At 68.4% G+C, this 56,879-nt stretch carries 52 protein-coding genes and 2 pseudogenes (1 of these 54 only partly in view); 29 read left to right on the plus strand and 25 right to left on the minus strand.

The window, feature by feature from the left end; genetic code table 11:
* Together A6A29_RS47270 and hisC are read right to left on the minus strand one after the other, a co-directional pair.
* Positions 1 to 185: cytochrome ubiquinol oxidase subunit I (locus A6A29_RS47270; protein ID WP_241838792.1), on the minus strand; the 185-nt coding region annotated here is incomplete at its 3' end.
* A gap of 383 nt (positions 186 to 568) precedes the next feature.
* Complete coding sequence (gene hisC, locus A6A29_RS37625) at positions 569 to 1,648, minus strand: histidinol-phosphate transaminase (RefSeq protein ID WP_073727636.1); 1,080 nt, start codon at positions 1,646 to 1,648, stop codon at positions 569 to 571.
* A gap of 358 nt (positions 1,649 to 2,006) precedes the next feature.
* Between hisC and A6A29_RS37630 the strand changes: the two genes are divergently transcribed.
* The 3 genes from A6A29_RS37630 (at position 2,007) to A6A29_RS37640 (ending at position 5,368) form a co-directional block, all read left to right on the plus strand.
* Positions 2,007 to 3,119 carry a LacI family DNA-binding transcriptional regulator gene (locus tag A6A29_RS37630; RefSeq protein ID WP_073727638.1) on the plus strand — a complete coding sequence of 371 codons (1,113 nt, stop codon included), beginning with the start codon at positions 2,007 to 2,009 and terminating at the stop codon, positions 3,117 to 3,119.
* A 174-nt stretch (positions 3,120 to 3,293) separates the two neighbouring features.
* Positions 3,294 to 4,352: a metallophosphoesterase gene (locus A6A29_RS37635; RefSeq protein WP_073728111.1), complete on the plus strand. Its 1,059-nt coding sequence runs from the start codon at positions 3,294 to 3,296 to the stop codon at positions 4,350 to 4,352.
* A 182-nt stretch (positions 4,353 to 4,534) separates the two neighbouring features.
* Positions 4,535 to 5,368 carry a hypothetical protein gene (locus A6A29_RS37640; RefSeq protein ID WP_073727640.1) on the plus strand — a complete coding sequence of 278 codons (834 nt, stop codon included), beginning with the start codon at positions 4,535 to 4,537 and terminating at the stop codon, positions 5,366 to 5,368.
* 231 nt (positions 5,369 to 5,599) lie between these two features.
* Here the strand turns inward: A6A29_RS37640 and A6A29_RS37645 are convergent, their stop codons facing one another.
* Complete coding sequence (locus A6A29_RS37645) at positions 5,600 to 5,956, minus strand: DUF805 domain-containing protein (RefSeq protein ID WP_073727642.1); 357 nt, start codon at positions 5,954 to 5,956, stop codon at positions 5,600 to 5,602.
* Positions 5,957 to 6,312: 356 nt separating this feature from the next.
* Positions 6,313 to 6,468 carry a hypothetical protein gene (locus A6A29_RS45600; RefSeq protein WP_158074502.1) on the minus strand — a complete coding sequence of 52 codons (156 nt, stop codon included), beginning with the start codon at positions 6,466 to 6,468 and terminating at the stop codon, positions 6,313 to 6,315.
* A 51-nt stretch (positions 6,469 to 6,519) separates the two neighbouring features.
* On the opposite strand from A6A29_RS45600, the gene A6A29_RS37650 reads away from it, so the two are divergent.
* On the plus strand, positions 6,520 to 8,076 hold the full coding sequence (locus A6A29_RS37650; RefSeq protein ID WP_198953547.1) for a recombinase family protein: 1,557 nt from the start codon (positions 6,520 to 6,522) through the stop codon (positions 8,074 to 8,076).
* Positions 8,077 to 8,223: 147 nt separating this feature from the next.
* On the opposite strand, the pseudogene A6A29_RS37655 reads toward A6A29_RS37650, so the two are convergent.
* From A6A29_RS37655 to A6A29_RS37665, 3 genes and pseudogenes are all read right to left on the minus strand, one after another.
* Positions 8,224 to 9,617: pseudogene (locus A6A29_RS37655) on the minus strand (replication initiator).
* Positions 9,618 to 9,889: 272 nt separating this feature from the next.
* On the minus strand, positions 9,890 to 10,084 hold the full coding sequence (locus A6A29_RS37660; protein WP_073727644.1) for a hypothetical protein: 195 nt from the start codon (positions 10,082 to 10,084) through the stop codon (positions 9,890 to 9,892).
* Positions 10,081 to 11,166 (minus strand): annotated as a pseudogene (locus A6A29_RS37665) (FtsK/SpoIIIE domain-containing protein); the annotation flags it as partial. The gene A6A29_RS37660 and the pseudogene A6A29_RS37665, both read right to left, overlap by 4 nt.
* A gap of 35 nt (positions 11,167 to 11,201) precedes the next feature.
* On the opposite strand from A6A29_RS37665, the gene A6A29_RS37670 reads away from it, so the two are divergent.
* Together A6A29_RS37670 and A6A29_RS37675 are read left to right on the plus strand one after the other, a co-directional pair.
* Complete coding sequence (locus A6A29_RS37670; RefSeq protein ID WP_241838793.1) at positions 11,202 to 12,137, plus strand: tetratricopeptide repeat protein; 936 nt, start codon at positions 11,202 to 11,204, stop codon at positions 12,135 to 12,137.
* A gap of 532 nt (positions 12,138 to 12,669) precedes the next feature.
* A complete protein-coding gene (locus A6A29_RS37675) occupies positions 12,670 to 13,023 on the plus strand; it encodes a hypothetical protein (protein WP_143197143.1) in 354 nt (117 codons plus the stop codon).
* Between the two features lie 50 nt (positions 13,024 to 13,073).
* Here the strand turns inward: A6A29_RS37675 and thiC are convergent, their stop codons facing one another.
* On the minus strand, positions 13,074 to 14,912 hold the full coding sequence (thiC, locus tag A6A29_RS37680; RefSeq protein ID WP_073727648.1) for a phosphomethylpyrimidine synthase ThiC: 1,839 nt from the start codon (positions 14,910 to 14,912) through the stop codon (positions 13,074 to 13,076).
* A 196-nt stretch (positions 14,913 to 15,108) separates the two neighbouring features.
* On the opposite strand from thiC, the gene A6A29_RS37685 reads away from it, so the two are divergent.
* Positions 15,109 to 16,440: a YibE/F family protein gene (locus A6A29_RS37685; RefSeq protein WP_073727650.1), complete on the plus strand. Its 1,332-nt coding sequence runs from the start codon at positions 15,109 to 15,111 to the stop codon at positions 16,438 to 16,440.
* A gap of 91 nt (positions 16,441 to 16,531) precedes the next feature.
* Here the strand turns inward: A6A29_RS37685 and A6A29_RS37690 are convergent, their stop codons facing one another.
* The 4 genes from A6A29_RS37690 to A6A29_RS37705 all read right to left on the minus strand — a co-directional run bounded on the left by A6A29_RS37690 (position 16,532) and on the right by A6A29_RS37705 (position 18,870).
* Positions 16,532 to 16,969 carry an SsgA family sporulation/cell division regulator gene (locus tag A6A29_RS37690; protein ID WP_073727652.1) on the minus strand — a complete coding sequence of 146 codons (438 nt, stop codon included), beginning with the start codon at positions 16,967 to 16,969 and terminating at the stop codon, positions 16,532 to 16,534.
* A 101-nt stretch (positions 16,970 to 17,070) separates the two neighbouring features.
* A complete protein-coding gene (locus A6A29_RS37695; protein ID WP_198953548.1) occupies positions 17,071 to 17,841 on the minus strand; it encodes a helix-turn-helix domain-containing protein in 771 nt (256 codons plus the stop codon).
* Positions 17,842 to 18,212: 371 nt separating this feature from the next.
* Complete coding sequence (locus tag A6A29_RS37700) at positions 18,213 to 18,431, minus strand: DUF5326 family protein (RefSeq protein WP_073727654.1); 219 nt, start codon at positions 18,429 to 18,431, stop codon at positions 18,213 to 18,215.
* Between the two features lie 121 nt (positions 18,432 to 18,552).
* A complete protein-coding gene (locus tag A6A29_RS37705; RefSeq protein WP_073727656.1) occupies positions 18,553 to 18,870 on the minus strand; it encodes a cupin domain-containing protein in 318 nt (105 codons plus the stop codon).
* Between the two features lie 68 nt (positions 18,871 to 18,938).
* Between A6A29_RS37705 and A6A29_RS37710 the strand changes: the two genes are divergently transcribed.
* The 6 genes from A6A29_RS37710 (at position 18,939) to A6A29_RS37735 (ending at position 23,846) form a co-directional block, all read left to right on the plus strand.
* Entirely contained in the window at positions 18,939 to 19,316 is a 378-nt protein-coding gene (locus tag A6A29_RS37710; RefSeq protein WP_073727658.1) for a phage holin family protein, read from the plus strand.
* An 89-nt stretch (positions 19,317 to 19,405) separates the two neighbouring features.
* The gene (locus tag A6A29_RS37715) at positions 19,406 to 20,530 is read left to right on the plus strand and encodes a cystathionine gamma-lyase (protein ID WP_073727660.1); all 1,125 of its coding nucleotides are present in this window, start codon (positions 19,406 to 19,408) and stop codon (positions 20,528 to 20,530) included.
* Positions 20,531 to 20,799: 269 nt separating this feature from the next.
* Positions 20,800 to 21,696: a LysR family transcriptional regulator gene (locus A6A29_RS37720; protein ID WP_073727662.1), complete on the plus strand. Its 897-nt coding sequence runs from the start codon at positions 20,800 to 20,802 to the stop codon at positions 21,694 to 21,696.
* Positions 21,697 to 21,748: 52 nt separating this feature from the next.
* Entirely contained in the window at positions 21,749 to 22,228 is a 480-nt protein-coding gene (locus A6A29_RS37725) for an NUDIX domain-containing protein (protein WP_073727664.1), read from the plus strand.
* A gap of 197 nt (positions 22,229 to 22,425) precedes the next feature.
* The gene (locus A6A29_RS37730; protein ID WP_073727666.1) at positions 22,426 to 22,953 is read left to right on the plus strand and encodes a DUF2269 domain-containing protein; all 528 of its coding nucleotides are present in this window, start codon (positions 22,426 to 22,428) and stop codon (positions 22,951 to 22,953) included.
* Positions 22,954 to 22,958: 5 nt separating this feature from the next.
* On the plus strand, positions 22,959 to 23,846 hold the full coding sequence (locus A6A29_RS37735) for a GNAT family N-acetyltransferase (RefSeq protein ID WP_073727668.1): 888 nt from the start codon (positions 22,959 to 22,961) through the stop codon (positions 23,844 to 23,846).
* A gap of 24 nt (positions 23,847 to 23,870) precedes the next feature.
* Here the strand turns inward: A6A29_RS37735 and A6A29_RS37740 are convergent, their stop codons facing one another.
* Together A6A29_RS37740 and A6A29_RS37745 are read right to left on the minus strand one after the other, a co-directional pair.
* Positions 23,871 to 24,299, minus strand: a complete 429-nt coding sequence (locus tag A6A29_RS37740) for a GlcG/HbpS family heme-binding protein (RefSeq protein WP_073727670.1) — start codon at positions 24,297 to 24,299, stop codon at positions 23,871 to 23,873.
* A gap of 124 nt (positions 24,300 to 24,423) precedes the next feature.
* Positions 24,424 to 25,635: an MFS transporter gene (locus tag A6A29_RS37745; protein WP_073727672.1), complete on the minus strand. Its 1,212-nt coding sequence runs from the start codon at positions 25,633 to 25,635 to the stop codon at positions 24,424 to 24,426.
* Positions 25,636 to 25,775: 140 nt separating this feature from the next.
* Between A6A29_RS37745 and A6A29_RS37750 the strand changes: the two genes are divergently transcribed.
* Both A6A29_RS37750 and A6A29_RS37755 read left to right on the plus strand, forming a co-directional pair.
* Positions 25,776 to 26,234, plus strand: coding sequence for a MarR family winged helix-turn-helix transcriptional regulator (locus A6A29_RS37750; protein WP_073727674.1), 459 nt, complete (start codon positions 25,776 to 25,778; stop codon positions 26,232 to 26,234).
* A gap of 28 nt (positions 26,235 to 26,262) precedes the next feature.
* Positions 26,263 to 26,715, plus strand: coding sequence for a GNAT family N-acetyltransferase (locus A6A29_RS37755; RefSeq protein WP_073728118.1), 453 nt, complete (start codon positions 26,263 to 26,265; stop codon positions 26,713 to 26,715).
* A gap of 79 nt (positions 26,716 to 26,794) precedes the next feature.
* Here the strand turns inward: A6A29_RS37755 and A6A29_RS37760 are convergent, their stop codons facing one another.
* Both A6A29_RS37760 and A6A29_RS37765 read right to left on the minus strand, forming a co-directional pair.
* On the minus strand, positions 26,795 to 28,183 hold the full coding sequence (locus A6A29_RS37760) for a serine hydrolase domain-containing protein (RefSeq protein WP_073727676.1): 1,389 nt from the start codon (positions 28,181 to 28,183) through the stop codon (positions 26,795 to 26,797).
* A 141-nt stretch (positions 28,184 to 28,324) separates the two neighbouring features.
* Entirely contained in the window at positions 28,325 to 28,909 is a 585-nt protein-coding gene (locus A6A29_RS37765; RefSeq protein ID WP_073727678.1) for a dihydrofolate reductase family protein, read from the minus strand.
* 160 nt (positions 28,910 to 29,069) lie between these two features.
* Here A6A29_RS37765 and A6A29_RS37770 point away from each other — a divergent pair, with 160 nt between their 5' ends.
* Complete coding sequence (locus A6A29_RS37770) at positions 29,070 to 29,645, plus strand: TetR/AcrR family transcriptional regulator (RefSeq protein ID WP_073727680.1); 576 nt, start codon at positions 29,070 to 29,072, stop codon at positions 29,643 to 29,645.
* Positions 29,646 to 29,668: 23 nt separating this feature from the next.
* Here the strand turns inward: A6A29_RS37770 and A6A29_RS37775 are convergent, their stop codons facing one another.
* Entirely contained in the window at positions 29,669 to 30,811 is a 1,143-nt protein-coding gene (locus tag A6A29_RS37775; RefSeq protein WP_073727682.1) for an FAD-dependent oxidoreductase, read from the minus strand.
* A 188-nt stretch (positions 30,812 to 30,999) separates the two neighbouring features.
* Here A6A29_RS37775 and A6A29_RS37780 point away from each other — a divergent pair, with 188 nt between their 5' ends.
* Positions 31,000 to 31,608: a TetR/AcrR family transcriptional regulator gene (locus tag A6A29_RS37780; RefSeq protein ID WP_073727684.1), complete on the plus strand. Its 609-nt coding sequence runs from the start codon at positions 31,000 to 31,002 to the stop codon at positions 31,606 to 31,608.
* A gap of 110 nt (positions 31,609 to 31,718) precedes the next feature.
* Here the strand turns inward: A6A29_RS37780 and dnaB are convergent, their stop codons facing one another.
* Positions 31,719 to 33,194 carry a replicative DNA helicase gene (gene dnaB / locus A6A29_RS37785; protein WP_073727686.1) on the minus strand — a complete coding sequence of 492 codons (1,476 nt, stop codon included), beginning with the start codon at positions 33,192 to 33,194 and terminating at the stop codon, positions 31,719 to 31,721.
* Positions 33,195 to 33,653: 459 nt separating this feature from the next.
* Here dnaB and A6A29_RS37790 point away from each other — a divergent pair, with 459 nt between their 5' ends.
* The gene (locus A6A29_RS37790; RefSeq protein ID WP_073727688.1) at positions 33,654 to 34,991 is read left to right on the plus strand and encodes an MATE family efflux transporter; all 1,338 of its coding nucleotides are present in this window, start codon (positions 33,654 to 33,656) and stop codon (positions 34,989 to 34,991) included.
* Positions 34,992 to 35,204: 213 nt separating this feature from the next.
* On the opposite strand, the gene rplI is transcribed toward A6A29_RS37790, so the two are convergent.
* The 4 genes from rplI to rpsF form a co-directional block, all read right to left on the minus strand.
* Positions 35,205 to 35,651: a 50S ribosomal protein L9 gene (gene rplI, locus A6A29_RS37795; protein WP_073727690.1), complete on the minus strand. Its 447-nt coding sequence runs from the start codon at positions 35,649 to 35,651 to the stop codon at positions 35,205 to 35,207.
* A gap of 18 nt (positions 35,652 to 35,669) precedes the next feature.
* Positions 35,670 to 35,906 carry a 30S ribosomal protein S18 gene (gene rpsR / locus A6A29_RS37800; RefSeq protein ID WP_003967857.1) on the minus strand — a complete coding sequence of 79 codons (237 nt, stop codon included), beginning with the start codon at positions 35,904 to 35,906 and terminating at the stop codon, positions 35,670 to 35,672.
* 43 nt (positions 35,907 to 35,949) lie between these two features.
* Positions 35,950 to 36,591, minus strand: coding sequence for a single-stranded DNA-binding protein (locus A6A29_RS37805; protein WP_073727692.1), 642 nt, complete (start codon positions 36,589 to 36,591; stop codon positions 35,950 to 35,952).
* A gap of 74 nt (positions 36,592 to 36,665) precedes the next feature.
* Entirely contained in the window at positions 36,666 to 36,956 is a 291-nt protein-coding gene (gene rpsF / locus A6A29_RS37810; protein WP_073727694.1) for a 30S ribosomal protein S6, read from the minus strand.
* A 278-nt stretch (positions 36,957 to 37,234) separates the two neighbouring features.
* Between rpsF and A6A29_RS37815 the strand changes: the two genes are divergently transcribed.
* The 3 genes from A6A29_RS37815 (at position 37,235) to A6A29_RS37825 (ending at position 39,960) form a co-directional block, all read left to right on the plus strand.
* Entirely contained in the window at positions 37,235 to 37,549 is a 315-nt protein-coding gene (locus A6A29_RS37815; RefSeq protein ID WP_073727696.1) for a hypothetical protein, read from the plus strand.
* A 149-nt stretch (positions 37,550 to 37,698) separates the two neighbouring features.
* Positions 37,699 to 38,817 (plus strand): lipid II:glycine glycyltransferase FemX, encoded by a 1,119-nt coding sequence (locus tag A6A29_RS37820; protein ID WP_073727698.1) that lies wholly within the window; start codon positions 37,699 to 37,701, stop codon positions 38,815 to 38,817.
* A gap of 111 nt (positions 38,818 to 38,928) precedes the next feature.
* Positions 38,929 to 39,960, plus strand: a complete 1,032-nt coding sequence (locus tag A6A29_RS37825; RefSeq protein ID WP_073727700.1) for an alanine racemase — start codon at positions 38,929 to 38,931, stop codon at positions 39,958 to 39,960.
* Positions 39,961 to 40,000: 40 nt separating this feature from the next.
* On the opposite strand, the gene A6A29_RS37830 is transcribed toward A6A29_RS37825, so the two are convergent.
* Both A6A29_RS37830 and A6A29_RS37835 read right to left on the minus strand, forming a co-directional pair.
* A complete protein-coding gene (locus A6A29_RS37830) occupies positions 40,001 to 41,515 on the minus strand; it encodes a glycosyltransferase family 87 protein (protein ID WP_073727702.1) in 1,515 nt (504 codons plus the stop codon).
* A gap of 223 nt (positions 41,516 to 41,738) precedes the next feature.
* Complete coding sequence (locus tag A6A29_RS37835) at positions 41,739 to 44,117, minus strand: transglycosylase domain-containing protein (protein ID WP_073727704.1); 2,379 nt, start codon at positions 44,115 to 44,117, stop codon at positions 41,739 to 41,741.
* A 96-nt stretch (positions 44,118 to 44,213) separates the two neighbouring features.
* On the opposite strand from A6A29_RS37835, the gene A6A29_RS47275 reads away from it, so the two are divergent.
* From A6A29_RS47275 to A6A29_RS37855, 4 genes are all read left to right on the plus strand, one after another.
* Positions 44,214 to 44,375, plus strand: a complete 162-nt coding sequence (locus A6A29_RS47275) for a hypothetical protein (RefSeq protein WP_241838794.1) — start codon at positions 44,214 to 44,216, stop codon at positions 44,373 to 44,375.
* A 519-nt stretch (positions 44,376 to 44,894) separates the two neighbouring features.
* Entirely contained in the window at positions 44,895 to 45,602 is a 708-nt protein-coding gene (locus A6A29_RS37845; protein WP_073727708.1) for a PadR family transcriptional regulator, read from the plus strand.
* 68 nt (positions 45,603 to 45,670) lie between these two features.
* Positions 45,671 to 46,753, plus strand: a complete 1,083-nt coding sequence (locus A6A29_RS37850) for an inositol-3-phosphate synthase (protein ID WP_073727710.1) — start codon at positions 45,671 to 45,673, stop codon at positions 46,751 to 46,753.
* A gap of 122 nt (positions 46,754 to 46,875) precedes the next feature.
* The gene (locus A6A29_RS37855; RefSeq protein ID WP_073727712.1) at positions 46,876 to 48,144 is read left to right on the plus strand and encodes an MFS transporter; all 1,269 of its coding nucleotides are present in this window, start codon (positions 46,876 to 46,878) and stop codon (positions 48,142 to 48,144) included.
* Between the two features lie 91 nt (positions 48,145 to 48,235).
* Here the strand turns inward: A6A29_RS37855 and A6A29_RS37860 are convergent, their stop codons facing one another.
* Positions 48,236 to 49,678, minus strand: a complete 1,443-nt coding sequence (locus A6A29_RS37860) for a CCA tRNA nucleotidyltransferase (RefSeq protein ID WP_073727714.1) — start codon at positions 49,676 to 49,678, stop codon at positions 48,236 to 48,238.
* Positions 49,679 to 49,860: 182 nt separating this feature from the next.
* Here A6A29_RS37860 and A6A29_RS37865 point away from each other — a divergent pair, with 182 nt between their 5' ends.
* The 4 genes from A6A29_RS37865 to sigM form a co-directional block, all read left to right on the plus strand.
* Positions 49,861 to 52,158 carry a DUF6049 family protein gene (locus tag A6A29_RS37865; RefSeq protein WP_073727716.1) on the plus strand — a complete coding sequence of 766 codons (2,298 nt, stop codon included), beginning with the start codon at positions 49,861 to 49,863 and terminating at the stop codon, positions 52,156 to 52,158.
* Positions 52,159 to 52,207: 49 nt separating this feature from the next.
* A complete protein-coding gene (murJ, locus tag A6A29_RS37870) occupies positions 52,208 to 54,358 on the plus strand; it encodes a murein biosynthesis integral membrane protein MurJ (RefSeq protein ID WP_073727718.1) in 2,151 nt (716 codons plus the stop codon).
* A gap of 129 nt (positions 54,359 to 54,487) precedes the next feature.
* Positions 54,488 to 56,203: a protein kinase family protein gene (locus tag A6A29_RS37875; RefSeq protein WP_073727720.1), complete on the plus strand. Its 1,716-nt coding sequence runs from the start codon at positions 54,488 to 54,490 to the stop codon at positions 56,201 to 56,203.
* A 257-nt stretch (positions 56,204 to 56,460) separates the two neighbouring features.
* A protein-coding gene (sigM, locus tag A6A29_RS37880) for an RNA polymerase sigma factor SigM (protein WP_073727722.1) crosses the window boundary here: on the plus strand, positions 56,461 to 56,879 show its 5' portion. Its footprint extends 286 nt past the window's final position; only the first 419 of its 705 coding nucleotides appear in the window; its start codon is at positions 56,461 to 56,463; its stop codon lies beyond the right edge, outside the window.

A 56,879-nucleotide genomic window follows, 5' to 3' on the forward strand; every position in this document is an offset into this window, starting at 1 on the left:
AAGAGCTTGCCCCAGAACTTGGTGGCCCTGAGGTACTTCTCGTTGCTCGTCCGGACCCAGGCGGTCTGCAGGCCGGCGGTGAGCGCGGCGAGCGAGATCGTCAGGGGGACGAAGAGGAAGTGGTAGACGGTGGTAATACCGAACTGCCATCGCGCCAGGGTCTCCGGCGCCAGAGCTAGGTCCACGTCATCTTCTCCTTAGGTCGCCGTGGTCACAGCGGCAGCTTGCCCAGTCAATCCCGTCAATCACGGGACGAACCATGACACGCTTGTGAACGCGTTCACATTCACAAGCATTATGGCGCACAGACTTTCGGGGCGTTCGTGCGGGGTACCCCTCTTCGGACTTTCAGCACGATCCCACCCGCAATCCACCGGGAACGCCCCAGGACAGCGCGGTGGCCCCGGACCCCGCAGGTCGGGGTCCGGGGCCACCGGTGGACGTACTGGCGCGACCGGCAACGGCCGGCCGGCGCGGCCGAGGGCGGCGATCGCCGCCGATCGCCGCTCAACGCTGTCGGCCAAAGCCGCGCGGCACCTCTCCGCAGCAGCCGCGCGGCGCTCCTCCGCTACAGCCGCGCGCGGTACTCCTCCGCCACCTTCAGGAACAGGTCGTTCGCCTCGCCCTCCCCGACCGAGACCCGCACTCCCTCACCCGCGAACGGCCGCACCACGACACCGGCCTTCTCGCAGACGGCGGCGAAGTCGCCGGTACGGTCACCGAGCCGCAGCCAGACGAAGTTGGCCTGGGACTCCGGAACGGTCCACCCCTGCCCCACCAGACCCTCGTACACCCGGGTCCGCTCGCCGACCAGGAAGCCGACCCGTCCCAGCAGTTCGTCCTCGGCCCGGAGCGACGCGACCGCCGCGTCCTGCGCGAGCTGGCTGACACCGAAGGGGACGGCCGTCTTCCGCAGCGCGGCGGCCACCGGCTCATGGGCCACCGCGAAACCGACCCGCAGCCCTGCCAGGCCGTACGCCTTGGAGAAGGTCCTCAGCACCGCCACATTGGGCCGGTCCCGGTAGATCTCGATGCCGTCCGGCACCTCGACATCACGGACGAACTCCCGGTACGCCTCGTCGAGCACCACCAGGACATCACCCGGCACCCGGTCCAGGAACCGCTCCAGCTCGGCCCTGCGCACGGCGGTGCCGGTCGGGTTGTTCGGGTTGCAGACGAAGATCATCCGGGTCCGGTCGGTGATCGCGTCCGCCATCGCGTCGAGATCGTGCACCTCGCCATCGGTCAGCGGCACCTTCACCGAGGTCGCCCCGCTGACTTGGGTGATGATCGGGTACGCCTCGAAGGAACGCCAGGCGTAGATGACCTCGTCGCCGGGGCCCGAGGTGGCCTGGAGCAGCTGCTGGGCCACACCGACCGATCCGGTGCCGGTCGCCAGGTGCGCGAGGGGCACACCGAAGCGTTCGGCCAGCTCATTCATCAGAGCGGTACACGCCATGTCCGGGTACCGGTTGAAGTCCGCGGCCGCGGCCAGCGTGGACTCCAGCACTCCGGGCAGCGGCGGATACGGGTTCTCGTTGGAGGACAGCTTGAAGGCGACCGGTCCATCGGCGGCGGCCGGCTTGCCCGGCACATAGGCAGGCACACCGTCCAGCTCGGCACGCAGCTTGGGGCTCGTCTCGCTCACCGCAGGTCCTCCTAGGTCATCCGCATGCATCAATACTGCTCACCTTATGAGGATTGAGCCCTGCTGCGAATGGCGGGAGCGAGGAATCGTTCGAGGGGGGAGCGTTTCTCTGTCCCGACGCACGCCGGTGGCTCACTCCGTGGCGCGCGTCCCCCGAAGTGGTGAGTTGAGACCTCTTCGAAACATCGAACATTTAGTAGGCCCACACCGTTCGACACATGACACACTGAGGTCCAGGCGACCAACACCCTTTATTTTTCAGGTATTTGGTCGATGATGACCATGCAGAAACGTGCCTGTCAACGTGTGCATATGCGACCGGCCTGACCACCCCTCCGAGCCCTACTATCGGCTCGCCATGACAGCAGCAGGGAAGCACCAGGTGAGCCGGACGGAGACACCCCGGCGCAACAGCCGGCCGGGACGGGCGGGTATCCGGGACGTGGCCGCCGCGGCCGGGGTCTCGATCACGACCGTCTCCGACGCGCTCAACGGCAAGGGCAGGCTCCCGGACGCCACCCGCCGCCATGTCCGCGAGGTCGCAGAGCGCCTGGGCTACCGCCCGTCCGCCGCGGCCCGAACCCTCCGTACCGGCAGATCCGGCCTGATCGGCCTGACCGTGACCACCTACGGGAATGAACCTTTCACCTTCACCGAATTCGCGTACTTCGCGGAGATGGCCAGAGCCGCGACCTCCGCGGCCCTCGACCGCGGATACGCCCTCGTCATCCTTCCCGCCACCTCCCGTCACGACGTCTGGTCGAACGTCGCACTCGACGGCACCGTCGTCATCGACCCCTCCGACCAGGACCCGGTCGTCACCGAACTCGTGCGCCAGGGCCTGCCCGTCGTCTCGGACGGCCGCCCGGCCGGGACGCTTCCGGTCACCGCCTGGGTCGACAACGACCACCGGGCCGCCGTACTCGATCTCCTCGACCACCTCGCCGCCGCCGGAGCGCGCCGTATCGGCCTGCTGACCGGCACCACCACCGACACATACACCCGGCTGTCCACCACCGCGTACCTCCACTGGTGCGAGCGGGTGGGCCAGGACCCGGTCTACGAGTCCTACCCGGCCCACGACCCCTGCGCGGGCGCGGTCGCCGCCGACCGCCTCCTCGCCCGCCCGGACCGCCCCGACGCCGTCTACGGGCTCTTCGACCCCAACGGGACCGATCTGCTGGCGGCCGCCCGCCGCTACGGTCTGCGGGTCCCCGAGGACCTGCTGCTGGTCTGCTGCAGCGAGTCCACCGTGTACGCGAGCACCGAGCCGCCCATCACGACGCTCTCGCTCAAGCCGCACCGCATCGGCACAGCCGTCGTCCAGCTCCTCATCGACGCCATCGAAGGCGTCGAACACGACGGTCCGGTGGAGCAGGTGATACCGACGGAGCTCATCGTCCGGACCTCCTCGCAACGGCGTCCGCCCCGCACCACCGTCAGCCCGCCACGATCCCCGAGCGGGGACTGATCGTATTATTCCGGACCAATTGGCCGGTGAACCGTGCGTGCGCCCGGATTCACCACCCCTGGTGCGTCACACAGCACGATCCGCATTCCTATGATGGGCGCACGACACCGCGGACCACCTCTACCAGGCACGGCCCGTCAGGTGTACGGCGGCGCGACGGTGGTGGAGGGGTCGATGACTCAGGGGGCCGGTCAGGAACCCGTGGTGCGGACGGCGACGTTGCGCGACTTCCGCGTACCGCCGTATGCGCAGACACCTGTGCCTCGGCACCCACCGCACCCGGGCAACGCCATGCCCGGCGACGAGCCGCCGGAGGGCTACACGCCCACCGAACGCGACCTTCCCGTCATCCATCGCGGCGACACGGTCCGGGCGCGGACCGTCCCGGCCCCGCAGGCCGTTCCCGCTACGGAGCGCGGACCGCTGTATGTCGTGGGTGACGTCCACGGCTATCTGGACGAGCTGCTGGCCGCCCTCGCCGAACAGGGTCTCGTCGACGCCGACGGCAACTGGACCGCGGGCAACGCCCGGCTGTGGTTCCTCGGTGACTTCACGGACCGCGGCCCGGACGGCATCGGCGTCATCGACCTCGTCATGCGCCTCTCCGCCGAGGCGGCGGCCGCGGGCGGCTACTGCAAGGCCCTCATGGGAAACCACGAGCTGCTACTGATCGGCGCCAAGCGGTTCGCCGACACCCCGGTCAACTCCGGAGCCGGCACCGCCACCTTCCAGGCCGCCTGGCTGCTCAACGGCGGCCAGAAGACGGACATGGAGCGGCTCCAGGACGTCCACCTCCAGTGGATGTCCCGGCTCGACGCGGTCGTCGAGGAGGACGGGCACCTGCTGATGCACTCCGACACGACGGCGTACCTCGACTACGGGTCCACCATCGAGGACGTCAACGACACGGTGCACGCCATTCTCACGCGCAACGACGCCGACGAGTGCTGGGACCTCTTCCGCAAGCTCACCAAGCGCTTCGCCTTCCGCGACGAGGGCGGCTCCCAGGCGGTGCGCGAGCTGATGACGACCTACGGCGGACAGCGCGTCGTCCATGGTCACAGCCCCATTCCGTATCTGCTCGGCGAGGTCGGTTCGGAGGACAGCGAGAACGGTGCGGGACCGGTGGTGAACGGTCCGCATGTGTACGCGGACGGGCTCGCCATCGCCATGGACGGCGGAGTGACCATGGCCGGAAAACTGCTGGTCGTCCAACTCCCCCTGCATGACTGAGGGCTGTCGGGGAAGACGCATACACGACCTGACCCCGCCGATCACCGGGCCCAATTACGGAAAGCCCCTGTCACCCCGTGCCGTGAGCGCTCTACCATCGGCGTATCAGTAGCAGGCTCTCCTCCGTTTCCGCCCGATCGCCCGGCCGTCTCGGGGCATCAGGCCCTACGGAGCATCGGGGGATGCATATGACTAGCGCTCCGCACCTGCTGGCCGAGGACCGCCCCGAGTACGAGCGGATCCTCGGTGACGCACTTCGTCATGCTCATGAACGCCCGGATCTGGACGGCGTCGGGGACCGTCTCAACACGGAACAGCTGCGCACCATGGCGCTGAACGCCACGGACCTGATCACCGCGGCCGCCGCCACGGAGTACGAGCACTATGTGCGCGCCCGCGGCGAGCTGCGTACGCCCACGGGTGCGGCGGACCAGGACGAGGATCAGGAACCGGGCCTCGGTACACCGCTGGGCGGGACGGACCGTACGGGCGGCATAGGCGCGGCCGTCACGGTCCTGGCTCCGGTCCTGGCGGGGACGGCCTCCCTGATCTTCCTGCTGGTCGGCTACGTCCTGAAGGCCGTCAGCCCGTCGCTCGCCTTCGCCGGCACCATGGTCACGGCCGGGTGGTTCTTCGGGGCCCTCGCCGCGGTGTCCAGCCTCGTCGCCGCCACGGGACTGCTGGTCACCGCGCTTCACAACGGTGCGTCCTCGCTGTCCGCCGAGAACGAGGAGCAGGAGCTCCCGGAAGAGATCGCGCGGGCCAGGGAGGCCTGGCGCCACGCCCTGCTGGAGCGCGGGATCCTGCCGTTCCTGCGGGACGCCCTGGACGATCCGACCGCCGGTCCCGCCGCGCGGACCCCGCACCGCTCCCCGAACCGCATCCCGAAGATCGGCTACAGCAGCCCGGACTTCTCCGGTCCGGAGGACGGCCCCTCGGCGGGACCGCGGCCGACCTTCACCAGCCCCGACTTCACGAGCCCGGACTTCGGCGGCCCCGAGCACCAGCCGGACTGACGGCCCCCGGCCACCGGCCACCACCCGTCGGCCGGTGGGCGACACCCCGCGCGCATCAGGCAGCCCGTGCCCGCCCCGCGCATGCCCGCGCGGGCATCCGGTGATGTCACGACGGACCGTTGAAAGCAGCCCGCCCCGCGCACGCCCGCGCGGACACGGCAAAGGCCGGGGCAGCTCGCGCTGCACCCGGCCCGTGCGGTGCTCCGGCCCGTGACGGGCCGGAGCGGTGAATCAGATGCCCTGCGGCGCCAGCTTCGGGTTGGCACCGTACTCGTTCGCCTCGTACTTGCCCTCGGTGGCCAGGAAGACCAGCAGGATGATGCCGCCGACCAGCGGGACGAGCGAGATCAGGATCCACCAGCCCGAACGGCCGGTGTCGTGCAGCCGGCGCACGATGACCGCGATCGAGGGGACGATGACCGCGACGAGGTAGATGTAGTACGGGATCTGCGTGTCTATCACCCCGCCGATGACCATCAGGATCACGGCAGCGATGAAGTTGAAGAGCACGAACATCCAGTACTCCTTGCGGCGTGCACGACCGCTGAAGCCTGCGTAGTTCTTGAGTACGTCCAGGTACCAGTTCATGGTGATTCCCTCCCCGGGCCCCCCGTGCGAGGGCTCACATTTTCCAGCCAGGCATGCCGGAAAGTAAGGCACAGATAAGGACGCGGTCAAGCGCAGGCGGGCCGGGGGCGAAACGTACATCCAGCTGCAGCACTACCGTGTCCATACCGTCGCTCAACCAGTGCGGAATCCATGGCAAATGGCTCCTCTATGACCGAAACGGCCTGTTGCGGACAGTTGTTGAGACCCCGCTGTGCCGGAGTACGGCGTCGCCCGGGCGCAAAAGGCTCCCTGGGCGACGCCGCCACGTCCCTCCGTGCGTCAGGGGATTCCCCACACCCCGGCTCCTTCCCCCAGATCGGAGGCCAGGATTCCGGTCAGTCCGCGATCGGCAGATAAACCCGGTTGCCCGAGGCCGCGAACTCCTTCGACTTCTCCGCCATGCCCGTCTCGATCTCCGCCCGCGAACCGCCGTGCTCGCGCCGGATGTCCTGGGAGATCTTCATCGAACAGAGCATCACCAGATGCTCCACACCGTTAGCGTGGTCGCATCGGCTCGACCACCAAACAGGCGGAGGCTCCCGATGGAGAAGCGCGAAGAGATCATCAGCCAGTTACGAGGAGTTCCCGAAAGGCTGCCGTCCGTCGAGGACGTCCGCGCGATGCTCTCCGCAGACCCGTCCCTGAAGTGCGTGGTCTGCTACGCCCGTATCTCGTTCGACGGCCGTGTGAAGGACGCTCACGGCATCGAGGACCAGCACCGGGACATGGTGACTAACGCCCGCAGACTCGGGTGGCTTGTGGTCTACCGGTACACCGACAACGACAAGAGCGCCAGCAAAGAGAGCGTCGTCCGCGACGATTTCGAGCAGCTGATCAAAGACCTGGGGACCGGGACCACGCCGGAGGGCTACCCGATCCACGGCGTGATGGCGGTCAACGATGACCGCCTCTACCGGCGTCCAAGCGACTGGGAGCGCTACCTCAAGGCGTTCACCTCGCAGGAAGGCCGTGTGTACCACGACTCGAACGGCACGCAGGACCTGTACGCCGAGGGGTTCGAGATCAAGGGGCTGGTGGGTGTCGCCATGTCCCTGAGCGAGACGCGGAAGAAGCAGCGCCGCACCAGGAACAGCCATCGCAGCCGCGCCATCCGAGGTCAGTCTGTTGCCGCATGGCGTCCCTTCGGCTGGGACGACGACAAGATCACGCTCCGACCGGAGGAGGCCGCCGCGATCCGCAAGGCGGTACATGACGTGATCGCCGGAGCGTCCATTTCCGAGATCACCGCGCAGTGGAAGGAAGCCGAGTTCATCACGAGTCGCGGAAATCCCTTCCAGTACCAGACCGTCAAGCAGATCCTCAAGAACGCTCGCCTGTGCGGCTACCGGGAGATCAAGGGCGAGTTGGTCCGGGACGGTGACGACCAGCCGATCACGGGTGAGTGGGAGCCGATCATCACGCCGCGGGAGTGGTATGCCGTCACGGCCGAGATTCGGGGGCGAGGCCATGGAGCCGGTGTGCCGCTCGGGGGCCTGGTCCACAAGTACCTACTCACCGGGATTCTCAGATGCGGCAACGTGCTTGAGGACGGAACCACCTGCAACAACAAGATGATTGGCATCAAGGCCAACGACTGGTTGAAGTACCAGCACGCCTATATGTGCAAGAAGACCGTAGACAGTGGGTGCAACAAGACCTACAAGCGCGGCGACAAGACAGACCGGCACATCGAGCGGCTGGTGATCGCCAAGCTAAAGGCGGAGGCCGAGTCCGCCACACGGGAGGTACCCGAGTGGGACAAGGCCGATGATCTGGAACGCGCCGTACAAAGCCGCAAGGCGCTGGAAAAGCGCTGGCAGGACGGGGAGGTAGAGGACGAAATGTTCTTCAGGAATCTCCCCGCACTGGAAGCGCGCGTCAAGGAACTCCGTGCGGACCAGGCCAAGCATTTGGCGATGAAGGCCGCAGCCGAGGCAGCACGCGAGGACATCGCCCAATCTTGGGAATCCAAGACACTCTCCCAGAGGCGAGAACTCATCAAAAAGGCCGTCCACGCGATCGTCGCGATCCCTGGCGGCAAGGGCAACAAAGCCTTCGACGTGGAACTCCTCAAGCCCGTGTGGCGCTCCGACGAGTGAGCCGTACCCCCAGAATCTCCCCCATCCTGTGTAACTGATCGTCCGAGAGCGGCGGTGACTCGCGTACGTGGCGCTCGATCCACGCCGCCACCGCCGCTTCCTCGTCTGTCTCACGTTTCTGTTCTGTGCGTCTCGCCGCCGATCGGGTCATGTCGCGGCACCACCCACAGACTCCGATTCCGCGCGAGCGATCTCGCGGTTCTGGGCCTGGTCCTCAGCGACCCCAGCGGCGATGAGGGCAGCGCCGGGAGTGTGACCGGAGCCGACGTATCGCCAGTGGGCATCGGTGATCGCGTCGGGCTCGTCGGCGTAGTCGGGCGCGGCCCGTTCGTGGTCGGCGCGTTCGGCGCGCAGGGCCCCGTAAGTGGTCGAGTAGGCACGGGACTTGGTGAGGATGTGGCCCCGGTATCCGAGGGTGTGGGCCCAGGCGCGCAGGCGCAGCGGCTCCAGTTCCGGAAGGCCGCCGAGTCGCCAGCAGACGCCTATGAGGGTACGTAGGTGAGATGACAGCCGTGCCGTTGTGATGTCGTTGGGGCTGGTCACCGGGTGGTCGAGGCCGGCGGAGGAGTCGGCCGCTCCTTTGGTGACGTACTTCGCGACGTACGCCCTACGGCATCATCGGCCAGTCCCTCGCGACCGCCGAAGGCTTGGAGCGGCCGGGCGTCGAGCTGGCCGCCCCAGCGCAGCTCATATTCGCCAAGGGCCGGGCTGTACGGGGTGCGAAGATGTACGGCCGCCGCAGCGGTGCGCACCACGGCGGCGAGGAGTTCGGCGGTCGCCCAGGCCGGGGGCGGGGTATCGGGCCCGTGTGCGCCGTCGAGTCGGACCACGGCGTGGACGTGGACGGCGCCGCGCTTCTGGTACTCGGCGACTTTGGCGTAGGAGATGCGCACGGTGCGCCGCAGGCCGGTGCGTGCGGCGAGGTGGTGGTAGAGGTTGTCTGTGAACGCCTTCCACAGCCGTCCGGCGTGCGCGTGCCACAGGACGTGGGCCGGGTAGTCGTAACAGCCGGAACAGAGCGGTTGCCCGACAAACGGATCAGTCGCGTCATGGGTGGCCGGGCAGCCGGGTGAGCGTCCGTGCTCGCACTGGTCGGCGTGACGGCGGGGACGGCATCGTTCGCCGTCTGCGGTGGTGCGGTGGACGGGTCCGAAGGAGGGGGCCGTCAGGGTGAGGAAGAGGCGGGGGCGTTCCCGTACGTCCGCCGGTACCAACTTGCCGCCGACGAGTCCGGCGCGGACCAGGTGGAAGGTGTCGCCCGCGTGGAGGCGGGAGCAGGGGGCGCAGACGGTGGCGCGGCGGTTGCGGCAGCGGATCAGCAGCCGTTCGCCGGGCTCTGTGCCGGTGTCGTAGTGGTGCAGGACTTCGCCCGTGTCGGCATCACGGGTGGTGGTCGATCCGGAGAGCTGGACCGGGTGGGCGCAGCCACCAGTAGCGGTGACTTGCTCAAGCCACCAGCCGAACCGGGGGTCTTGGACGAGGCGTATCAGGTCTTGGTCGACTTCGGAGAGCTGACGCAGACGCGCCGCGCGGTCGAGCACGGCGCGTCTGTGAGCCGAGGGATTCTCGGCGGGGATGGTGGCGACCTCCCGGGGTTGGCCGCCGTAGCGGCACGGATGGTTTGGGCTGGGTGGGATTCGTCCATGGAGATCACTCCCGGTCCGTCAGTCGGTGGGTTAGCGGATGGTGCCGGTGCCCCGGCAGCAGCGGCAGCGCCGCCGGTGGCCGGAACGGGTCTTGCGGTAGCGCTCGCCCTTGCAGACGGGGCAGCGGACACGGCGCATGGGCATACTTCGGTGTCTCCCTGGTTGTCTCAGGTGTGGGTGAAGGCGGACAGGAACCAGTTCACGAGGCCGTCCGCCGTGAAGATGGCCGGTGTCTGTCCCAGGTACATGCCGAACAGGGCGATCAGTACCGCTTCCCACCACCGCACCTCGCGGGAGCGGACGAGGAGCACGGTGACGAGCCCGAAGACGAGCATCAGCGGCAGAGCTGTCGAATCGCTCATATCTCAGTACCCCCGTCGGTCGCGTTCGCGAGGTACGGCAGGTGCGGGGTCAGGTCCGCGAACTCCGCCGCTGCCTCCTGCACTTCGGTTGTTGTGGTCAGACGGGAGCGGCCCCGCATCCAGCCGCCCAGGTCGCCCGTCGTCACGGCGACACCCTGTTCCGTCTTAGCGATCGACTGTGCGACCACCACGGCGTCCTTGTTGAGGTCGCCGAGCGCCATTTCCGCCGTGCCGGGATCGTTGACACGGTGACAGATCCGGCCGCCCAACTGGGCTCGCAACGCGGTGACTCCGGGCCCAAGGTCGGAGCCGACCCGCTGCCCCGCCACCACCAGGTGGATGCCGAGGGCCGCGCCGAGTTGGGCCAGGCGCAGGAGGTAGGTCGAGCACTTCTCTGCCTCTGACCGTTGGTCTTTGGCGCCGTTGGTCAGGTACAGCTCTGCCAGTTCGTCGACGATCACGACGACCGGCACCGGGCGTTGCTTGTCGGGCAGGTCCCATATCGAGCGGGCGCCCGCCTCGCGGCAGAGCGTCATGCGCTCCTGCATGTCGGTCACCAGCGAGCCAAGCACGATGACCGCCTCACTGCGGCAGGTGGCCAGGGCGGAGAGCCGCTGTTCGACCAGCCCCAGTTCCATGCCGCCCTTGCAGTCGATGCCGACCAGGGCGACCGGTTGCGGGGCGAGTTCGGTGATGAGCCGCGTGATCAGGGTGGACTTGCCCGACTGTGTCGCGCCGACGATCAGCCAGTGCGGCACGCGCCGGAAGTCCATGACCCACGCATGGCCCGTCTCCAGTGCGCCGACGACCGCCGACAGCAGCGCCGCCGACTCCCGCACGGCGGGACGGCCGGGATGCTCCAGAGGGTCACTGGCCGTCGCGGCGATCAGTACGACGCCACGTTCCGGCGAGGTGACGCGTACGGCGTGTATGCGCCAGGTGTGCGCGAAGGCGTCGGCCGCCCCGAGGAACGGGGCCGGAGTCTGCCCCGGGTGAAGCCGCACCAGCAGTTCCAGACCGTTCGGCGTGGGACGCGGGAAGGAGTAGCGCGGGGTGCGGGTGCGCAGCGGTTCACCTCTGACGGTGGGACATCGCCGAGCTGCTGCGGCGTACGGAGATGTCCAGCATCAACAGTGCCGCCCTGGAGTCGATCGAGCAGGGCATCGACCAGTTGGCCCGCGCCTACCCGTACGCCGATGCCGACTACCTGCACCAGCGCACTCGGAACGGCTTGCAGTACGTCACCAAGCAGCTTGAAAGCCGGATGACACTGCGTCAGCACCGGGAGCTACTCGTTGATTCCGGGTGGCTGTTCCTGCTCAATGCGTGCATCCAGTACGACCGGGGGCAGCGGGAAGCCGCCAACCTAAGCAAGGCCGCCGCACTCCGGATCGGCGAAGAGGCCGGTCACGGCGAGATCAAGGCATGGGCGTGGGCGATCGAGGCATGGTTTGCCCTCACCCAGAGCCGATGGCAGGACATGCTCACCGCAGTGGAAGCCGGTCACGTCGCCGATCAGACGCATTCCGTCGGCGTGCAGTTGTACGCGCACAAGGCCCGCGCCGCCGCCCGGATGGGAGACGCGCGATTGGTCCGCGACTCCCTGGACGCCGGGCGAGCGAGGCTGGACCGCCTGGCCCGCCCGGATCACCCCGAGCACCACTTCATCATCGACCCTGATAAATGGGACTTCTACGAGATGGACGCCTACCGCCTGCTCGGTGACGACGAGCGCGCCGCCGCCCACGCCCGGTCGGTGGTCCGGATCAGCACTGGCCCGGACGGCACCGAGATCTCACCCATGCCTGCCGCAGAAGCCCGCCTCACGCTCGGAGTCGCCGCTGCCCGGACTGGTGAGATAGAGGAGGCCGTAGGCAAGGGCACTGCGGCCCTCGCAGCCGACCGGAAGTCTCTCCCCTCCCTGCTCTTGGTCGCCAACGAGCTGGACAACGAACTTCGCGCCCGCTTCCCCCGTGAGGCATCCACGCGCGACTTCCATGAACGGATCTCGACCATCACGCGTGGCACAAGCACGCCAGAGCTTCCGTTCTGACCAGCCACATGCATGACTCGGCCCCTGCTCCCCTCACCGGGCCAGGCAGCGCACGACCACCGGCGCTGAAGACGAGCGCGACCAACCGACGCTCCCCGGACATGACACCGACCGTACCGATCCGAATTCGCCCAGATGAACGTCAGAGAACTGCGAGGCTGACTGTCCCGTTTCTGTCGCAAGGACGACCGTCCACTGGCTAGCTTCGATCAGTGAGTGCCAAAATCTAGCTCCCAAGGGAGGTCAGTGGATGTCGTCGAACGGTTCGGGTGGGGCAGCGGGGAGCGCAGGCGGGGGCGGAGGTGATCCAGAGCCTCCAGGGCCTCCGCGGCGACGAGACTGGCAAGGTCCAACAGCTCTCATCGGCGCCATTGCTGCACTGATCACCGCCCTCTTTACCATCTTTGGCGGCTCCCTCTTTGCCATCGGTGAGGAGCAAGACGACCGTCAGACGCCGGAGAGTCATGCGAGTGGCCAGACTCCGGAAACTCAACCACGCCCGTCCAGTCAGGACGACCCCAAAGTGAGATGGTTGGGCGAGCTCGTTGCTGTGTATGAGTACACCGACCTGGATACGGCCCCCACTTCGCGGACCAGAAACTCCGGGGGCGACTTGCAGGCAAGTTGGGGACAGCCCAAGGGCAACACGGTTACTGCGTACTTCTCCCACGATGTTCAGGGTGTGGAGCTGGAACCGGGCACGAAGGTCACGCCGGAGAGCTGTGCCGCGCGGGTGAGCACACACGGCGTTGACAACATCAACGTTGAAACGGGAACCCGATTTTGCATTCTGACCAACGGTGGCCGTGCGGCCCTCTTGGAAGTGAAGAGTGTGGACGCCGGTGAGGACGAGTTCATCGCGCAGGCGACCGTTTGGGAAAAGTGAAGGGCGACTAGAAAGCGAGGGGGCAGGCCGATGACCTGCCCCCTCGTCATTCAGTCAGCCAGCGGCAAGTACACGCGGTTGCCCGACTGCGCAAACTCCTGTGACTTGGCCAGCATCCCTTCCGCGATCTCTTGATCCGTCGCGACCGAATCCGCGTCACCACCGAACCGTTCTGTGATGCTTCTGCTAATCTTCATCGAGCAGAATTTCGGCCCGCACATCGAGCAGAAATGCGCCGTCTTCGCCGGTTCGGCAGGCAGCGTCTCGTCGTGGAACTCCCGCGCCGTGACCGGGTCCAGAGCCAGATTGAACTGGTCCTCCCAGCGGAACTCGAACCGCGCGTCCGACAGCGCGTCGTCCCAGTCCTGCGCCCCCGGGTGCCCCTTGGCGAGGTCAGCCGCATGGGCCGCGATCTTGTAGGTGATCACACCGGTCTTCACGTCGTCCCGGTTGGGCAGCCCCAGGTGCTCCTTGGGCGTGACGTAACAGAGCATCGCCGTCCCCCACCAGGCGATCATCGCCGCGCCGATGCCGGAGGTGATGTGGTCGTACGCCGGAGCGACATCGGTGGTCAGCGGGCCGAGCGTGTAGAACGGCGCCTCCTCGCAGATCTCCTGCTGGAGGTCGATGTTCTCCTTGATCTTGTGCATCGGGACATGCCCCGGTCCCTCGATCATCGTCTGGACGCCGAACCGCTTGGCGATCGTGTTCAGCTCGCCCAGCGTGCGGAGTTCGGCGAACTGCGCCTCGTCGTTGGCGTCGGCGATCGACCCGGGGCGCAGGCCGTCGCCCAGCGAGTACGTCACGTCGTACGTCGCGAGGATCTCGCAGAGCTCCTCGAAGTGGTCGTACAGGAACGACTCCTTGTGGTGCGCGAGGCACCAGGCGGCCATGATCGAACCGCCGCGGGAGACGATGCCGGTCTTGCGGCGGGCGGTCAGCGGCACGTACGGCAGACGCACACCGGCGTGCACCGTCATGTAGTCGACGCCCTGCTCGGCCTGCTCGATGACCGTGTCCTTGTAGATCTCCCAGGTCAGCTCCTCCGCCCTGCCGTCGACCTTTTCGAGGGCCTGATAAAGGGGAACGGTGCCGATCGGCACCGGGGAGTTACGCAGTACCCACTCACGGGTGGTGTGGATGTTGCGCCCGGTGGAGAGGTCCATGACCGTATCGGCGCCCCATTTGGTCGCCCAGGTCATCTTGTCCACTTCTTCCTCGATGGAGGAGGTGACGGCGGAGTTGCCGATGTTGGCGTTGACCTTCACCAGGAACCGCTTGCCGATGATCATCGGCTCGATCTCCGGGTGGTTGACGTTCGCGGGCAGCACGGCCCGGCCTGCGGCGATCTCCTCGCGTACGACCTCGGGCCCGACGTTCTCCCGGATCGCGACGTACTCCATCTCAGGGGTGATCTCGCCCCGTCGGGCGTACGCGAGCTGGGTGACGGGGCGCCCGTCCCGACTGCGGCGCGGCTGGCGCGGGCGGCCCGGGAAGACGGCGTCGAGGTTGCGCAGCCCGCCGCGCGGCGAGGTGTGCTTGAGCCCGTCGTCCTCGGGGCGGCCCGGACGGCCCGCGTACTCCTCGGTGTCACCGCGGGCGATGATCCAGTTCTCCCGCAGCGGTGCGAGCCCGCGGCGGACATCGGTGTCGATGGAGGGATCGGTGTACGGCCCCGACGTGTCGTACAGCGTCACGTCGTTGCCGTTGGTGAGGTGCACCTGACGGACCGGCACCCGGAGGTCCGGGCGCGAGCCCTGGACGTATCCCTTGTGCCATCCGATGGACTTCCCGGCCTCGTCGTCCGGTGCGTCCTGACCCTGCTGCGCATTCCGCGCATCCTGGTCATTCTGCTTCGAGGCAGGCGTGCGTGCGTCCGATGTGGTCATGAGACCTACTCCCTACGCCGGCATTACCCGGTAACAGGTTCGGCGGTCGGCGCAGCATGTCCCGTACGGAGTACGGAGGTCAGCGCCCTCTCAGCCCGGTGCTCCGAGCTCCCGCGTGTGCAAAGGTGCCACCACGCTAGCGCCCTTCCTGGCGAGCTGACCAGAGGACCCCTCCCGTTCTTGCGATGATCGCCCCGTGACGTCCCCCCAAAGCGACCCCGCACCCCACGACCACGCCCACGGCCACTCGCACAGTCACGGCCCCGCCGCGCCCGTCTCGAAGCATCTGCGCAAGGTGATCGCGGCCGTACTGATCCCCTTCGCCGCCGCGGTCGTCGTCGGCCTGCTGGTCCTCTGGCCGGGCGGCACCCCGGCCCACGAACGCACGGGCGTCGGCTTCGACCGGCAGACGCAGCAGGGCAAGGTGGTCCGGGTCGACAAGGTCGACTGCAAGGACGTCAACGCCGCCCAGGTGCCGCCGACCGGCGACACCTCCACGCCGTCCGGGCGCGAGGCGGTCAACGAGCAGTCCGGGCTGTGCGAGAAGGCCACGATCGAGGTGACCACCGGAAAGGACAAGGGCCGCACGTTCGTCGAGGTCGTCCAGCCCGACGCGCCCCGGCAACTGCGGCAGGGACAGGGCGTGGTCGTGGCCTACGCACCCGACGCCCCCCACGACCTCCAGTACTCGGTGACCGATGTGAACCGCACGGTCCCGATGGCTCTGCTGGCCGGGATCTTCGCCCTCGCGGTCGTCGTCGTGGGCAGGCTGCGCGGGGTGATGGCCCTGGTGGCGCTCGCCGTGTCGTTCGCCCTGCTGACCCTGTTCATCCTGCCGGCGATCCTTCAGGGGTCGAATCCCCTGGTGGTCGCGGTGATCGGGGCCAGTGCCATCATGCTGGTCGCCCTCTACCTGTGCCACGGGCTGACGGCCCGTACGTCCGTCGCGGTCATCGGCACACTGATCTCACTGCTGCTGATCGGGCTTCTCGGCTCGCTCTTCATCGGCTGGGCGAGCCTGAGCGGCAACACCGACGACAACACCGGCCTCATCCACGGGCTGTACCCGGACATCGACATGAGCGGCCTGCTGCTGGCAGGCGTCATCATCGGCTCGCTCGGAGTGCTCGACGATGTGACCGTCACCCAGACCTCGGCGGTCTGGGAACTCCATCAGGCGAACCCGACGATGGGTTGGCGGGGGCTGTACCGGGCAGGTATCAGAATCGGACGGGATCACATCGCCTCGGTCGTCAACACCCTGGTGCTCGCCTACGCGGGCGCGGCACTGCCGCTGCTGCTGCTCTTCTCGATCGCCCAGAGCAGCGTGGGAACGGTGGCCAACAGCGAACTGGTGGCTGTGGAGATCGTCCGGACGCTCGTCGGTTCGATCGGACTGGTCGCCTCGGTTCCGGTGACCACGGTGCTCGCCGCTCTGGTCGTCTCCGCGGACCGCACAGGGCTCGGCGCGGAAGCCGGAGCTCCTGCACCCGTACGGACCGGGAGGGGCCGTCGTCGCAAGACGTAACCGCGAACGACCGGCAGACAACCCGTTCGGCTGACACTCTGTTGCTCTACAGCCGACGCCTCACGTCTCCAGCAGGCGCCGTGCTTCTCTCTCAGCCGGCGTTCTGCTCCTCGGCGAGGATCCGGCCGAGCGCCTCTTCAAGGTTTCCGTCGAAGTCACCCAGCGTGTGCTCCTGACCCAGCGGCACCAGCTTGTCCGTCCGGTCGAGGAACGCGACGAGGGGTGCCGTGCCGGCCCGGAACAGCGCGCGATCCGCGCCGACCTGTAGCCGGATGTGTACATCGCTCAATCCTTCGGGCTCGGTCGGCCCGATGTGTACATCGCCGTCGCCACTGGGGCTATTGAGACCGTCCAGAAGGAGCTCGCGGCCGAATGCCCAGGTCACAGGGGCATCGCCGGGCAGGTGGAAGGTCATCCGGATCGCATACGGATCGCTGACCTCGTACCGGAGCTCCACCGGAATTCGGAACGAGAGCTCCTCGGAGACGAGGAAGCTCATCATGACCTCTGCTTGAACCGACTCACGCATCGTTCAACCCCGCAGTAGATGAAACTGGCCAGGAATGATCCCCCATGGCCCTATTGACGCCATCGTGGTGCACGCGATAGCAGATCACAAGGAGTGATTTTTCAGATACTGATAGAGAACACGAACGAACGCAAGAGGCTCGCCACTTCGCCACGTAGTTGTTCGACTGCGGGGAGCAACCGATCTTCCTGGTCAAGGGGTACAGAAATGGCCACTGCGGCGATCGTGCTACCTGCGGTAATCGGGATGGCGGCGCAGACCGTACCCAGTGCGTACTCCTGTCGCTCAATGACAGGTTCCGTACGCTCCATCGACCCGAACCGCTCAAGAAGCGACTGCCGATCTCGCACTGAGTAACGGGTCAGAGGTTGGACCGGATGGCGGTCCAGATGGTCCTCGCGGGCCTTCTCGTCGAGCTGGGCCAGCAGACACTGGCCGATCGCATGCGCGTGCCCGGTCTCCCGGAACGCGGCCCACTCGTCCACCGCGGGGGCGGCGGGGGTGTCCGCGACCGCGATGAGCTCGATCTCACCCTCGCGGTAGACGGCGCAGTACACCGGCGCGCCGATGGCGTCGCGGAGATGCGCGAGCGAGTCGCTGACGGTGCCTCGACGTTTCTGCACTGCTGGCGGACCGGTCAGTTTCTCAGCGGCTGCGCCGAAGACGAAGACGCCGTTCTCCCGGCGGAGATAGCCCTCATGGGTCAGGGTGCGCAACAGGTGGTACGCGGTCGGGAGCGGAAGGCCCGCCTCCCGCGCCAGCTGCTTCGCGGGCGCTCCGTCCCGATGGGCGCCCACAGCCTCCAGCAGCCTCAGCGCCCGCTGAACCGAGCTGATCAGCGTCGGGACAGCGGCATTCGTTGCCGTGGTCAAAGGTCACCCCCAGGCATGGTGACGGGCGATCAGCCCTCCCATGGGGGCCGCCCCCACGGGCCTGCCGCGAACCTGGGGTCCGGAGACCGGACGGACGTACAAACCACTGGTCATGGTGGTGACGGACTGTTACGTCCCAGAGGGCGGCAGCGGTGCCCCACTGTATCCGTATGGCCCGTTCGGGGTGCGGTTTCCTGGGGGACTTAGCTCAGCTGGGCTAATCGTCGTAACTGTCCGTGGTCGCGGGTCGATGGCGCACCCGCTGCCGACCGGGGTCCTTCTTCACGGATGCGCGTCCCCACCGGTCTCCTCCACCGGTCGCCCGGCGAGGACCATCGCCGCTACTGGTCGCCTCGCGAGGACCGGTCGCCCTACCAGTCGCCCCGCGAGGAGGAGGACGACATGAACTTCCGGACGAGGAAGACGACACCGCCCACCAGGACGACGAAGACCAGCACCTTGAAGAGCAGGCCGATGACGAACCCGACCACGCTGGCGATCAGGCCGCCGAACACGACGATCGCGATGACGGGCACCGCGACCCACTTCACCCACCAGGGCATCCCCGCGAATATCTCCCGTACGGCCATCGCCTTTACCTCGTCTCTGTGAGTTCCTGCTTCGATGCTAGAGGCGCGGGAGTGGCCGGCGGGGGCCCCGGAGCCCTTGAACTCCCCTGATCCAACCCCTAGGGAACCCGGGGTCCGGGGCTCAGCTCTCGGGCGGTGAGAAGACCACCATCACCCGGAGGTCCTCGGTGATGTGGTGGAACTTGTGGGCCACTCCGGCCGGTACGTACACGACGCTTCCCCTGCCGACCTGCGTCGTCTCCATGCCGACCGTGATCGCCGCCCGGCCGCTGACGACGAAGTACACCTCGTCCTGCTGGTGGGGCTGTTGCGGATCGAGTTCACCGGCGTCCAGGGCGTACAGGCCGACGGACATGTTCCGTTCCCGCACGAACTGCAGATACGCGCCGTCGTTGGCGGCCCGCTCCGCCTCCAGCTCGTCCAGTCTGAATGCCTTCACGGCCCGTCCGCCCCTCGTACCCGTAGTGCCGGTGTCCGCCACCGATCATGTCTGCCACGATCAGACACATGAAGAATTTCCTAGTCAAGACGATCGCCAACGCGGGTGCGCTGGCCGTGGCCATCTGGCTGGTCCAGGACATCACCCTCGAAGGGGGCAGTACCGGCCGCAAGGCCCTCACCCTGATCGTGGTGGCCCTGCTCTTCGGCCTGGTGAACTTCCTGGTGAAGCCAGTGGTGAAGCTGCTCACCTTCCCGCTGTTCATCCTGACGCTCGGACTGATCACCCTGGTGGTCAATGCCCTGATGCTGATGCTGACCTCCTGGCTGGCCGGCCTGTTCGATCTCAGCTTCCATGTCGACGGGTTCTGGACCGCCGTACTCGGTGGCTTGATCATCTCTGTCGTGTCCTGGGCGCTCAACGTCGTCCTGCCCGATGAGGACTGACCTCCGGGGCCCTGAGGCCGGCTCCGGGGCCACTTGAGACAGTGCGGTGCGGACCGGTGGTACGCCGGGGAGAGAAGCGAGGAAGCAGCATGAGCACCATGGGTGACGGAACACGGGCGGTGCGGGCGGGGCTTCCCGAACCGGAGCAGTACGAACCCACCCTGCCCGGTCCGGTTTTCGCCGCGCACTTCCATCTCTCCGGCGCACCCGTCGGCCCCTACACCTACGGCCGGGACTCCAACCCGACCTGGACGCATCTGGAGCGGGCCATCGGCGAGCTGGAGGCGCCGGGGGAGGAGGTCGGGACCACGGTCTTCGCCTCCGGTATGGCCGCGATCTCGGCCGTGCTGCTGTCCCAGGCACGCACGGGTGACACCGTGGTGCTGCCGGACGACGGCTATCAGGCGCTGCCACTGGTCCGGGAGCAGCTGGAGGCCTATGGCGTCGAGGTGCGGACCGCGCCCACGGGAGGCGACGCTCAGCTCGCGGTCCTGGAAGGCGCCAAGCTGCTGTGGATCGAGACCCCGTCCAACCCGGGCCTCGATGTCTGCGACGTACGACGGCTGGTCGCCGCCGCGCACGCGGCGGGCGCGCTGGTCGCCGTCGACAACACCCTGGCCACCCCGATCGGCCAGCGCCCGCTGGAACTGGGCGCCGACTTCTCGGTGGCCAGCGACACCAAGGGCATGACCGGGCACGGCGACATCCTGCTCGGCCATGTGACCTGCCGCGACCCCGAGCTGTCGGCAGGGGTACGGCGCTGGCGCAAGGTCGTCGGAGCGATTCCGGGTCCCATGGAGGCATGGCTCGCCCATCGCTCCCTGGCGACGCTGCACCTGCGGATCGACCGTCAGTGCGCGACCGCGCTGGCGCTCGCCGAGGCGCTGGCCCGGCGCGCGGAGGTGACCGGGCTGCGGTATCCGGGGCTGCCCACCGACCCCTCGTACCCCAACGCCGTACGTCAGATGCGGCGCTTCGGTTCCGTCGTGTCGTTCGTGCTGGCCGACCGGGAGACCGCCGAGCGGTTCCTGGCCGGGCTGCGGCTGGTCGACGACGCGACGAGCTTCGGCGGCGTACGCTCCACCGCCGAACGCCGGGGCCGGTGGGGCGGCGACGCCGTACCGGAAGGCTTCATCCGCTTCTCGGTCGGCGCGGAGGACCCGGAGGACCTGCTGGCCGACGTGGAGCGGGCCCTGGACGAGGCGACTCGCTAGGCCGTGCCGGGAAGCACCATGCCGGGGCGGCGCCGGGCCGTGGATCTTTCGCCGTACGTCATGACGGGGCCTGGCGGTCCGAGCCTCCCCCCTCGTGGCTCGGACCGCCCCGGTTCTCCATGCGCTCTCCGCCACTCCCCGCATGAAGCACCGCCTGGACAAGGCTAGTTGACTCTGCGTCAGTGTCCAATCACAGTAGCGGCAGCGGCCTATCGACATATCTATCGCTGTCCGGGACCGAGACGGCGCGCTGCCGGGAGGGGCAGGACATGGACCTGACTCTGCTGCGCACGTTCGTCACCGTGCACCGGGCGGGTTCCTTCACGCGCGCCGCCGCCCTCCTCGGGCTGTCTCAGCCCGCCGTCACCTCGCAGATCCGCACCCTGGAACGGCAGCTGGGCCGTCCGCTCTTCCTGCGTAAAGCCCGTGGAGTGACCCCGACCAGCATCGGCGACGAACTCGCCCACCGGGCGGCCCCCCATCTGGACGCGCTGGTCGAGATCGCCGAGACCGGGCTCGACGAGGAGTCGGGCGTACGGACACTGCATCTGGCCGGTCCGCCGGAGTTCACATCCGTCCGTGCGCTGCCCGCTCTGGCCCCCCTGGTCTCCCAGGGCCTCGCACTGCGCAGTTCCTTCGTCCCGAACGCCGAGGAGACGCTGGAGGGGCTGGCAGCCGGACATCACGATCTGGCCATCACCACGGCCCGGCCGCGCGGCGGGCTGCTCACCTCGACACCACTCTGCGACGAGGAACACGTGCTGGTGGCCGCGCCCCGCTGGGCCGGGCGGCTGGGACCCGGAACGCTGCGGCACAAGGGCCCCGTGGTGCTGGAGCAACTGCCGGTGGTCGAGGTGCACGAGAGCCTGCCGCTCGTCTCCCGCTACTGGGCCGCCGTCTTCGACAGCCGGCCCGCCGCGTCCGCCACCGTCATCGCTCCGGACCTGCGGGCGGTCCTGGAGTGCGCGGTGGCGGGTGCCGGGCTCGCCGTCCTGCCGCGCTATCTCTGTGAGCGGGCGCTGGAGCGGGGCGAGGTCGTGGCCCTGCTCGACCCCCCGGTCCCGCCGCTGCGCACGTACTTCGTGGCCGTACGGACCGGCACGCTCGCCCTGCCGCACATCGCGCGGGCGCACGAATGGCTGGTGCGCACTGCTGTCGCCTGGTGACCCGACGGGCGGCGGGCGTTTCAGAACCCGTTTCCCGGGCCACGCTCTTGCCATGACCGAACGTCCTGTGGTCAAGCGCACCGCACGCGCCATCCTGCTCGACGGTGAGGACCTCGTCCTCATCAAACGCACCAAGCCGGGGGTGGATCCGTACTGGCTCACGCCCGGCGGCGGGGTCGAACCGGAGGACGCCACCGTCGTGGACGCCCTGCACCGCGAGGTCGACGAAGAGCTCGGTGCCAAGGTCGTCGACGTGGTGCCCTGTTTCGTCGACACCGTCGAGCACATCGCGGACGGCGGGGTGACCGGGGTGAAGGTTCAGCACTTCTTCGTCTGCCGACTGGAGTCGATGGACCCGTCACGCCGCCACGGCCCCGAGATCGACGAGCCCTGCGGGGAGTACGAGATCGTCCGGGTGCCCTTCAGCAGGGTCGGGATCGCCGCGGTCCATCTCGTACCGCTGTCGCTGCGGCACTATCTGGACGGCAATATCGAGGGCGTACGGGCCATGCACGCGCCCGACCTGGGCTGAGGCAGCGGGCGGGAAGCGCGGGCGGGAACTACGGGCATCGGAGCCCCCCTGGCCGCTGTGCTCTGCTGCCCCATGGCTGTATGAGCAGCCCTCTCTGCGCCCGAGCCCGCGGGCCGCGTTCGTACGCCGAGCTCAGTACAGGCGGATACTCCCGTCGGCAGACGACCGATCCCTCCTCGCTTGGCACCGTGTTTCACGTGAAACCACTCAAGCGTCCCGTTCGCCGGGGTCTCCTCGTCGCCCATGTCGCCGTCTCCGTGAGCTGGCTCGGACTCACCGTCGGTCTGCTGACTCTCGGCGTCGCGGCGTTCGTCACAGGGGATGCCACCACCGCTCAGGCGGCCACCCGTGCCATGAAGATCTTCGGGGACTGGCTGGTGATCCCGGTGGCCCTCCTCTCGCTCCTCAGCGGCCTGGTGCTGGCCCTCGGCACCCCCTGGGGGCTCGCGCGTCATCGCTGGGTCTGGACGAAGTTCTGGCTGACCCTGATCACGGCGGGACTGTCGATCTTCTCGCTGCGCCCCGGGATCGACGAGGCGGCCACCAGCGGCGTCGTGGACATCGATCTGATCATCGCGCCTTCGGTGGCCGCGGCCACCTACCTCTTCATCACGGCCATCTCGGTGCTCAAGCCCTGGGGGCCGACCCGGCGCGGCCGACGCCTGCGGGTCTCGGCCAGTTCCGCTAAAACGGTGGACGAGCGATCACCGCATCGGACAGCCTGACCTTCATGCACCGCCCACTGCCCCGGCCGCTCGCCGAACTGCCCATCCGACGTCTCACCCGGGACGACCTGGTCGCCTGCGCCGATCTCTGCGAGGACCGCGGCTGGCCACGCGACGAGCACCGATGGAGCCTGCTGCTCTCCGCCGGTACGGGGTACGGCATCGACGCCCCCGACGGCAAGGGCCTGGTGGGAGCCTGCGTGGTGACCTCGTACGGGCCTCGGCTCTCCGCCATCGGCATGCTGCTCGTAGCCGGGCGCTACGCCCGGCAGGGAGTCGCACGGAACCTGATGCGGTACGTGATCGAGGCCGCCGGGAGCACTCCGCTCTCGCTGTACGCGACAGCCCAGGGGCAGCCGCTGTACGAACAGCTCGGTTTCGGGGTCGTGGGCCGGGCGGAGCGCGTCAGCGGCTATTTCCGGCCGGACGGCGGGGCGAGCGGTGCCGCCACGGTCCCGGCCGCCGTGACCACCCGCCCGGCCTCGGCGGACGACCTACAGGCAATGGTCCGGCTGGACCTCGCGGTCTTCGGTACCGACCGGACCCACATCATCGCCCGGCTTCCGGCATTCTCCGACCGGCTCCGGGTCGCGGAAGCCGAGGGCGAGCTCATCGGCTACGCGGCGCTCTGGCCCAGTGGAAACGCTCATGCGCTCGGCCCGTTGATCGCTCGGGACACGGCCACGGCCAAGGCACTCGTCAGCTCGCTCGCCGCGACGACGGACCGCCCCCTGCGGGCGGATGTCGACGCACGCCACGAGGAACTGCTCGGCTGGTTCGAGGAACACGGCCTGGAGCAGGGTTCCCGTACGGCTGTGATGACGTACGGGAACCCCGGCCTGCCGGGCGACTGGGCACGCCGCTTCGCACCGCTGACCGTCGCGACGGGCTGACGGGGCGCCGCCGGGGGGCGGCTGTCAGACGAGTGCGTCCGCGGCGGCCGACGCGAACCCGTGGTCCTGCTCGGGTGCGCCTCCGCCGACACCGATGGCCCCGACCAGCCGGCCGTCACGGCGGACGGGAACGCCGCCCGCGATGAAGAGCAGCGGCCGGTCGAGCGCGGTCGGCAGCGTGTGGAAGAGCCCGCCGGGCTGAACCGCGTCGACGAGGTCCGCGGTGGGAGCGTTCAGCTGAAGCGCCGTGTACGCCTTGCGCGTGCTGGTCTCGCCCGCGATGAGTACGGCCCGGTCGTCCCGCCGGAAGGCCAGCGGATGACCGCCCGCGTCGAGAACGGTGACGGCGACGGTGACACCTGCGGCCTCCGCGGCGGTACGGGCCGCCTCGACCAGTGCCTCGGCGTCCTGGATGGTCAGCGGGGCAACGACGGTGGTGGGGGTGGTGCTCATGGGAACTGCTCCTGTCGGTACGTGGTGCGTGGTGCTTGATACGTGGGGGGTGCGCGTCGTGTGGCGCGCTGGGCACGGGCGTGCGGTTGAGGGCTCGGGCCGCGCCCGCCGGTGAGGCGGGGATTCAGGGACGGGACGCGGGGACGGCCGCCGGTTCGGGGGTGTGCGCGGCAACGATCCGGCCGCGGACGGCGGTGCGGCGCTCCAGGGTGCTGGAGACGACGGCCAGCACCAGGGCGGAGGCGGCGAGTGCGGCGCCGACCCAGTTGGGTGCGGTGTAGCCGAGGCCCGCGGCGATCACGAGTCCACCGAGCCAGGCGGACAGGGCGTTGCCGAGGTTGAAGGCTCCGATGTTGACGGCGGAGGCGAGGGTGGGCGCACCCGCTGCCTGGTCGAGAACCCGCTTCTGCAGCGGCGGCACGGTCGCGAAGCCCAGGCCGCCGATCAGCACGATGGTGACGGCTGCGGCGATCTTGTTGTGGGCGGTCATGGTGAACAGGCCCAGCACCATGGCGAGCGCGCCGAGCGACACGTACAGCAGCGGCATCAGGTGGCGGTCGGCGAACTTTCCGCCGATCAGATTGCCGGCGACCATGCCGAGCCCGAAGAGAACCAGCAGCCAGGTGACGGAGGACGTCGAGTATCCGGCGACCTCGGTCATCATCGGGGTGATGTAGGTGATCGCGGCGAAGACTCCGCCGAAGCCCAGGACGGTCATCGCCATCGCCAGCAGGACCTGGACGTTGCGGAACGCGGCCAGTTCGTGCCGGATGCGTACGCCTTCGGCCCTGGGCTGGTCGGGTACGAGTTTCGCCACGCCGAGAAGACCGACCACGCCGAGTCCGGCGACGATGAAGAACGTGGTCCGCCAGCCGGCGGTCTGTCCGATGAAGGTGCCGAGCGGTACACCGACCACATTGGCGACGGTGAGCCCGGTGAACATCATGGCGATGGCCCCGGCCTTCTTCTGCGGCGCGACCAGATCGGCCGCGACGACCGATCCGATGCCGAAGAAGGCTCCGTGGGCGAGCGAGGCGATCACCCGTCCGGCGAGCATGACGCCGAAGACCGGGGCGACGGCGGACACCACGTTGCCCGCGATGAACAGCCCCATCAGGAGCATCAGCATGCGTTTACGGGTGACCCGGGTGCCCAGCATCGTCATCAGCGGAGCGCCGAGCACGACACCGAGTGCGTAACCGGTGACGAGGAAGCCTGCGGTCGGGATCGACACCTGGAAGTCCGCGGCAACCTCAGGGAGCAACCCCATGATCACGAACTCGGTGGTTCCGATACCGAATGCCCCGATGGCGAGAGCGAGGAGCGCGAGCGGCATGGGTTTCACCTTCCCTGAAGATTGCGTCTGCGCCTAACGAGCGTCCACAATAATTGCAGACGCCGATTAATTGCAAGCGCGGGCTATTGCAGGCGTCCCCTATCCTGGAGGAACGCAGCTCCCGCACGGAGGAGAGATCCATGACCGCGACCGACCCCGCACTGACCGCCCTCTCCCAGGGCTGGTGCGCCCTCTCCCTGCTCCACGGAAAGATCGAGGGGCACATCGAACGGGCACTGCAGACCGGTCACGGCCTCAGCGTGCGGGAGTACTCACTGCTGGGAGTCCTGAGCCGGCAGCACAACGGGCCGGGCGGACATCTCCAGATGAAGCAGGTCGCCGACGCCGTCGTTCTGAGCCAGAGCGCCACCACCCGGCTGGTCACCCGCCTGGAGGACCGTGGCCTGCTGACCCGGTACCTCTGCGACACGGACCGCCGCGGCATCTACACCGACGTCACCGACGCCGGTCTCGCCCTGCTCGATGAGGCCAGGCCGACCAGTGACACCGCGCTGCGCGCCGCCCTGGACGAGGCCGCCGAGAATCCCGAGCTCGCCCCGCTCGTCAGGACGGTCGAAGCCCTGAAGGTCCCCGTGTAGCGCCCGCGAGCTGCGTATTGTGCCGATCATGAGTGATCTTGAGATACGTCCCGCTGTTGGCGGCGACCTCGCGGCGGTCGTGGCCATGCTCGCCGACGACCCGCTGGGCGCACAGCGCGAGTCGCCCGACGACCTGACTCCGTACCGGGCCGCGTTCCAGCGGCTGGCCGAGGATCCGAACCAGCATCTTGTTGTTGCCGTGCGCGAGGACCGCGTCGTCGGGACCCTGCAACTGACCGTGGTCCCCGGGCTGTCCCGGCGTGGCGCCACGCGCTCGATCATCGAGGGCGTCCGCATCCACGGCGACGAGCGCGGCAGCGGTCTCGGCACCCAGTTGATCCAGTGGGCCGTGGACGAATCCCGGCGCCAGGAATGCCAGTTGGTCCAGCTGACATCGGACGTCACCCGTACCGACGCACATCGCTTCTACGAACGGCTCGGGTTCACGGCCAGCCATGTGGGCTTCAAACTGACGCTCTGACCGACCGAGCGAGCGAACGAACGGGCACCGGCACCGGTGAAGGGTGCGTGTTTCACGTGAAACACGCACCCCCGGACGTTCAGCTGCCGAGCCCGCGCCAGCCGCCCTCGTCCACACCGCCGGGGACGGCCGCCCCCGCTTCGTACGGTTCACGGGTGAAGACGAACGACCCCAGGTCGAGGTGGTCCACCGTCCCGTCCTCGGCGCGCACGATGCGCAGGGTCTCCCCCGCGTAGTAGCCGCTGAGGCCCGTCCAGGTCCCGTCCGGCTCCGCGCGGAAGGCCGCTCCGCGACCGCTGGTACGCAACGGCTGAAGCTCCAGGCCCCGTTCCGCGACCAGCTTCAGAGCGAATGCATGGGTGCCCCAGTACCAAGGACCGGTCAGAGCCACCAACTCGGCGTCGGCGTCGGCGTCGGGCAGCGGGCGCCACGGCTCCGGGATGCGCGGCTCCGCCTCGGCAACGATCTGCACGAGGTCGGCGGCCACCACACCGGCGAGCAGCCCGGACGTCGTGTTGGTGAGCACAACCGCGGCGACATCGTCCTCCACGCTGAACCACAGCGCGGCGAGGAAGCCCGGCAGCGACCCCGTGTGCCCGACAAGAGTGCGCTCGTCCTGCCGGATGATCTGGAGGCCGAGACCGTAATTGCCGTACCAGTCACCGGACTCGGACGGCGCCGACGGTTCACGCATCTCCCGCACGGAGGCAGCCCGCAGGACCCGCTCGTCCCCCTCGGCGAGGAAGGCGGAGAACCGGAGGAGATCGGCCGCGGTCGACCAGAGCTGACCGGCCGGCGCCATCAGGCCGAGGTCCTCCGACGGTTCGGGCAGCATGACGTCCGCCCAGGGGTGCACGGCCCAACCGCCCGCGTGCGGTGCCTCCGGCCGGACCGTCGTGCGGTGCATGCCCAGCGGCTCCAGGATCTCGCGGCGCAGCACCTCCTCCCACGACGCTCCGCGTACCGCCTCGATCAGTGAACCGAGCAAGGTGTAGCCCGGGTTGGAGTAGTGGTGGCGATGGCCGGCCTGGTGCATGTGCGGCTGCTCACCGAGGACATCGGCGAGCTCGGGGCGGATAGTGCCCGGCGTCCGCTCCCACCAGGGAGCAGGCGTCTCGGCCCCCAGGCCCGCACTGTGCCCGAGGAGCTGGAAGACCGTCACGCTGCCCACGCCGGTACCGGGAAGGTGCTTCTCCAGTTGGTCGTCCAGATGGATCAGGCCCTCGTCGCGCAGCCTCAGCACCAGTACGGCGGTGAACGTCTTGGTGATCGAGCCGATCCGGAACTGCGTATCGGCATCCGGGGCATGCCCCTCGACACAGGTGCGCGCGCCGCTCCAGACCGGCTGTCCCTGCCGCTGGACCGCTGCCACGAGTGAGGGCGTACGCCCTTCCACCTGCGCGGTGGCGGTGCGGTGCAGCAGGGCGCGCCGAGTGCTGGGAAGCAGTTCTTCACTGGGGGAGGTCATGGTCAACAACTACCCGGCGCCCCGGCTCGTGGCGAGCCCTTTTCGCGGGACGCGGAAGGGCTCGCCACGAGGGCGGCAGGCACGGGACGGGAACCTCGGGCCGAAGGGCCGGAAAGGGAAGCAGGAGCGGGACGGGGAAACTCAGCGCTTGCGGCTGTACGTCCTGACCAGCACCCCGTTCTCGAACGTACGAACGTCCCTCAGCTCGAACTCGGTGACCGCGAAGCCGGAACCGAACATCGGCATCCCACTGCCGTACACCAGGGGGTATGTCTTGATCACGAGCTCGTCGATCTCGTCCAGCAGTTCCCCCGCCAGCTGGGAGCCACCGCAGAGCCAGATGTCCAGCTCGCTGTCCTCGGCCTTGAGCTCCCTGACCCTGGCGACCAGATCCTCGGAGATGAGCTCCACATTCGGGTCCGGTGACTCCTTGAGCGTCCGGGACGCCACGACCTCCCGCAGGTGGCCGTACGGGCTGGTGATCCCGGAGTCGAGCGCCAGTCGGTAGCTGGACCGCCCCTGGATCACGGTGTCGAAGCGCTGCGACTTCGCGTCCTGGAGTCCGAGGGACTCGCGGCCCTGGACCGCGATCGTCTCCGGGTACCCCGATGTGAGGAACCCGAGGAACTCCTCGCTCACAAAGGGGTACATCGTTGTCGCATCACCCTGGGGATCCCCGATGAACCCGTCGATCGAGCAGGCGATGAAGTACGTGAGCTTTCGCATGTGTTCCCCGTTCCACGTTCGACGCAGGCCGAAATGTCCTGTTCACGGTGGCAGCGGCGTCTTGGCGCCCCGCACCGCAACCACTTCATTTATAGTGCTTCACATGTAGTGGTTAAGCAAGCCTCTTCTCCGGAGAGGCGATCGGACGGAAGAGAAGACCATGGCGAAGAACCCCGAGCGCAGAACGGCGCTCACGGACGCGGCGATCGAGGTACTGGCGCACGAAGGGGCCCGCGGGCTCACTTTCCGCGCCGTGGACGCACGGGCGGGCGTGCCGGTGGGCACCTCGTCCAACTACTTCGGCAATCGCGACGACCTGTTCATGCAGGCGGGCGCGCGCATCAACAGCCGCATGACTCCCGACCCGGCCAAGGTCGAGCGGGCGATGCGCCCGGAACCCTCCCGCGAACTGGTCGCCGACCTCATGCGCTGGCTGGTCCAGCGCATGGCCGAGGACCGCACCGGCTACCTGGCCATGCTGGAACTCCGCTTGGAGGCCACCCGCCGCCCCGCCCTGCGGGCACAGCTGACCCGTACGGTGCGCACGGCATTCGACGAGAGCGCCGACTTCCACCGGAACGCGGAACTCCCGGGCGACAACGACGTGTTCCTCGTCCTCTATCTGGCCATGACCGGCGTACTCCTGGAGCACTTCACGCTGCCCGACATGCTCGCCGACACCGCGCTCGACCAGTTGGTGGAGACGGTCGTCACGCGCATCGTGCCCACGCGGTAGGACGCGCCGGGCCGGCCGCTGCGTCAGTGGTGGGCGGCCATGTGGGCGAGGGTCTGTGCGGCGCTGTCGGGGGCGAAAGCTCCATCGATGCCTTCAGCGGCGCCCTCGGCCGCCTCGATGGAGCGCGGCAGGAGGATCTTCTCGTAGGCGGTGACGGCGTCATCGAGGGAGTCGTGGCCGATGAGGGCCTGGGCGAGGTCGGCGCCGTCGCGCATGGCGAGGTTGGCGCCCATGCCGGAGAACGGCGACATCAGATGGGCGGCGTCGCCCAGCAGGGTGACGCCGGGGGTGTGGTCCCAGGTGTGGGGGACGGGCAGGGCGAACAAGGGGCGGTTGGTGTAGCCGGTGTCCGTGTCGGTGATGAAGCCGCACAGGGCGGGGCTCCAGTCGGCGAAGCGTTCCAGGAGAGCGTCGCGGACGGCGTGGGGGTCGGTCAGATCGACGCCTGCCTGCCGGTACCAGTCCTCCGGGGTGCGCATGCCGACGTAGACGCGGATGTGGCCGCCGCTGTTGCGCTGGGCGACGATGCCGAGGTTGTCGTCCAGGGCCATCATGGTGCCGTCGCCGGTGAGGGCGGCCAGTGCGCGGTGGCGTAGGTCGGCGTCGTGCAGGCCGGTTTCGACGAAGGTGACGCCGGTGTAGGCGGGGACGGCGTCGGACAGGATGCGGCGCACGCGCGACCAGGCGCCGTCCGCTCCGACGACCAGGTCGGCATCGCTGCTGACACCGTGGGTGAAGTGCAGGCGGTGGCGCCCGTCGCCGAGAGGTTCGGCGCGGTCCAACCGGTGGCCCCACCGGACGGTGCCGGGGTTGAGGGAGCCGAGGAGGAGGTCGCGCAGCTTCCCTCGGTCGATCTCGGGCCTGCCCCGTCCGCCCTCGGGCGGGGCAGCGTCGAACAGGGTCTGCCCGTCGCGTCCGACCAGGCGCCACTGTTCGCCCTCGGGGCGGGCCAGCGGGGTGAAGTCGTTCCACAGGCCGGCGGCACGCAGGGCGTACTGGCCGGTGTCCAGGTGCATGTCGAGGGTGCCGCCCTGGTCGCGGGCGGTCCCGGAGGCGTCGAGGTCGTGGACGGTGACGTCGATGCCGTGGCGCTGGAGGATGCGGGCGCAGATCAGGCCGCCGGGTCCGGCGCCGATGACGGCGATGCGGGCAGGGGTGTGGTTCATGTTCGTCTCCAGGTGCTGCGGGAGGGGCGGCGAACATCACTGGCCACCCCTGTGAGGGAATCGGAGAAGTCGAGGGACGTCCGGCCGGTGCGATCCCGGCGGGCCCTCCGCCTCCACAAAAGCACGACCACTAAAAAAGTGCAACGGTGCAACTTTTTAGATCAGGCAAGTTTGTGTATGGTGCTGGAATGACGACTCCCATGGGGCGGCGTGAACGCAAGAAGGCCGCCACACGCCAGGCGCTCGCCGACGCCGCGCTGCGCCTTTTCATCGAACACGGCTATGACGCGGTGACCCTGCACGACATCGCCGAGGCGGCCGACGTGTCCACCACTACGCTCCTCAAGCACTTCCCGGGCAAGGAGGCCCTCGTCTTCGACGAAGAGGCCGAGCAGGAGGCCGGGCTCGTCGCCGCCGTTCGCGACCGCACCCCCGGCACGACCGTCCCCCAGGCCCTGTGCGCGCACGTCAAACGCGTCCGGGTCCGCACCGAGGACTCCGATGCCGACGCCGACTACACCGATTTCCTCAACCTGGTGACCAACACCCCCGCCCTCAGCGACTACGCCCACCGCATGTGGATGCGCCACCAGGACGCTCTCGCCCACGCCATCGCCCACGACACCGGCGCCCCGCCCGACGACCTGCGCAGCGCTGCCCTGGCCCGCTTCGCCCTGGAGACCTCCGCCCTCGCCCACAGGGCCACAGATCCCGCACAAGCCGTCGACATCGCCTTCGATCTCCTCGAACGCGGATGGGGCACCCCGGCCCAGCAGCCCGGCACCGGCCGGAACTGATCACCACCACGATGCGCGAGGAGCCGAGCACTCCCACCGCGCAGCATCTCTCCGCAGTCCCCCACCAGCGGGAACACCAGCCGGAACCTCGGCCGGAACACCGGCCGGAATCAGGTCTGGGCCATGTCCACGAAGCGGGAGTAGTGGCCCTGGAAGGCCACGGTGATGGTGGCCGTCGGGCCGTTACGGTGCTTGGCCACGATCAGGTCCGCCTCGCCCGCGCGCGGTGACTCCTTCTCGTACGCGTCCTCCCGGTGCAGCAGGATCACCATGTCCGCGTCCTGCTCGATGGATCCGGATTCACGCAGGTCGGAGACCATGGGCTTCTTGTCCGTACGCTGCTCGGGTCCACGGTTCAGCTGCGACAGGGCGATGACGGGGAGCTCCAGCTCCTTGGCCAGCAGCTTGAGGTTTCGGGACATGTCCGAGACCTCCTGCTGTCGGCTCTCGGCCCGTTTCGAGCCGCCGGACTGCATCAGCTGCAGGTAGTCGATGACCACGAGCTTCAGGTCGCTGCGCTGCTTGAGGCGACGGCACTTCGCACGGATCTCCATCATCGAGAGGTTCGGCGAATCGTCGATGTAGAGCGGGGCGGCCGAGACGTCCGGCATGCGCCGCGCGAGCCGTGTCCAGTCCTCGTCGGTCATCGTGCCGGAACGCATGTGGTGCAGTGCCACCCGCGCCTCGGCGGACAGCAGACGCATCGCGATCTCGTTGCGTCCCATTTCGAGCGAGAAGATCACGCTCGGCAGATTGCTCTTGATCGAACAGGCTCGTGCGAAGTCCAGGGCCAGCGTGGACTTACCCATGGCGGGACGCGCCGCGATGACGATCATCTGGCCGGGGTGCAGCCCGTTCGTCAGGGCATCGAGGTCGGTGAAGCCGGTCGGCACACCGGTCATCTCACCGCTGCGCGAACCGATCGCCTCGATCTCGTCGAGAGCGCCCTCCATGATGTCGCCGAGGGGCAGATAGTCCTCGCTGGTGCGCTGCTCGGTGACGGCGTAGATCTCGGCCTGCGCGGAGTTGACGATCTCGTCGACGTCCCCGTCGGCCGCGTATCCCATCTGTGTGATCTTCGTGCCGGCCTCGACGAGCCGCCGGAGCACGGCCCGCTCGTGGACGATCTCCGCGTAGTACGAAGCGTTGGCCGCGGTCGGCACCGACTGGACGAGGGTGTGCAGATACGGCGCTCCGCCGACCTTGGTGATCTCACCGCGCTTGACCAGTTCGGCGGCGACCGTGATCGGGTCGGCCGGCTCGCCCTTGGCGTAGAGGTCGAGGATCGCCGTGTAGACGGTCTCGTGGGCCGGGCGGTAGAAGTCGTGGCCCTTGATGATCTCCACGACGTCGGCGATGGCGTCCTTGGACAGCAGCATGCCGCCGAGCACCGACTGCTCGGCATCGAGATCCTGCGGAGGCACCCGCTCGAAGCCGGGAGAGCCGCCGTCCCAGCTGTCCTCCGAGCCCCGGTCGTGCCGGTCGTCACGCCCCTTGCGGTCTCCGCGGCGCTGACGGGAAACGGGCAGACGGTCACTGGGACCGGTGTCGGCCCAGGGGTCGTCCAAAGGCTCGGAAATGCTCACCGGGCCACCTCCTCCCGTCCGCTTCGCGGACCTAGCCATGCCACTCTTTCTTACGGCACGGCACCGACAAACAGGCCGCCCGACTCCGCTTCCGGCGCGTCGAGTTCTGCGGGATTCCGAGGCCGGAACGGAGTGCGGGCGCCGGACCACGGTAGGCCGCTCCGCACCGTCAGCCAATCTGGTTATCCACAGGGCATGTGGACGACGGACCAGATGCTGTGGAGAACCCCGCCGAACCTGTGCACGGACCGGGGGACAGCACTGTGGACAAACTCATAGCCACTCGGCCATCAAGGCCCTGACCTGCACGTTCCCCATCCACCGACTGTGGGGAAGAAAAACTTTTCCCCTCAATTCAAGATCGCTGCAAACCGTGCACACCTGAGCGCACAACCGTGACCCAAGTAAGGACTGCAATGGCATTGCATCTCTTACCTGTGGAAGATTAGATTGGCCCCCATGTCCCAGGCGCCCGCGACCCCTCCCTCCAGCCGCAGAAGGCACGACCGCGAGATCATCGCGCTTGCTGTGCCCGCCTTCGGCGCGCTCGTCGCCGAGCCTCTTTTCGTGATGGTCGACAGCGCCATCGTCGGTCATCTCGGCACCCCTCAGCTCGCCGGTCTGGGAGTCGCCGCCGCACTGCTGATGACCGCGGTGAGCGTCTTCGTCTTCCTCGCGTACGCCACCACGGCCGCCGTCGCGCGCCGGGTCGGGGCCGGAGATCTGCCGGCCGCCATCCGTCAGGGCATGGACGGCATCTGGCTCGCGCTGCTGCTCGGCGCGGTGGTGATCGCGCTGACCCTCCCCTCGGCCCCGTGGCTGGTCGAGATCTTCGGCGCATCCGACACCGCGGCCCCGTACGCCACCACCTATCTGCGGATCTCCAGCCTCGGCATCCCGGCCATGCTCGTCGTGCTCGCCGCGACCGGCGTCCTGCGTGGTCTCCAGGACACCCGCACCCCGCTCTACGTCGCCATCGGCGGATTCGCCGCCAACGGCGTACTCAACGCGGTCCTCGTCTACGGCGCCGGCCTCGGCATCGCCGGATCCGCCTGGGGCACCGTGATCGCCCAGGTCGGCATGGCAGCCGCCTATCTGATCGTGGTGGTACGAGGGGCGCGCCGGCACGGAGCCTCCCTGCGCCCCGATGCCGTGGGGATCAGGGCCAGCGCCCAGGCGGGGGTCCCCCTGCTGGTCCGTACGCTGTCGCTGCGCGCCGTCCTGATGATCGCCACCGCCGTCGCCGCGCGCCTCGGCGACACCGATATCGCCGCGCACCAGATCATCCTCTCGCTCTGGAGCCTCACGGCCTTCGCCCTCGACGCGATCGCCATCGCGGGGCAGGCCATCATCGGCCGCTACCTCGGAGCGAACGACGCCAAGGGCGCACGCGAGGCATGCCGCCGCATGGTCGAGTGGGGGATCGGGTGCGGCGTGGTGCTCGGCGTACTGATCGTGCTCGCCCGTCCCCTGTTCATCCCGCTCTTCACCGGCGACCCGTCCGTCAAGGGCACGCTGCTCCCGGCGCTTCTGGTGGTGGCGGTCTCCCAGCCCATCGCCGGAGTGGTCTTCGTCCTGGACGGTGTACTGATGGGAGCGGGGGACGGGCGCTATCTCGCCCGGGCCATGCTGGTCACCCTGGCCGTGTTCGCTCCGGTCGCTCTGCTCGTTCCCACCTTCGGCGGCGGCCTCACCGCACTCTGGTGGGCGATGACTCTGATGATGGTGGTCCGGCTGGTGACCCTCTGGCTGCGTACCCGGTCGGGCCGCTGGATCGTCACCGGCGCCACACGCTGACCCCACGTGCCTCCGCGGGCCGATCACCGGTGCGGTACGCGCCCCCGCCCCCGTGCCTCGACACCGCTCCCGCCCCGGCCCCGGCCCCGCAGCCGTTTCACGTGAAACAAGCTGTCGTTTCACGTGAAGCAAGCTGCTCCGTTTCACGTGAAACGACGAAGGGCCGCACCCCGTGGGGTGCGGCCCTTCACCTAGCTCTGCTGAGCTCTGCCCTTAGGCAGCAACGACCTCGATGCCGAGCTTCGCTGCGACCTCGGGGTGCAGACGCACGGACACCTGGTGTCCGCCGAGCGTCTTGATCGGCGAGCCGAGCTCGACGCGACGCTTGTCGACGTCGGGGCCACCGGCAGCCTTGATCGCCGAGGCGACGTCGGCCGGGGTGACGGAGCCGAAGAGACGGCCGGCGTCGCCGGAGCGAACAGCCAGACGGACCTTCACGGCCTCAAGCTTGGTCTTGATCTCGTTGGCCTGCTCGATCGTCGAGATCTCGTGGATCTTGCGGGCGCGGCGGATCTGCGCCACGTCCTTCTCGCCGCCCTTGGTCCAGCGGATGGCAAAGCCACGCGGAACCAGGTAGTTACGGGCGTACCCGTCCTTGACGTCGACGACGTCGCCGGCGGCACCGAGGCCAGAGACCTCGTGGGTGAGGATGATCTTCATGCTCTTGTCACCCTTCCCTTATCGCGCGGTGGACGTGTAGGGCAGCAGCGCCATCTCACGGCTGTTCTTGACTGCCGTGGCGACGTCACGCTGGTGCTGCGTGCAGTTGCCGGTGACGCGGCGGGCACGGATCTTGCCACGGTCGGAAATGAACTTCCGCAGCATGTTCGTGTCCTTGTAGTCCACGTACTGGGTCTTGTCCTTGCAGAATGCGCAGACCTTCTTCTTAGGCTTGCGCACAGGCGGCTTCGCCATGGTGTTTCTCCTGTGTGATCAAGAAGTGGGGGTACGAGCTGCCCTAGAAGGGCGGCTCGTCCGAGTAGCCGCCGCCGGAACCGCCGGAGCCACCGGAGCTGCCGGAACCGCCGGAGCTTCCGCCCCAGCCGCCTCCGCCGCTCTGCTGGCCCCCGCCCTGCTGGCCGCCTGCCGGCGCGCCGGTCGCCCACGGGTCGTCGGCGGGAGCACCGCCGCCACCCTGCTGGCCGCCGCCACCGGGACCGCCGCCCCAGTTGCCGCCGCCCTGCTGGCCGCCACCGCCGCCGCCGTATCCACCCTGACCGCCCTGGCCACCGCGACCGGTGGTCTTGGTGACCTTGGCCGTGGCGCTCTTGAGGCTGGGGCCGACTTCCTCGACGTCCAGCTCGTAGACCGTGCGCTTGACGCCCTCACGGTCCTCGTAGGACCGCTGCTTCAGCCGGCCCTGCACGACGACGCGCATGCCTCGCTGGAGCGACTCCGCGACGTTCTCCGCCGCCTGACGCCAGACCGAGCAGGTGAGGAACAGGCCTTCGCCGTCCTTCCACTCATTGGTCTGCCGGTCGAAGATGCGGGGAGTGGACGCGACACGGAACTTCGCGACCGCCGCACCGGACGGGGTGAAGCGCAGCTCGGGGTCGTCGACGAGATTGCCGACGACCGTGATGACGGTCTCGCCTGCCATGGGTGAACCTCTCGGCGGGGATTGCTTCTGGCTGCTTGCTGCTACTCGAACCCGATGACCACTGAGCTAGAAGCTCAGTGGGTCTCGGGACGGAGGACCTTGGTCCGGAGGACCGACTCGTTCAGGTTCATCTGGCGGTCGAGCTCCTTGACGATCGCAGGCTCGGCCTGCAGATCGATGACCGAGTAGATGCCCTCGGGCTTCTTCTTGATCTCATAAGCGAGCCGACGACGGCCCCAGGTGTCGACCTTCTCCACCTTTCCGTTGCCCTCACGGACAACGGAGAGGAAGTTCTCGATCAGCGGGGAGACTGCTCGCTCCTCGAGATCGGGGTCGAGGATGACCATCACCTCGTAGTGACGCATGTGGAACCCACCTCCTTTGGACTCAGCGGCCACGGTCGTTCCGTGGCAGGAGGGTCGTGATGCGTAAGCAACAGTGTCTCCGAGTAAAACAGCCGCCACTGACAATTCGCTCGGTGAAGAGGGACTCGCAGTGCTGGCCTGGGCAGACACCGGTGCAGACCGTCCAGAGTACCCGTAGACCGGCTTCGGGTTGAAATCCGGTGCCCGGAGGACGCAATCTGTACACATCGGGTGTGAGCGGCGCTACAGTGCGCCGCCTTCCGGCCAGGAGGTACTCCATGGCACAGGCAATTCGACCCCGCTCATCCGTCTCCCTCTTCGCCACGGACGGCAAGGCTCATCCGCTCCAGGACACCCTGGTGGCTGTGACCCTGGTGCTCGGCGCTCTCGCCTTCGTGACGGCGATGTTCCACAGCCTTCACCTGATCAGTTCGTGGGCCGGGCTGATCGGCATTCTCACGGGCGCCTACGGGCAGTACGTCTCGGTGACCACCCGCGAGAGGTTCGCGCTGATCCTCGGCCTCGGCGCGTCCGCCGTCGGATTCTTCCTCGGAATGGCCCATGGCGGCCTCTTCGGAGGCGTGATCGGCTGAGTACGGGCCGCGCTCGACCGGGCACCGGCCGCGAAGGGCCGGTCCCGGTCGGGCGGGGCCAGAACGGGCGCTCCTCGGTCACAGTAGGCTTCGGCGCGAGAGCCGGAGCCCCTGACCGATGGGGACACACCTGCCGAGGAGCCCCCCGCATGAGCCTGACCCTGAGGACCATCAGCCGAGAGCAGCATCTGGCGTACATCCAGAGTCTGTCCTCGGCCAGTCACTGCCAGGTCCCGGCGTGGGCTGATGTGAAGACCGAATGGCGCTCGGAGAATCTGGGCTGGTTCGACAAGAACGGCGAGATGGTGGGCGCCGGCCTCGTCCTGTACCGCCAGCTGCCCAAGATCAAGCGCTACCTTGCGTACCTCCCCGAGGGCCCGGTCATCAACTGGTACGCCCCCAACCTGGACGAGTGGCTCCAGCCGATGCTCGCCCACCTCAAGCAGCAGGGCGCCTTCTCGGTGAAGATGGGCCCGCCCGTGGTCATCCGGCGCTGGGACTCGGCGGCCATCAAGTCCGGTATCCAGGACCCCGAGGTGAAGCGTCTGCGCGACGTCGAGGCCACCCTCATCGAGCCCCGCGCCTTCGAGGTGTCGGACCGGCTGCGGAAGATGGGCTGGCAGCAGGCCGAGGACGGCGGTGCCGGCTTCGGTGACGTACAGCCCCGCTACGTCTTCCAGGTGCCGCTGGCGAACCGTTCCCTTGAGGACGTCCTCAAGGGCTTCAACCAGCTCTGGCGACGCAACATCAAGAAGGCCGACAAGGCCGGTGTCGAGGTCGTCCAGGGCGGCTACGAGGACCTCGCCGAGTGGCAGCGGCTGTACGAGATCACGGCCGTGCGCGACCACTTCCGGCCGCGCCCGCTCTCGTACTTCCAGCGGATGTGGACGGTGCTCAACTCCGAGGACCCCAACCGCATGCGCCTCTACTTCGCGCGGCACAACGGCGTGAACCTCTCCGCGGCGACGATGCTCGTCGTCGGGGGCCACGTCTGGTACTCCTACGGCGCGTCCGACAACATCGGCCGCGAGGTCAGGCCCTCGAACGCGATGCAGTGGCGGATGCTGCGCGACTCGTACGCGATGGGCGCGACCGTCTACGACCTGCGCGGCATCAGCGACTCGCTCGACGAGACCGACCACCTCTTCGGCCTGATCCAGTTCAAGGTCGGCACGGGCGGCGAGGCCGTCGAGTACGTCGGCGAGTGGGACTTCCCGCTCAACAAGCTGCTGCACAAGGCGCTCGACATCTACATGTCGCGCCGCTGACCTCCGGTGGCATCGGTGACGAACCCGGTGCCACTCGCTTCAATGGACACTCCACCAAGCACCGCAAACCTCTGACTCCACCGCAGCCACCAGAAAGGTTCCGGGCCGGCCATGGCGCTCTCCCTCTACGTCGACACCGCGCGCTGGCGGGCGCACCAGAAGTCCGTGATCGACCAGTTCCCCGGACTCGTACCGGTCTGCAAGGGCAACGGTTACGGCTTCGGCCACGAGCGGCTCGCCGACGAGGCGATCCGTTTCGGTTCCGACACGCTCGCTGTCGGGACCACCTACGAGGCAGCCCGGATCAAGGACTGGTTCAGCGGCGACCTGCTCGTCCTGACCCCCTTCCGGCGGGGCGAGGAGCCGGTCCCGCTGCCCGACCGCGTCATCAGGTCCGTCTCCTCCGTCGACGGTGTGCACGCCCTGGTGGGCGCACGGGTGGTCATCGAGTGCATGAGCTCGATGAAGCGCCACGGCGTGAAGGAGGAGGAGCTGGGGCAGCTGCACGCCGCCATAGAGGACGTACGGCTCGAAGGCTTCGCTCTCCACCTGCCGCTGGACCGCACCGACGGCTCCGACGCGGTCGAGGAGGTCATCGGCTGGATGGACCGGCTGCGCGCGGCCAGGCTGCCGCTGCACACCATGTTCGTCAGCCATCTGCGCGCCGAGGAACTGGCCCGCCTCCAGCAGCAGTTCCCGCAGACCCGCTTCCGCGCCCGCATCGGCACCCGGCTCTGGCTCGGCGACCACGACGCGACGGAGTACCGGGGCGCCGTCCTGGATGTCACGGCGGTCGCCAAGGGCGACCGGTTCGGCTACCGCCAGCAGAAGGCCGCCTCGGACGGCTGGCTGGTGGTCGTCGCCGGCGGTACGTCCCACGGCGTCGGCCTGGAGGCTCCGAAGGCCCTGCACGGGGTGATGCCGCGGGCCAAGGGCGTCGCCCGCGCCGGACTGGCGACGGTCAACCGGAATCTTTCGCCGTTCGTCTGGGCGGGCAAGCAGCGCTGGTTCGCCGAGCCGCCGCACATGCAGGTGTCGATCCTGTTCGTGCCCTCGGACGCGCAGGAGCCGAAGGTGGGCGACGAGCTGGTGGCCCATCTGCGCCACACGACGACGCAGTTCGACCGTCTCGTGGACCGCTGACCCGTCCCGTACCCCTGCGGCCGGGTGACCCGGCCGCAGGTCAGTCGGCGGCGGCCCTGCTGTGCGCCGTGCCCCACTCCACCCGCGGTCCCTCGACCGCGTGGGCCGTGTGCCGGGACGGTTGCACCACGGGCCCCAGGACGAACGCGTCCGGTGCCTTGTCGAGGACTCCGCCCGACGGATCGTCCGAGCCGTCGGTCCGCACGCCGTCCCGCTCGGGCAGCAGGATGTCCCGTACGACCACGGCGCAGAGATACAGCGTTCCCAGCAGGTGCAGGGCGATCGCGACCTGGTAGCCCTGCTCCGGCAGCCCCTGGTGCTTGTCACCGCTGGTCGTGTACGCGAGGTACAGCCAGATCCCCATGAAGTACATGACCTCGCAGGCCTGCCAGATGAGGAAGTCCCGCCAGCGCGGCCTGGCCAGCGCGGCCAGCGGGATCAGCCAGAGCACGTACTGCGGCGAGTAGACCTTGTTCGTCAGGATGAAGGCGGCCACCACCAGGAACGCGAGCTGGGCGAACCGGGGCCTGCGCGGGGCCATCAGCGCCAGCCCCGCGATCCCCGCGCAGAACACGACCATCAGCAGCACCGACGCCGTGTTGACGGTGTCGACCTCGATGGCCTTCCCGGTGCGCTGCGTGATGATCAGCCAGAACGAACCGAAGTCGATCGGCCGTTCCTGACTGAAGGTGTAGAACTTCTTCCACCCCTCGGGGGCGAGCACCATCACCGGCACGTTGACCACCATCCAGGCCCCCGCCGCACCCAGTGCCGCCACCGAGAACTCCCGCCATTTGCCCGCCCGCCAGCACAGCACGAACAGCGGTCCGAGCAGCAGGACCGGGTAGAGCTTGGCGGCCGTCGCGAGGCCGATGAGGATGCCGAAGGCGAGCGCCCGGCCCCGGGACCACATGAGCATCGCCGCGGCCGTCAGGGCGACGGCCAGCAGGTCCCAGTTGATCGTGGCGGTGAGCGCGAAGGCGGGGGCGAGGGCGACCAGCAGCCCGTCCCAGGGGCGCCGCCGGTGCGTACGGGAGGTGCACACCGCGATGACCACGGCGCAGATCATCAGCATGCCCGCGTTGACCATCCAGTACATCTGCTCGCGCTGCTGGATGGGGTCGCTGTCCGGCGTGAGCGTCAGCCAGGCGGCGACCTGCATGAACATCCCGGTCAGGACCGGGTATTCGAGGAACTGCATATCGCCGGTGAGCCGGTCGAAGTACGGCGTGAGGCCGTCGGCGAAACCGCGCCCGGCGAAGAGATGCGGAATGTCGGAGTAGCAGGCGTGGGTGTACTGCGAGGTGGCGCCCCTGAACCAGGCCCACTCGTAGCAGGGGATCTTCTGCACCATGCCGAGTGCGAACATCCCGATCGCCACCAGAGCGATGACCCGCACGGGGGTCAGGGGGCCGTCGCCGAGCCGCGCCCAGCGGCCCACCCGCCCGCCGATCAGCTCGCTGCCGGCTGCGGCGACCTCGTCCTGCCGCGTGGGCCGTACGACGGGCCGCTCCTCGTGCACGCTCGTGTCTTCTGCGCTTGGCATGCCGCACATCCTGCCGTACGGGACTGTGGGCGGGATGTTTCACGGGCCGGGGACGCGGAGAGGGCCGCCGCACCGGGTGGTGCGGCGGCCCTCGTAGGAGCGGCCCTCGTAGAAACGGCTCTCGTCGGATCGGCCCTCGTGAGATCGATCCTTGTGGGATCAGTCCCCGTCCGGTCGGCTCCGGTCCGTCGGCGGTCGGCCGGGGCGGTCGACCGGGCGGCTTATGGGGCGGTCAGCCTCCGCCGCCCCACAGGGTCCCGTTCCCGTTCCCGTTCCCGTTCCCGTTCGTTCCGTTGGCACCGTCCGTCGCACCCTCGGCCGCACCGGAGTTGGCACCTCCCTCAGTGCCTCCCCCATCACCGCCCGCGTTCGCTCCGGTGGTGTCCCCACCGTTCGCACCGCCATTGGCACCCGCGTTGGCGCCGCCGTTGGCGTTGTTGCACTCCCAGTCGAGCGGGTTGCAGGTGTTCGACGGCGAGGGGGACGCCGTGGTGGGGTCGGGCGACGGCGTCGGGGGCGGCTCGGTCGAGGCGCTTTCCGAAGGCTTCGGGCTGGGCGTCGGGGTCGGGCTGGCCGCGCCGCCGCCGTACAGCGTCTCGCCCAGGGGCTGCGGCTCCGGGAAGCGCACGACCTCCTTCTTCTTCATCGCTTCGGCCATGTAGTCGTGCCAGATCGACGCGGGGAACGAGGCACCGTGGATCTTCTCCTCGCCACCCGTACCGAACATCTTCAGGAACTCGCGGTTCTTGCTGTTCTCGTCGTCGTCCAGCCGGAACATGCTGATGGCGGTCGAGACCTGCGGGGTGTAGCCGACGAACCAGGCCGACTTGTTGCCGTCCGTCGTGCCCGTCTTGCCCGCCACGTCACGGCCGGGGAGCTGTGCGGGCGTGCCCGTACCGTGCTCGACGACGTTCTTCAGTACGTCGGTGACGTTGTCCGCGATGGCGGGGTCGAAGGCACGCTTGGACTTCTTCTGGTGCCGGTAGATGGCCTTGCCCTTGTACTTCACTTCCTTCACCGAGAACGGCTCGTTCTGCTGGCCGCTGGTGGCGAAGGTGGCATAGGCGCCGGCCATCCGGATGGCGCTGGGCGAGGACGTACCGATGGAGTACGACGGCACGGTCGAGTTCGCCATGTAGTCGTCGTCACGCAGACCGGCGGCGACGGCGACGTCCTTCACCTTGTCCGTCCCGACATCCATGCCGAGCTGGACGTAGGGGGAGTTCGCGGACTCCTGCATGGCGTACCGCAGGTCGATGTCGCCGTAGTCGTGGTTGCCGTCGTTGGTCTGGAGCCACTTGTTGTTCTTCTCGTCCTGCCAGACCTCGCCGTTGTACTTCTTGATCTCCAGCCGGTCGTCACCGTTGTAGACGCTCTTCGGGGACACCGGGGTGCGCGACGACTCGCCCTGGTCGGGGCCCAGCGCCGGATCGCGCTTGCCGTACTGCATCGCCGCGGCCAGGACGAACGGCTTGAAGGTCGATCCGACCTGCGCGCCGGTCGGGTCGGCGTTGTTGGTGTAGTGCTGGGTGGCGTCCTGACCGCCGTACGTGGCGAGCATGGCACCGGTCTTCGCGTCCACCGACGCGCCGCCGAACTGCACATGGGTGTCGGTCTTGGGGCGCTTCTTCGGGTCGATCTTCGCCTTGTAGACCTTCTCCACCGCGGCGCTGAGGGCGTCGACCTTGTCCTTCTCGAACGTGGTGTGGATCTCGTAGCCGCCCAGGTCGAGGTCCTCCGCGTCGACCTTCGGGCTGCTGTTGTTGATGAAGTACTTCTTGGAGAGGTCCACCAGGTAACCGATCTGACCGCCCAGCTGGGCGTTCTTCTTCGGCTTCTTCGGCATCGGGAACTTCTTGTACGTGTCGCGTTCGGCCTGCGTCATCCGGCCGTCCTTGACCTCCTCGTCAAGGATCCACTTCCAGCGCGCCTTCGCCCGCTCCGTGTTCTTCTCGGCGGTGGCCTTGTCCTTGTCGACGTCGGGAGCACCGGCGGGGTCGTAGTAGCTCGCGCCCTTGAGCAGCGTCGCCAGGAACGCGCACTCGCTCGGGTCGAGCTTGGAAGCGTCCTTGCCGTAGTACGTGCGGGCCGCGGCCTGGAGGCCCGACGCGCCGCGTCCGTAGTAGGAGACGTTCAGATAGCCCGCCATGACGTCGTGCTTGTCGCCATTGCTGCCGACCTTGAGCGTGATGAACAGTTCCTTGAACTTGCGGCTGAGCGTCTGTTCCTGGGTGAGCATCGAGTTCTTCACGTACTGCTGCGTGATGGTCGAACCGCCCTGGGTCTCACCGCCCTTGGCCATGTTGAACAGGGCGCGGGCGATGCCCATCGGGTCGATGCCCCGGTCGTCGTCGAACGTCTTGTTCTCGGCCGAGATGACGGCGTTGCGCATCGCCTCGGGGATCTGTTCGTAGCTGATCACCTGACGGTTGGCTTCGCCTCCGGTCGCCACCATCTGCGTACCGTCGGCCCAGTAATAGACGTTGCTCTGCGCCTTGGCCGCGTCGTTGACCTTCGGGGGGACGACCATCGCGTACGCGAGCCCGGCCGCGCCCATCAGCAGTCCGAGGAAGCTCAGACAGACGCCGGAGACCAGCCTCCATGACGGCACCCAGCGACGGAAGCCGTACTTCCCGCGGCGCGGATAGTCGATGAAGCGCTTCTTGCCGGGGCGGCTGTCACCACGTCCCCGGCCGCGCGGGCCGTCGTGTCCGCCTCCGCCACCACCGCGCCGTCGGCCGCCCCCGCCGCCCGCGTCGGCTCCATGGCCGACGGAACCCGCCTCTTCGGCTCCGCGCCGCCGTCCGCCGCGCTGAGCGGCACGACGGGCCTCGGCGCGGCCGCCGTAGGGGCGCTCCTCGCCGTGTGAATCGGAAGGTGACTCGTCTGTTGCTCTGCGTGACGGCGCTGCGCGGCGTCCTGTTGGCTGCGGGGCGGCTCGTCTGGCCGCGGCACGCCCGCTGCCTTCCGGCTGAGGCGATTTGCGACGGTGCTCGCTCATGGAACGACTACTCCTCGGGCAGGCGAGAGCGCCTGGAAGCGGCAGTTGAGATCCGGTCCCCCCGAATTACGGACAAGCCCTGCGGAAGGCTCACCCGCAGCACATCCGGCCGTCCGCGATGACTGACGCCCGGCGGCGCCACTCGGTTCCCGGTGATCTGCATGCCGCACAGACTACGCACGGTCAAAACCCGCCTAGGGCCGAAGTTCACCCCAAACAACGCAAGTCGCTTCCTAAGAATTCGTGATGTGACGCCGTTCACGAAGGCTCCCCTTGTCGAACCGTGCAGACCGATCTATCGTGCTGATGTATCGACTCGATACATCAGCACGGCATAAGTTCGACGTACGAGCTCCACGGGAGCACTCGGAGCAGGAGGAGGCGAAGGTGAGCAGACGCTCCGGCATCCTCGAATTCGCCGTCCTCGGTCTGCTCCGCGAGTCCCCGATGCACGGGTACGAGCTGCGCAAACGCCTCAACACATCGCTGGGGATCTTCCGCGCCTTCAGTTACGGCACCCTCTATCCCTGCCTCAAGACGCTGGTCGCCAACGGCTGGTTGATCGAGGAGCCGGGAAGTGCGCCGGCGGACCTTCAGCCGGCCACCGGCCGGACGTCGGCGCCCGCCTCTTCACTCACAGGGCGCCGCGCCAAGATCGTCTACCGGTTGACGGCGGAAGGTAAGGAGCACTTCGAGGAGCTCCTCTCGCACACCGGGCCGGACTCCTGGGAGGACGAGCACTTCGCGGCACGCTTCGCCTTCTTCGGACAGACGGAACGCGACGTGCGGATGCGCGTGCTGGAAGGCCGGCGCAGCAGGCTGGAGGAGCGTCTGGAGAAGATGCGAGCCTCCCTTGCCCGTACCCGTGAACGGCTCGACGACTACACGCTTGAGCTGCAGCGACACGGCATGGAGTCCGTGGAGCGCGAAGTGCGCTGGCTGAACGAGCTCATCGAGAGCGAGCGGTCGGGACGGGATCAGCGACGATCCTCGCCCGAGGGCTCCGCTCAGCAGGACACATCTGGAGAGACGGGCGGCCTGCCCCGGCACCGGGGTAACACCCCGCCGGATCCGTCCGACGACACCGCCAAGTGAAGTCCCCGCAGATCCGCAGGACTTCATCCTTCATCGGTCATACCGAGAACACACAGGGAGCAACCGGAATGGGTTCGGTTCGCGTAGCCATCGTAGGCGTGGGCAACTGCGCCGCCTCGCTGGTGCAGGGCGTCGAGTTCTACAAGGACGCCGATCCGGCCGGCAAGGTGCCCGGTCTGATGCACGTCCAGTTCGGCGAGTACCACGTCAGCGACGTCGAGTTCGTCGCCGCCTTCGACGTTGACGCGAAGAAGGTCGGCCTCGATCTCGCGGACGCCATCGGCGCCAGCGAGAACAACACCATCAAGATCGCCGACGTGCCGAACACGGGCGTGACCGTCCAGCGCGGCCACACCCACGACGGTCTCGGCAAGTACTACCGCGAGACGATCGAGGAGTCCGCCGAGGCGCCGGTCGACATCGTCCAGACCCTCAAGGACAAGCAGGTCGACGTCCTCGTCTGCTACCTGCCGGTCGGTTCCGAGGTCGCTGCGAAGTTCTACGCGCAGTGCGCCATCGACGCCAAGGTCGCGTTCGTCAACGCTCTCCCGGTCTTCATCGCCGGTACCAAGGAGTGGGCGGACAAGTTCACCGAGGCCGGTGTCCCGATCGTCGGCGACGACATCAAGTCCCAGGTCGGCGCCACCATCACGCACCGCGTGATGGCGAAGCTCTTCGAGGACCGGGGCGTCGTCCTGGACCGCACGATGCAGCTGAACGTCGGCGGCAACATGGACTTCAAGAACATGCTCGAGCGTGAGCGCCTGGAGTCCAAGAAGATCTCCAAGACGCAGGCCGTCACCTCGCAGATCCGTGACCGTGAGCTCGGTGCGGACAACGTCCACATCGGTCCCTCGGACTACGTGGCCTGGCTGGACGACCGCAAGTGGGCGTACGTGCGCCTTGAGGGCCGTGCCTTCGGTGACGTTCCGCTGAACCTTGAGTACAAGCTTGAGGTGTGGGACTCCCCGAACTCCGCCGGTGTCATCATCGACGCCGTGCGTGCGGCGAAGATCGCCAAGGACCGCGGCGTCGGTGGCCCGATCCTCTCCGCGTCCTCGTACTTCATGAAGTCCCCGCCGGTCCAGTACTTCGACGACGAGGCCCGCGACAACGTCGAGAAGTTCATCAGCGGCGAGATCGAGCGCTGAACCGGCCCGCACGGCTGACAGCCTCACCAGGGCGATGAGCGGCGACGCTCCTTCCCTGCCTCACGTCGGGGGTCCCCGGGCAATCCGCCCAGGGGCCCCCGACGTGTGTGACGCTTGCTCACATGCCTGTCGCGCGTGATCTGCGCATACTCCTGCGCCTTCGGAACTTCCGTCGTCTCCTCGCCGTGCGACTCCTCTCCCAGTCGGCGGACGGCGTCTATCAGGTCGCCCTCGCCGCGCACGTCGTCTTCTCCCCGGAGAAACAGGCTTCGGCCGGCGCCATCGCCTCGGCGATGGCCGTGCTCCTCCTCCCGTACTCACTGATCGGCCCGTTCGCCGGCGTGCTGCTGGACCGCTGGCCGCGCCGTCAGGTCTTCCTGTACGGCAACCTGTTGCGGGCGACCCTCGCCTGTTGCACGGCTCTGCTGATCCTCGGCTCGGTTCCCGACTGGCTCTTCTACGCCTCGGCCCTCTGCGTCACGGCCGTCAACCGCTTCGTCCTGGCCGGACTCTCCGCGGCCCTGCCGCGCGTGGTCGACGCCGACCGCCTCGTCATGGCCAACTCCCTCTCCCCGACCGCCGGTACGCTCGCGGCCACCGCGGGTGGCGGGCTCGCCTTCGTCGTACGCCTGGTGGCCGACGAGTCCGATGCCGCGGTGGTCCTGCTGGGCGCGCTGCTCTATCTCCTCTCCGCAGTGGCTTCACTGAGCCTGCCCCGAGGACTTCTGGGGCCGGACCCCGACGGAAGCCCACTGCGGCTGAGGGCGGCGCTGACCGTCACGGCCCGAGGGCTCGTCGCCGGACTGCGCCATCTGGCGGAACGCAAGGACGCAGCCCGCGCGCTGGCCGCCATGACCGTGCTCCGCTTCTGTTACGGCGCTCTGACCGTGATGGTGCTGATGCTGTGCCGCTACACCTGGTCGGACAACGAGTCCGACGGCCTCGCCCTGCTGGGCCTGGCCGTGGGGATCTCCGGGGCGGGCTTCTTCGTCGCCGCCGTAATCACCCCGTGGGCGGTGGGGCGCGTCGGCCGGTACGGCTGGATGGTGGTGTGCGCCGGGACGGCGGCCGTCCTGGAACCCGCGCTGGGGCTGTCGTTCGCCCTGGTGCCGACGCTGATCGCCGCGTTCGTCCTCGGAGTCGTGACGCAGGGCTCGAAGATCGCGACGGACACGCTGGTGCAGACCGGGGCGGACGACTCCTTCCGCGGCAGGGTCTTCTCGCTCTATGACGTGCTGTTCAACGTCGCGTTCGTGGGCGCCGCGGCCGTGTCGGCCCTGCTGCTGCCCCCGAACGGGAAGTCGGTCACCGTGGTGGCGGGAGTGGCGGTGCTCTACGCGGCCGTCGCGGTGGCGTTGTTCCGATGGAGGCGAGCGAGCGGGGAGTCGTAGCGTGCACGAGGGGCGTTGTTTCACGTGAAACAACGCCCCTCGGCCTGCGGCCGTCGGTGATGTTTCACGTGAAACATCGCCGACGGCACACTCAGCTCTGCGCGGCCCACCACTCCTTGAGCGCCGCTACCGCCGCATCGTGCTCCATGGGCCCGTTCTCCAGGCGCAGCTCCAGCAGGAACGCGTACGCCTTGCCGATCACCGGTCCGGGACCGACATCCAGCACTCGCATGATCTCGTTGCCGTCCAGATCCGGGCGGATGGAGTCCAGCTCCTCCTGCTCCTGCAGCAGGGCGATGCGCTCCTCCAGCCCGTCATAGGTCCGCGAGAGAGCTTTCGCCTTGCGCTTGTTCCGCGTCGTGCAGTCCGAGCGGGTCAGCTTGTGGAGCCGGTCCAGCAGCGGTCCCGCGTCGCGCACATACCTGCGCACCGCCGAGTCGGTCCATTCCCCGTCGCCGTAGCCGTGAAAGCGCAGATGCAGTTCCACCAGCTGCGAGACGTCCTTGACCATGTCATTGGAGTACTTGAGTTCAGTCATCCGCTTCTTGGTCATCTTGGCGCCCACCACTTCATGGTGGTGGAAGGAGACCCGGCCGTCCTGCTCGAAGCGACGCGTCCTCGGCTTGCCGATGTCATGGAGCAGCGCCGCAAGCCGAAGGACGAGGTCGGGACCGTCCTCCTCCAGATCGATGGCCTGCTCCAGGACGGTCAGGGAGTGCTCGTAGACGTCCTTGTGACGGTGATGCTCGTCACTTTCGAGCCGCAGCGCGGGAAGCTCCGGCACCACCCGGTCGGCCAGACCCGTGTCGACCAGCAGCCCCAGCCCCTTGCGGGGGTGTGCGGAGAGAAGGAGCTTGTTGAGTTCCTCACGGACCCGCTCGGCCGAGACGATCTCGATACGTCCAGCCATCTCCGTCATGGCCGTCACGACATCGGGGGCGACCTCGAAGTCCAGCTGTGCGGCGAACCGGGCGGCCCGCAGCATGCGCAGCGGATCGTCGGAGAAGGACTCCTCGGGCGTGCCCGGTGTACGCAGCACTCGCTCCGAGAGGTCCCTGAGGCCGCCGTGCGGGTCGATGAACTCCTTCGCCGGCAGAGCGACGGCCATGGCGTTGACCGTGAAGTCGCGGCGCACGAGGTCTTCCTCGATGGAGTCGCCGTAGGAGACCTCCGGCTTGCGTGAGGTCCTGTCGTACGCCTCCGACCGGTAGGTCGTGACCTCGATCTGATAGCCGTCCTTCTGGCAGCCGACGGTGCCGAAGGCGATCCCGACCTCCCACACCGAGTCGGCCCACGGACGCACGATCCTGAGCACGTCCTCGGGGCGGGCGTCGGTGGTGAAGTCCAGGTCGTTCCCGAGCCTGCCGAGCAGCGCGTCGCGAACCGAGCCGCCCACCAGGGCGAGGCTGAATCCGGACTCCTCGAATCGGCGGGCGAGGTCGTCTGCGACCGGGGACACCCGCAGCAGCTCACTCACTGCGCGGTGCTGCACCTGACTCAGGGCACTGGCGTTGTCTTCGTTGGCGTTCGGCACAACAGAAAAGGTTACGTGCATGGACCGGCCCGGACGTCATCGTTTACGGGGACCCTGCAAGACTCTCCCGATCATGTGGCTCGGACCCCAGCACTTAGCCCCCGCGCACATCGTTACCATGCGTGGACGCAGAACCGACAACGATCGACAGCAGTTGACGACGACGAGGGACGGGCAGGCGCGTGGCCGAGGCGGCAGACATCCAGGGGATCAGTCCCGCTCCTGCCCGCCGCTGGTTGCGGCGCACCGTCTCCGTGATCGTCGGGGCTCCGTTGCTGGCCGGGCTGCTGCCCGGTCTCCTGGCCGGTCCGACGGCGCGGGCCGCAGAGCCGGGCAAGGCGCCGACCGGCTCCCGTACGGTCGCCGTCTCCCTGGACACGCTCTCCCCGAGCGCACCGGTGGAGGGGGACACGCTGACCGTTTCCGGCACCCTGACCAACAAGGGCAAGGCAACGATCAACGACGCCGAGGTCGATCTGCGGGTGGGCCCACGGCTCTCCGGCAGGGGCGAGATCGATGATGCGGCCAAACGCACCGGTTACGTCCCCGGAGTCGATCCGGTCGAGATCGGCGGCAAGTACACGCTGAAGGTCCCCAAGCTGCGCAGCGGAATCAGTCAGGACTTCACACTCGCCGTTCCCGTCGACAAGCTGGATCTGGACGACTCGGGCGTCTACCAGCTCGGTGTCTCGCTGTCGGGCCGGACCTCGGGTTCCGCATACGAGCAGGTGCTCGGCATCCAGCGTTCCTTCCTTCCCTGGCAGCCCGACGACACCGACAGCAAGACCAAGCTGACGTTCCTCTGGCCGCTGATCACTTCCCCGCACGTGACGGCGGAGACGGGCTCGGACGAACAGCAGACGCCGGTCTTCGCGAACGACGACCTCGCCATGGAGCTGGCCCCGGGCGGGCGGCTCGAACAGCTGGTCTCGCTGGGACGGCAGCTGCCGGTGACCTGGGTCATCGACCCGGACCTGCTGGCCGGTGTCGACGCGATGACGGGTAACTATCAGGTCAAGGTCGGTGACACCACGGTCCCGGGGAAGAACCAGGCCGTCGCCAAGCAGTGGCTCACCTCGCTGGAAGCGGCGGTGGAGGACGGCAAGGTGATCGCGCTGCCGTTCGCCGACCCCGACCTGGCATCCATCGCCCACCGCGGCAAGAACGTCTCCGGCACCCTGAGCCATCTGCAGACCGCCTCCGAGGTGGCCGCGTCGACGGTGGAGACCGTCCTGCACGTGAAGCCGTCCACGGACTTCGCCTGGCCCGTGAACGGTGCCGTCGACCCGTCGATCGTCGACATCGCCACCTCTGCGGGTGCGCACAAGATCATCGCCCGCAGCGACAGTCTCCAGGAGACCAGCAACCTGCCGTACACGCCGACCGCGGCCCGGCCGATCGGCGGCGGCACCACCGCGGTCGTCGCCGACGCGCGGCTCTCCACCGCGTTCGACGGCGACATGTCGAAGGCCGGCGCCTCGACCCTGGCGGTCCAGAAGTTCCTGGCCCAGACGCTGGCGCTGACCGAGCAGGCCCCGGACAACGCGCGCAGCGTCGTCGTGGCGCCCCAGCGGATTCCCACGGCCTCCCAGGCCCAGACGATGGCCCGCGCCCTGCAGGCGCTCGGCCAGGGCCACTGGACGCAGCCCCTCGACCTGGTGGCGGCGGCCGAGGTGAAGCCCGACGCGAAGGCCACCACCAAGGTGCCCAGGACCTCCGCGTACCCGAAGAAGCTCCGCAAGCAGGAACTGCCCACCCAGGCGTTCCAGGACATCAGGACCACCCAGGACTCGCTCAACAGCTTCCGGGTCATCCTCACGCAGCCCGAGCGGGTCGTGACCCCCTTCGGCAACGCGATCAACCGCTCGATGTCGACATCCTGGCGCGGCAGGCTGCTGGAGGCACAGCAGTACCGTGACACGGTACGCACGTATCTGCAGAGCCTCGCCAATGAGGTCCAGCTCATCGCGAAGTCGGACGTCACCCTGTCCGGCCGCAGCGCGACGATCCCGGTGACGGTGCAGAACAAGCTGGTGCAGGGCGTCGACCATCTGGTGCTGCGGCTGACGTCGGACAACCTCCGGCTCAAGTTCAACGACGACGGGGCCGTGGCCCAGCTGCCGGTCAGGATCTCGGGCGGGCACAGCCAGTCCGTGAAGTTCGACGCGGCGACCAGCGCCAACGGTCAGGCGCACGTCACAGCACGTCTCTTCACCGAGGACGGAACCCCGTACGGCGAAGAGATGACCTTCACCGTGAAGGTCTCCGAAGTGACCCCCACCGTGCTGCTGGTGATCGCCGGCGGACTGCTGCTGCTGGTCCTCGCGGGCGTCAGGATGTACAGCCACCGCAAGCGCACCGTCGCGGCCGGCGCGGCGGACGACAACGGCGGCGAACCCGAGCAGCCGAGTGACCCAGCCTCGGACACCGGTCCGGAAAGCGGGGCACCGTCGGGAACTGGTGAGAAAGTGGACCGTTGAGCGATGTCTGTCGTGGCCGGTCGGCCGGGGACGATGAGGTGGGGTTTCGATGAACGCGCCGTACGACGGTGACCGCGGCCAAGGCGCGGGCGGAGCAGGATCTACCGGCGGGCCCCCGGGTGCCGGCCAGGACGGCCCGGCGCCCCCCGACCCGTACCTCCAGCACGCCTACGAGCACGACCCCTACCGGGCGCAGGATCTCGCCGCCCAGGACCCGGTGAACGAGGCGCTGTACGACCGTGCCTCGCACCCGCCCCCGCCCCCCGGCACCTACCAGGAGCCGCAGCCGCTCTACCAGCAGCCGCCCGCGGCTCCGTACGCCCCCGACCCCCGCCTCTGGGCGCAGACCCCGCCGCCCGAGCCCGCGGGCCCCTCCCGCCACCTGCCGTACGGCGACAACGCGGCGACCACCCAGTTCGTCGGCGTGGACGCCCTCGTCACACAGGCGTCCGACAACCACGAGGAGCCGGACGCGTTCGCCCATCTCTTCCGCGACCAGGAAGGGACCGGGAGGCCACCGGGGCCGCCCGAGCCGGAAGCCGCTCCGGCGCCGGTACCGCCGAAGTCCGGAGGCCGCGCCTCCGGCCTGCTCAAGTCCAGCGCGCTGATGGCCGCCGGAACCCTCGTCTCCCGGCTCACCGGATTCGTCCGCAGCCTGGTGATCACCGCCGCGCTGGGTGCCGCGCTGCTCGGTGACAGTTTCACCATCGCGTACACCCTGCCGACGATGATCTACATCCTCACCGTGGGCGGTGGCCTCAACTCGGTCTTCGTACCCCAGCTCGTCCGCTCCATGAAGGACGACGAGGACGGCGGCGAGGCTTACGCCAACCGGCTGCTCACCCTGGTGATGGTCGCGCTCGGCCTGATCGTCGCTGCCGCGGTCTTCGCCGCGCCGCTGCTGATCCATCTCATGTCGAGCACGATCGCGAACGACGCGGCGGCCGACAGTGTGGCCGTCACCTTCGCCCGGTACTGCCTGCCGACCATCTTCTTCATGGGCGTGCACGTGGTGATGGGGCAGATCCTCAACGCCCGCGGAAAGTTCGGCGCGATGATGTGGACCCCGGTCCTCAACAACATCGTCATGATCTTCACGTTCGGCATGTTCATCTGGGTCTACGGCACCTCAGCCGAGTCCCGGATGGGAGTCGAGACCATCCCGCCGGAAGGCGTCCGGCTGCTGGGCATCGGCACCCTGCTCGGACTGGTCGTCCAGGCCCTCGCGATGATCCCCTACCTCCGCGAGGCAGGCTTCCGCTTCCGCCCGCGCTTCGACTGGAAGGGCCACGGCCTCGGCAAGACGATCAAGCTGGCCAAGTGGACCGTCCTGTTCGTCCTCGCCAACCAGGCGGGTGTCCTGGTCGTCACCCAGCTCGCGACATCGGCCGGCAAGCTCGCCGGCAAGGACGGCACGGGCTTCCTCGCCTACTCCAACGCCCAGCTGATCTGGGGCATGCCGCAGGCCATCATCACCGTCTCCGTGATGGCCGCGCTGCTGCCCCGCATCTCGCGCGCCGCCCATGACAACGACCCCGGTGCGGTCCGCGACGACATCTCGCAGGGCCTGCGCAACTCCGCGGTCGCCATCGTGCCGGTCGCCTTCACGTTCCTCGCTCTCGGGCTGCCGATGAGCACCCTGCTGTACGCCTCCAGCGGCACCGAGGCCGCACGGTCCATGGGCTTCATCCTGATGGCCTTCGCCCTCGGCCTCATCCCGTACTCCGTGCAGTACGTCGTGCTGCGCGGGTTCTACGCCTACGAGGACACCCGCACCCCCTTCTACAACACGGTCATCGTCGCCGCCGTCAACGCCGCGGCCTCCGCGCTGTGTTACGTCGTGCTTCCCGCCCGGTGGGCGGTCGTCGGCATGGCAGCCTCGTACGGGCTGGCCTACGCGGTCGGTGTCGGTATCGCCTGGCGCCGCCTGCGCAACCGGCTGGGCGGCGACCTGGACGGTGCCAAGGTCGTGCGCACGTACGCCCGGCTCTGCCTGGCGGCGCTCCCCGCGGCGGTCGTCGGCGGCGGCGTGGGCTTCGTGCTTCTTGAGGTCCTCGGCGAGGGGGCCCTCGGTTCACTCGCCGCGCTGATCTGCGGCGGCATCGTCCTCCTGAGCATCTTCTTCGTAGCCGCGAAGAAGATGCGCATCGAAGAGGTCAACGGCCTGGTGGGTATGGTCCGGGGACGGCTCGGACGCTGAATAAGCGTCCGTCCGCACAACCATCGCCGGAGTCCGCGTGTCGTGCATAGCACCGGAGTGTGGGCACAATTGGCGTGACTGTGCAGAGCTGGCTGGCATCGCGCAACGGATGGGGAGGCAGGAACGACGGTGGCGGAACGTAGCACGGCTGCCGTCGACGTGGCCCACAACAGCGGCGACGAGCCGCTGACCGCCAAGGCGGACGAGGCCACGACCGACGGTACGGCGGAAGCCAAGGACACAGCGGGCGAAGACCCCAAGGGCGCGGACGGTGAGCGGGAGCTCTCCGACGCCATCCCGGCGACGCCCGATCTGCACAGCGGCCACAAACTTGCCGGACGCTACCGGCTCGAAGAATGCGTCACCCGTCTGGACGGTTTCAGCAGCTGGCGCGCTGTCGACGAGAAACTGCGCCGCGCGGTGGGCGTTCATCTGCTCCCCGCCGACCATCCGCGTGCCCGCTCCGTGCTGGCGGCGGCACGCTCGTCCGCCCTGCTCGGCGACCCGCGCTTCGTGCAGGTACTGGACGCCGTCGAGGAGAACGACCTCGTCTACGTCGTCCACGAATGGCTTCCGGACGCCACCGAGCTCACCGCTCTGCTGGCCGCCGGACCGATGGACGCCCACGACGCCTACCAGCTCGTCAGCCAGGTCTCCCAAGCCATGGCGGCCGCCCACCGCGAGGGGCTGGCCCACCTCAGGCTCACGCCCGGCGCCGTCCTGCGCAGCTCGACCGGGCAGTACCGCATCCGCGGCCTCGCCGTGAACGCCGCCCTGCGCGGCATCACCGCCGAGCGCCCGCTGCGCGCGGACACCGAAGCGATCGGCGCCCTCCTGTACGCCGCGCTGACCCAGCGCTGGCCGTACGAGGACGACGCCTACGGTCTCTCCGGGCTGCCCAAGGGCATGGGTCTGATCGCTCCGGACCAGGTACGGGCCGGCATCCACCGCGGTCTCTCCGAGCTCGCCATGCGCGCGCTGGCCAACGACGGCGCCACAGCCTCACGCCAGGAACCGCCGTGCACCACTCCTGACGAACTGGCCAAGGCCGTCGCGGCCATGCCGCGCATCCTGCCGCCCGAGCCCACCTTCACGGCACCGCCCGAGTACCAGCGCACCACCTACCAGCAGGGCACCTACGGCCGCCCGTCGGCCCGACCCGTCTCGGCGAGCCAGCCCGTGATGGCCCCCCCGCCGCCCCCGCTCCAGAGCCGCACCGGCAAAGCCCTCAAATGGGCCGTGTCCGCGCTGCTCATCGCCGCCCTGGGGCTCGGCAGCTGGCAGCTCGCCGAAACGCTCCTCGACAGCCGCAACGACTCCTCGGACCCCGGCACCACGCAGACGACGAAGAACGAGGGCGACGAGAAGCCCAGGCCCGCCAAGCCGCTCCGCATCGCCGGAGCGACGGAGTTCATGCCCAGCGGGTCCGGGATACAGCAGGAGGATGTGCCCAAGACCATCGACGGCCTGCCCGGTACCTCGTGGATCACTCCGCAGTACCGGGGGTATGCCAACTTCGGTAACCTCACCAACCGCAAGCAGGGCAGTGGCGTCATCGTCGACCTGGGCAGCGTCCAGGACGTCACCGGCATCGAAGTAGCCATGTACCGCAGTGGGCAGGGCACCGAGGTACGGGCGGCCGCACCGGACGCATCCGCACCGTCGGCGCTCACGGACTTTCCCCAGCGGCTCGTCGAGCAGACGACGGCCGGGGGCACATTGAGCGGGAAGCTGACCGAGCCCCTGCGGACCCGCTACATTCTGGTCCGCATCACCGAGCTCCCGACGGACGGATCACCCGACCGGTTCCGCGGTGGGATCTCGGAGATCTCCGTCATGGGCTGACAGCTCCGGGTGGGGAGGCAACCCCTCGCCACCGGAGCTGCGCCCATCGGCCTCCATTTGATCTTGAGGAAGACGCCTCTCTTCAGCATCACTCCACGGTTTCCGGGTACCTCTACGCGGTCACAGCCACCGTTCACGGAGACATCGCACCAGCCTGAACGACGGCCGCGGCAAGGGTTGCGGCACCAAGGCTCATGGCAGCAGCCTTCATTCCGTTGGGCACACCCGCATACGATCTGGCCAAGAAAGGGGGGACGGTGGCCTTCGATCCGTCAGCTCCACTCAGCGACGCGGAACTGCTCGCCCAACACGTCGCAGGCGAACCGGACGCCTTCGGTGAGCTCGTACGCCGCCATCGCGACCGGCTGTGGGCCGTGGCGCTGCGCACCCTCGGGGACCGGGAGGAAGCGGCTGACGCCGTCCAGGACGCCCTGGTGTCGGCCTTCCGGGCCGCCCACACCTTCCGCGGCCAGTCCGCTGTGACGACCTGGCTGCACCGCATCACCGTCAACGCCTGCCTCGACCGCGCCCGCAAGGCGGCCTCCCGCAGAACAGCGCCGGTCGACGACGCAGAGCGACTGGATCAGCTCCTGGAACCCCACGAGTCCGCCGAGGCTCCTGCGGAACGCCAAGATCTGCACCGCCAGCTTCTGGCGGCCCTGGCCACCCTGCCCGC

Source organism: Streptomyces sp. TSRI0281, from assembly GCF_001905125.1.
Lineage (GTDB): Bacteria > Actinomycetota > Actinomycetes > Streptomycetales > Streptomycetaceae > Streptomyces.

Coding starts and splice junctions, on each gene's coding strand:
- A6A29_RS37630 (WP_073727638.1), top strand. CDS start 2,007: ATGACAGCAGCAGGGAAGCACCAGGTGAGCCGGACGGAGACACCCCGG.
- A6A29_RS37635 (WP_073728111.1), top strand. CDS start 3,294: ATGACTCAGGGGGCCGGTCAGGAACCCGTGGTGCGGACGGCGACGTTG.
- A6A29_RS37640 (WP_073727640.1), top strand. CDS start 4,535: ATGCATATGACTAGCGCTCCGCACCTGCTGGCCGAGGACCGCCCCGAG.
- A6A29_RS37645 (WP_073727642.1), bottom strand. CDS start 5,956: ATGAACTGGTACCTGGACGTACTCAAGAACTACGCAGGCTTCAGCGGT.
- A6A29_RS37650 (WP_198953547.1), top strand. CDS start 6,520: ATGGAGAAGCGCGAAGAGATCATCAGCCAGTTACGAGGAGTTCCCGAA.
- A6A29_RS37660 (WP_073727644.1), bottom strand. CDS start 10,084: ATGAGCGATTCGACAGCTCTGCCGCTGATGCTCGTCTTCGGGCTCGTC.
- A6A29_RS37670 (WP_241838793.1), top strand. CDS start 11,202: ATGTCCAGCATCAACAGTGCCGCCCTGGAGTCGATCGAGCAGGGCATC.
- thiC (WP_073727648.1), bottom strand. CDS start 14,912: ATGACCACATCGGACGCACGCACGCCTGCCTCGAAGCAGAATGACCAG.
- A6A29_RS37690 (WP_073727652.1), bottom strand. CDS start 16,969: ATGCGTGAGTCGGTTCAAGCAGAGGTCATGATGAGCTTCCTCGTCTCC.
- A6A29_RS37700 (WP_073727654.1), bottom strand. CDS start 18,431: ATGGCCGTACGGGAGATATTCGCGGGGATGCCCTGGTGGGTGAAGTGG.
- A6A29_RS37710 (WP_073727658.1), top strand. CDS start 18,939: ATGAAGAATTTCCTAGTCAAGACGATCGCCAACGCGGGTGCGCTGGCC.
- A6A29_RS37715 (WP_073727660.1), top strand. CDS start 19,406: ATGAGCACCATGGGTGACGGAACACGGGCGGTGCGGGCGGGGCTTCCC.
- A6A29_RS37720 (WP_073727662.1), top strand. CDS start 20,800: ATGGACCTGACTCTGCTGCGCACGTTCGTCACCGTGCACCGGGCGGGT.
- A6A29_RS37725 (WP_073727664.1), top strand. CDS start 21,749: ATGACCGAACGTCCTGTGGTCAAGCGCACCGCACGCGCCATCCTGCTC.
- A6A29_RS37735 (WP_073727668.1), top strand. CDS start 22,959: ATGCACCGCCCACTGCCCCGGCCGCTCGCCGAACTGCCCATCCGACGT.
- A6A29_RS37740 (WP_073727670.1), bottom strand. CDS start 24,299: ATGAGCACCACCCCCACCACCGTCGTTGCCCCGCTGACCATCCAGGAC.
- A6A29_RS37745 (WP_073727672.1), bottom strand. CDS start 25,635: ATGCCGCTCGCGCTCCTCGCTCTCGCCATCGGGGCATTCGGTATCGGA.
- A6A29_RS37750 (WP_073727674.1), top strand. CDS start 25,776: ATGACCGCGACCGACCCCGCACTGACCGCCCTCTCCCAGGGCTGGTGC.
- A6A29_RS37755 (WP_073728118.1), top strand. CDS start 26,263: ATGAGTGATCTTGAGATACGTCCCGCTGTTGGCGGCGACCTCGCGGCG.
- A6A29_RS37760 (WP_073727676.1), bottom strand. CDS start 28,183: ATGACCTCCCCCAGTGAAGAACTGCTTCCCAGCACTCGGCGCGCCCTG.
- A6A29_RS37765 (WP_073727678.1), bottom strand. CDS start 28,909: ATGCGAAAGCTCACGTACTTCATCGCCTGCTCGATCGACGGGTTCATC.
- A6A29_RS37770 (WP_073727680.1), top strand. CDS start 29,070: ATGGCGAAGAACCCCGAGCGCAGAACGGCGCTCACGGACGCGGCGATC.
- A6A29_RS37775 (WP_073727682.1), bottom strand. CDS start 30,811: ATGAACCACACCCCTGCCCGCATCGCCGTCATCGGCGCCGGACCCGGC.
- A6A29_RS37780 (WP_073727684.1), top strand. CDS start 31,000: ATGACGACTCCCATGGGGCGGCGTGAACGCAAGAAGGCCGCCACACGC.
- A6A29_RS37790 (WP_073727688.1), top strand. CDS start 33,654: ATGTCCCAGGCGCCCGCGACCCCTCCCTCCAGCCGCAGAAGGCACGAC.
- rplI (WP_073727690.1), bottom strand. CDS start 35,651: ATGAAGATCATCCTCACCCACGAGGTCTCTGGCCTCGGTGCCGCCGGC.
- rpsR (WP_003967857.1), bottom strand. CDS start 35,906: ATGGCGAAGCCGCCTGTGCGCAAGCCTAAGAAGAAGGTCTGCGCATTC.
- A6A29_RS37805 (WP_073727692.1), bottom strand. CDS start 36,591: ATGGCAGGCGAGACCGTCATCACGGTCGTCGGCAATCTCGTCGACGAC.
- rpsF (WP_073727694.1), bottom strand. CDS start 36,956: ATGCGTCACTACGAGGTGATGGTCATCCTCGACCCCGATCTCGAGGAG.
- A6A29_RS37815 (WP_073727696.1), top strand. CDS start 37,235: ATGGCACAGGCAATTCGACCCCGCTCATCCGTCTCCCTCTTCGCCACG.
- A6A29_RS37820 (WP_073727698.1), top strand. CDS start 37,699: ATGAGCCTGACCCTGAGGACCATCAGCCGAGAGCAGCATCTGGCGTAC.
- A6A29_RS37825 (WP_073727700.1), top strand. CDS start 38,929: ATGGCGCTCTCCCTCTACGTCGACACCGCGCGCTGGCGGGCGCACCAG.
- A6A29_RS37830 (WP_073727702.1), bottom strand. CDS start 41,515: ATGTGCGGCATGCCAAGCGCAGAAGACACGAGCGTGCACGAGGAGCGG.
- A6A29_RS37850 (WP_073727710.1), top strand. CDS start 45,671: ATGGGTTCGGTTCGCGTAGCCATCGTAGGCGTGGGCAACTGCGCCGCC.
- A6A29_RS37855 (WP_073727712.1), top strand. CDS start 46,876: ATGCCTGTCGCGCGTGATCTGCGCATACTCCTGCGCCTTCGGAACTTC.
- murJ (WP_073727718.1), top strand. CDS start 52,208: ATGAACGCGCCGTACGACGGTGACCGCGGCCAAGGCGCGGGCGGAGCA.